At 61.0% G+C, this 57,180-nt stretch carries 52 protein-coding genes, 6 tRNA genes and 1 pseudogene (1 of these 59 only partly in view); 18 read left to right on the plus strand and 41 right to left on the minus strand.

Annotated elements, in window-relative coordinates; genetic code table 11:
* Positions 1–130: 130 nt before the first annotated feature.
* The 12 genes from AC27VU_RS19700 to AC27VU_RS19755 all read right to left on the minus strand — a co-directional run bounded on the left by AC27VU_RS19700 (position 131) and on the right by AC27VU_RS19755 (position 11,737).
* Positions 131–721, minus strand: a complete 591-nt coding sequence (locus AC27VU_RS19700) for a nucleotidyltransferase family protein (protein ID WP_488724729.1) — start codon at positions 719–721, stop codon at positions 131–133.
* Positions 718–1,698, minus strand: coding sequence for an XdhC family protein (locus AC27VU_RS19705; RefSeq protein ID WP_488724730.1), 981 nt, complete (start codon positions 1,696–1,698; stop codon positions 718–720). Before AC27VU_RS19705 ends, AC27VU_RS19700 begins: the two co-directional genes overlap by 4 nt.
* A complete protein-coding gene (locus AC27VU_RS19710) occupies positions 1,698–4,019 on the minus strand; it encodes a xanthine dehydrogenase family protein molybdopterin-binding subunit (RefSeq protein WP_488724731.1) in 2,322 nt (773 codons plus the stop codon). The genes AC27VU_RS19705 and AC27VU_RS19710 overlap by 1 nt, the downstream gene beginning before the upstream one ends.
* Positions 4,016–4,486 carry a (2Fe-2S)-binding protein gene (locus AC27VU_RS19715; protein ID WP_003227073.1) on the minus strand — a complete coding sequence of 157 codons (471 nt, stop codon included), beginning with the start codon at positions 4,484–4,486 and terminating at the stop codon, positions 4,016–4,018. The genes AC27VU_RS19710 and AC27VU_RS19715 overlap by 4 nt, the downstream gene beginning before the upstream one ends.
* 407 nt (positions 4,487–4,893) lie before the next feature.
* Entirely contained in the window at positions 4,894–5,913 is a 1,020-nt protein-coding gene (gene murB, locus AC27VU_RS19720) for a UDP-N-acetylmuramate dehydrogenase (protein ID WP_488724732.1), read from the minus strand.
* Positions 5,910–6,374, minus strand: a complete 465-nt coding sequence (locus AC27VU_RS19725; RefSeq protein ID WP_003227075.1) for a low molecular weight protein-tyrosine-phosphatase — start codon at positions 6,372–6,374, stop codon at positions 5,910–5,912. Before AC27VU_RS19725 ends, murB begins: the two co-directional genes overlap by 4 nt.
* The gene (kdsB, locus tag AC27VU_RS19730) at positions 6,374–7,138 is read right to left on the minus strand and encodes a 3-deoxy-manno-octulosonate cytidylyltransferase (protein ID WP_003227077.1); all 765 of its coding nucleotides are present in this window, start codon (positions 7,136–7,138) and stop codon (positions 6,374–6,376) included. Before kdsB ends, AC27VU_RS19725 begins: the two co-directional genes overlap by 1 nt.
* Positions 7,135–7,320 (minus strand): Trm112 family protein, encoded by a 186-nt coding sequence (locus AC27VU_RS19735; protein ID WP_003179363.1) that lies wholly within the window; start codon positions 7,318–7,320, stop codon positions 7,135–7,137. The genes kdsB and AC27VU_RS19735 overlap by 4 nt, the downstream gene beginning before the upstream one ends.
* A gap of 21 nt (positions 7,321–7,341) precedes the next feature.
* Entirely contained in the window at positions 7,342–8,352 is a 1,011-nt protein-coding gene (lpxK, locus tag AC27VU_RS19740; protein WP_488724733.1) for a tetraacyldisaccharide 4'-kinase, read from the minus strand.
* Positions 8,352–8,780 (minus strand): ExbD/TolR family protein, encoded by a 429-nt coding sequence (locus AC27VU_RS19745; protein ID WP_488724734.1) that lies wholly within the window; start codon positions 8,778–8,780, stop codon positions 8,352–8,354. The genes lpxK and AC27VU_RS19745 overlap by 1 nt, the downstream gene beginning before the upstream one ends.
* The gene (locus AC27VU_RS19750) at positions 8,777–9,412 is read right to left on the minus strand and encodes a MotA/TolQ/ExbB proton channel family protein (protein ID WP_003227083.1); all 636 of its coding nucleotides are present in this window, start codon (positions 9,410–9,412) and stop codon (positions 8,777–8,779) included. Before AC27VU_RS19750 ends, AC27VU_RS19745 begins: the two co-directional genes overlap by 4 nt.
* A gap of 111 nt (positions 9,413–9,523) precedes the next feature.
* On the minus strand, positions 9,524–11,737 hold the full coding sequence (locus tag AC27VU_RS19755; protein ID WP_488724735.1) for a DNA internalization-related competence protein ComEC/Rec2: 2,214 nt from the start codon (positions 11,735–11,737) through the stop codon (positions 9,524–9,526).
* A 136-nt stretch (positions 11,738–11,873) separates the two neighbouring features.
* On the opposite strand from AC27VU_RS19755, the gene AC27VU_RS19760 reads away from it, so the two are divergent.
* Complete coding sequence (locus tag AC27VU_RS19760; protein WP_003227088.1) at positions 11,874–12,392, plus strand: DUF2062 domain-containing protein; 519 nt, start codon at positions 11,874–11,876, stop codon at positions 12,390–12,392.
* A 79-nt stretch (positions 12,393–12,471) separates the two neighbouring features.
* Here AC27VU_RS19760 and AC27VU_RS19765 read toward each other — a convergent pair whose 3' ends face one another.
* The 4 genes from AC27VU_RS19765 to AC27VU_RS19780 form a co-directional block, all read right to left on the minus strand.
* Positions 12,472–13,251, minus strand: coding sequence for an ABC transporter permease (locus tag AC27VU_RS19765; protein ID WP_003227090.1), 780 nt, complete (start codon positions 13,249–13,251; stop codon positions 12,472–12,474).
* Positions 13,248–14,180: an ABC transporter ATP-binding protein gene (locus AC27VU_RS19770; protein ID WP_003227092.1), complete on the minus strand. Its 933-nt coding sequence runs from the start codon at positions 14,178–14,180 to the stop codon at positions 13,248–13,250. Before AC27VU_RS19770 ends, AC27VU_RS19765 begins: the two co-directional genes overlap by 4 nt.
* A 133-nt stretch (positions 14,181–14,313) precedes the next feature.
* On the minus strand, positions 14,314–14,937 hold the full coding sequence (locus AC27VU_RS19775) for a glutathione S-transferase family protein (RefSeq protein ID WP_003227094.1): 624 nt from the start codon (positions 14,935–14,937) through the stop codon (positions 14,314–14,316).
* A 43-nt stretch (positions 14,938–14,980) separates the two neighbouring features.
* Positions 14,981–15,640 (minus strand): transglutaminase-like domain-containing protein, encoded by a 660-nt coding sequence (locus AC27VU_RS19780; protein WP_488724736.1) that lies wholly within the window; start codon positions 15,638–15,640, stop codon positions 14,981–14,983.
* Positions 15,641–15,888: 248 nt separating this feature from the next.
* Here AC27VU_RS19780 and AC27VU_RS19785 point away from each other — a divergent pair, with 248 nt between their 5' ends.
* Both AC27VU_RS19785 and AC27VU_RS19790 read left to right on the plus strand, forming a co-directional pair.
* Positions 15,889–18,336, plus strand: a complete 2,448-nt coding sequence (locus AC27VU_RS19785) for an acyl-CoA dehydrogenase (RefSeq protein ID WP_103521102.1) — start codon at positions 15,889–15,891, stop codon at positions 18,334–18,336.
* Between the two features lie 89 nt (positions 18,337–18,425).
* The gene (locus AC27VU_RS19790) at positions 18,426–18,833 is read left to right on the plus strand and encodes a PA2817 family protein (RefSeq protein ID WP_003227100.1); all 408 of its coding nucleotides are present in this window, start codon (positions 18,426–18,428) and stop codon (positions 18,831–18,833) included.
* Between the two features lie 106 nt (positions 18,834–18,939).
* Here the strand turns inward: AC27VU_RS19790 and AC27VU_RS19795 are convergent, their stop codons facing one another.
* On the minus strand, positions 18,940–19,938 hold the full coding sequence (locus AC27VU_RS19795; RefSeq protein ID WP_045122588.1) for a LysR family transcriptional regulator: 999 nt from the start codon (positions 19,936–19,938) through the stop codon (positions 18,940–18,942).
* Between the two features lie 90 nt (positions 19,939–20,028).
* On the opposite strand from AC27VU_RS19795, the gene AC27VU_RS19800 reads away from it, so the two are divergent.
* The 4 genes from AC27VU_RS19800 to AC27VU_RS19815 all read left to right on the plus strand — a co-directional run bounded on the left by AC27VU_RS19800 (position 20,029) and on the right by AC27VU_RS19815 (position 24,096).
* Positions 20,029–20,655 (plus strand): alanyl-tRNA editing protein, encoded by a 627-nt coding sequence (locus AC27VU_RS19800; RefSeq protein ID WP_103521103.1) that lies wholly within the window; start codon positions 20,029–20,031, stop codon positions 20,653–20,655.
* 90 nt (positions 20,656–20,745) lie between these two features.
* Positions 20,746–21,516, plus strand: a complete 771-nt coding sequence (locus tag AC27VU_RS19805; RefSeq protein ID WP_488724737.1) for a 2OG-Fe(II) oxygenase — start codon at positions 20,746–20,748, stop codon at positions 21,514–21,516.
* 1 nt (position 21,517) lies between these two features.
* Entirely contained in the window at positions 21,518–22,156 is a 639-nt protein-coding gene (locus AC27VU_RS19810; RefSeq protein WP_338802704.1) for a LysE family translocator, read from the plus strand.
* Positions 22,157–22,356: 200 nt separating this feature from the next.
* Positions 22,357–24,096: a dipeptidase gene (locus AC27VU_RS19815; RefSeq protein ID WP_488724738.1), complete on the plus strand. Its 1,740-nt coding sequence runs from the start codon at positions 22,357–22,359 to the stop codon at positions 24,094–24,096.
* Between the two features lie 131 nt (positions 24,097–24,227).
* Here AC27VU_RS19815 and AC27VU_RS19820 read toward each other — a convergent pair.
* The 6 genes from AC27VU_RS19820 to AC27VU_RS19845 all read right to left on the minus strand — a co-directional run bounded on the left by AC27VU_RS19820 (position 24,228) and on the right by AC27VU_RS19845 (position 24,849).
* Positions 24,228–24,303 (minus strand) — tRNA-Gly (locus AC27VU_RS19820).
* A 2-nt stretch (positions 24,304–24,305) separates the two neighbouring features.
* Positions 24,306–24,381, minus strand: a tRNA-Glu gene (locus tag AC27VU_RS19825).
* 55 nt (positions 24,382–24,436) lie between these two features.
* Positions 24,437–24,512: transfer RNA gene (locus AC27VU_RS19830), tRNA-Gly, on the minus strand.
* A gap of 3 nt (positions 24,513–24,515) precedes the next feature.
* Positions 24,516–24,591, minus strand: a tRNA-Glu gene (locus AC27VU_RS19835).
* A gap of 104 nt (positions 24,592–24,695) precedes the next feature.
* Positions 24,696–24,771: transfer RNA gene (locus AC27VU_RS19840), tRNA-Gly, on the minus strand.
* A 2-nt stretch (positions 24,772–24,773) separates the two neighbouring features.
* Positions 24,774–24,849, minus strand: a tRNA-Glu gene (locus AC27VU_RS19845).
* Between the two features lie 384 nt (positions 24,850–25,233).
* Between AC27VU_RS19845 and AC27VU_RS19850 the strand changes: the two genes are divergently transcribed.
* Complete coding sequence (locus tag AC27VU_RS19850; RefSeq protein ID WP_177434685.1) at positions 25,234–25,992, plus strand: hypothetical protein; 759 nt, start codon at positions 25,234–25,236, stop codon at positions 25,990–25,992.
* Between the two features lie 743 nt (positions 25,993–26,735).
* Here AC27VU_RS19850 and AC27VU_RS19855 read toward each other — a convergent pair.
* From AC27VU_RS19855 to AC27VU_RS19870, 4 genes and pseudogenes are all read right to left on the minus strand, one after another.
* Positions 26,736–27,617 (minus strand): methyl-accepting chemotaxis protein, encoded by an 882-nt coding sequence (locus AC27VU_RS19855; protein WP_400498071.1) that lies wholly within the window; start codon positions 27,615–27,617, stop codon positions 26,736–26,738.
* 27 nt (positions 27,618–27,644) lie between these two features.
* Positions 27,645–28,703: pseudogene (locus AC27VU_RS19860) on the minus strand (methyl-accepting chemotaxis protein); the annotation flags it as partial.
* Between the two features lie 108 nt (positions 28,704–28,811).
* Complete coding sequence (locus tag AC27VU_RS19865; protein ID WP_488724739.1) at positions 28,812–30,164, minus strand: aminotransferase-like domain-containing protein; 1,353 nt, start codon at positions 30,162–30,164, stop codon at positions 28,812–28,814.
* Between the two features lie 193 nt (positions 30,165–30,357).
* Entirely contained in the window at positions 30,358–31,119 is a 762-nt protein-coding gene (locus AC27VU_RS19870) for an SDR family oxidoreductase (protein ID WP_003227117.1), read from the minus strand.
* A gap of 239 nt (positions 31,120–31,358) precedes the next feature.
* Here AC27VU_RS19870 and AC27VU_RS19875 point away from each other — a divergent pair, with 239 nt between their 5' ends.
* Positions 31,359–32,363, plus strand: a complete 1,005-nt coding sequence (locus tag AC27VU_RS19875; protein WP_003227119.1) for an NADP-dependent oxidoreductase — start codon at positions 31,359–31,361, stop codon at positions 32,361–32,363.
* A gap of 141 nt (positions 32,364–32,504) precedes the next feature.
* Here AC27VU_RS19875 and pyrF read toward each other — a convergent pair whose 3' ends face one another.
* A complete protein-coding gene (gene pyrF / locus AC27VU_RS19880; RefSeq protein ID WP_262141620.1) occupies positions 32,505–33,203 on the minus strand; it encodes an orotidine-5'-phosphate decarboxylase in 699 nt (232 codons plus the stop codon).
* Positions 33,204–33,497: 294 nt separating this feature from the next.
* Here pyrF and AC27VU_RS19885 point away from each other — a divergent pair, with 294 nt between their 5' ends.
* From AC27VU_RS19885 to xopAW, 3 genes are all read left to right on the plus strand, one after another.
* Positions 33,498–34,247 (plus strand): response regulator, encoded by a 750-nt coding sequence (locus AC27VU_RS19885; protein WP_003227123.1) that lies wholly within the window; start codon positions 33,498–33,500, stop codon positions 34,245–34,247.
* Positions 34,247–35,296, plus strand: coding sequence for a sensor histidine kinase (locus tag AC27VU_RS19890; RefSeq protein WP_003227125.1), 1,050 nt, complete (start codon positions 34,247–34,249; stop codon positions 35,294–35,296). Before AC27VU_RS19885 ends, AC27VU_RS19890 begins: the two co-directional genes overlap by 1 nt.
* A gap of 235 nt (positions 35,297–35,531) precedes the next feature.
* The gene (gene xopAW, locus AC27VU_RS19895; RefSeq protein WP_488724740.1) at positions 35,532–36,383 is read left to right on the plus strand and encodes a XopAW family type III secretion system calcium-binding effector; all 852 of its coding nucleotides are present in this window, start codon (positions 35,532–35,534) and stop codon (positions 36,381–36,383) included.
* Between the two features lie 631 nt (positions 36,384–37,014).
* On the opposite strand, the gene AC27VU_RS19900 is transcribed toward xopAW, so the two are convergent.
* The 9 genes from AC27VU_RS19900 to AC27VU_RS19940 all read right to left on the minus strand — a co-directional run bounded on the left by AC27VU_RS19900 (position 37,015) and on the right by AC27VU_RS19940 (position 44,998).
* The gene (locus tag AC27VU_RS19900; protein WP_103485473.1) at positions 37,015–38,055 is read right to left on the minus strand and encodes an AI-2E family transporter; all 1,041 of its coding nucleotides are present in this window, start codon (positions 38,053–38,055) and stop codon (positions 37,015–37,017) included.
* Between the two features lie 69 nt (positions 38,056–38,124).
* A complete protein-coding gene (locus AC27VU_RS19905) occupies positions 38,125–38,931 on the minus strand; it encodes a DUF4892 domain-containing protein (protein WP_488724741.1) in 807 nt (268 codons plus the stop codon).
* A 115-nt stretch (positions 38,932–39,046) separates the two neighbouring features.
* Positions 39,047–39,901 carry an alpha/beta hydrolase gene (locus AC27VU_RS19910; RefSeq protein WP_488724742.1) on the minus strand — a complete coding sequence of 285 codons (855 nt, stop codon included), beginning with the start codon at positions 39,899–39,901 and terminating at the stop codon, positions 39,047–39,049.
* On the minus strand, positions 39,898–40,704 hold the full coding sequence (locus AC27VU_RS19915; protein WP_003227131.1) for an alpha/beta fold hydrolase: 807 nt from the start codon (positions 40,702–40,704) through the stop codon (positions 39,898–39,900). The genes AC27VU_RS19910 and AC27VU_RS19915 overlap by 4 nt, the downstream gene beginning before the upstream one ends.
* 120 nt (positions 40,705–40,824) lie before the next feature.
* Complete coding sequence (locus AC27VU_RS19920) at positions 40,825–41,268, minus strand: hotdog fold thioesterase (protein ID WP_103522001.1); 444 nt, start codon at positions 41,266–41,268, stop codon at positions 40,825–40,827.
* Between the two features lie 31 nt (positions 41,269–41,299).
* Entirely contained in the window at positions 41,300–42,955 is a 1,656-nt protein-coding gene (locus AC27VU_RS19925) for an AMP-binding protein (protein WP_488724743.1), read from the minus strand.
* Positions 42,956–43,157: 202 nt separating this feature from the next.
* The gene (gene sixA / locus AC27VU_RS19930) at positions 43,158–43,610 is read right to left on the minus strand and encodes a phosphohistidine phosphatase SixA (protein ID WP_488724744.1); all 453 of its coding nucleotides are present in this window, start codon (positions 43,608–43,610) and stop codon (positions 43,158–43,160) included.
* Positions 43,607–43,954 (minus strand): DUF4389 domain-containing protein, encoded by a 348-nt coding sequence (locus tag AC27VU_RS19935; RefSeq protein WP_003227139.1) that lies wholly within the window; start codon positions 43,952–43,954, stop codon positions 43,607–43,609. Before AC27VU_RS19935 ends, sixA begins: the two co-directional genes overlap by 4 nt.
* A gap of 18 nt (positions 43,955–43,972) precedes the next feature.
* A complete protein-coding gene (locus AC27VU_RS19940) occupies positions 43,973–44,998 on the minus strand; it encodes an NAD(P)H-dependent glycerol-3-phosphate dehydrogenase (RefSeq protein WP_103485468.1) in 1,026 nt (341 codons plus the stop codon).
* Between the two features lie 196 nt (positions 44,999–45,194).
* On the opposite strand from AC27VU_RS19940, the gene AC27VU_RS19945 reads away from it, so the two are divergent.
* The 6 genes from AC27VU_RS19945 to AC27VU_RS19970 all read left to right on the plus strand — a co-directional run bounded on the left by AC27VU_RS19945 (position 45,195) and on the right by AC27VU_RS19970 (position 52,720).
* The gene (locus tag AC27VU_RS19945; protein WP_488724745.1) at positions 45,195–47,318 is read left to right on the plus strand and encodes a TonB-dependent receptor plug domain-containing protein; all 2,124 of its coding nucleotides are present in this window, start codon (positions 45,195–45,197) and stop codon (positions 47,316–47,318) included.
* Between the two features lies 1 nt (position 47,319).
* On the plus strand, positions 47,320–48,252 hold the full coding sequence (locus tag AC27VU_RS19950) for an ABC transporter substrate-binding protein (protein WP_488724746.1): 933 nt from the start codon (positions 47,320–47,322) through the stop codon (positions 48,250–48,252).
* Positions 48,249–50,153, plus strand: a complete 1,905-nt coding sequence (locus AC27VU_RS19955) for a response regulator (RefSeq protein ID WP_003227145.1) — start codon at positions 48,249–48,251, stop codon at positions 50,151–50,153. The genes AC27VU_RS19950 and AC27VU_RS19955 overlap by 4 nt, the downstream gene beginning before the upstream one ends.
* A 247-nt stretch (positions 50,154–50,400) precedes the next feature.
* Positions 50,401–50,916: a 3-hydroxyacyl-[acyl-carrier-protein] dehydratase FabA gene (fabA, locus tag AC27VU_RS19960; RefSeq protein ID WP_003227150.1), complete on the plus strand. Its 516-nt coding sequence runs from the start codon at positions 50,401–50,403 to the stop codon at positions 50,914–50,916.
* Between the two features lie 11 nt (positions 50,917–50,927).
* Positions 50,928–52,148: a beta-ketoacyl-ACP synthase I gene (gene fabB / locus AC27VU_RS19965; RefSeq protein ID WP_003227152.1), complete on the plus strand. Its 1,221-nt coding sequence runs from the start codon at positions 50,928–50,930 to the stop codon at positions 52,146–52,148.
* 383 nt (positions 52,149–52,531) lie between these two features.
* A complete protein-coding gene (locus AC27VU_RS19970) occupies positions 52,532–52,720 on the plus strand; it encodes a hypothetical protein (RefSeq protein ID WP_003227153.1) in 189 nt (62 codons plus the stop codon).
* A 147-nt stretch (positions 52,721–52,867) separates the two neighbouring features.
* Here AC27VU_RS19970 and AC27VU_RS19975 read toward each other — a convergent pair whose 3' ends face one another.
* The 4 genes from AC27VU_RS19975 to rlmD form a co-directional block, all read right to left on the minus strand.
* Positions 52,868–53,410: a DUF2058 domain-containing protein gene (locus AC27VU_RS19975; RefSeq protein WP_003227155.1), complete on the minus strand. Its 543-nt coding sequence runs from the start codon at positions 53,408–53,410 to the stop codon at positions 52,868–52,870.
* Positions 53,411–53,436: 26 nt separating this feature from the next.
* Positions 53,437–54,270, minus strand: coding sequence for a nucleoside triphosphate pyrophosphohydrolase (mazG, locus tag AC27VU_RS19980; RefSeq protein WP_488724747.1), 834 nt, complete (start codon positions 54,268–54,270; stop codon positions 53,437–53,439).
* Positions 54,271–54,402: 132 nt separating this feature from the next.
* Complete coding sequence (relA, locus tag AC27VU_RS19985; RefSeq protein ID WP_003227159.1) at positions 54,403–56,646, minus strand: GTP diphosphokinase; 2,244 nt, start codon at positions 56,644–56,646, stop codon at positions 54,403–54,405.
* A 101-nt stretch (positions 56,647–56,747) separates the two neighbouring features.
* On the minus strand, positions 56,748–57,180 hold the 3' portion of the coding sequence (gene rlmD / locus AC27VU_RS19990) for a 23S rRNA (uracil(1939)-C(5))-methyltransferase RlmD (protein ID WP_488724748.1). Its footprint extends 944 nt past the window's final position; the window shows 433 of its 1,377 coding nt (coding positions 945–1,377); the start codon falls outside the window, past its right edge; the stop codon is at positions 56,748–56,750.

Below are 57,180 nucleotides of genomic sequence, written 5' to 3' on the forward strand. Positions count from 1 at the left end.
CGTTTGAGACTGAAACAGGTGTAAACCTATTTCAGAGAAGATCAAAAGATCGCAGCCTTCGGCAGCTCCTACAGGTGATCACATCCCAAATGTAGGAGCTGCCGAAGGCTGCGATCTTTTGATCTGGCTTTTATTTGAACACCAACGCCTCAGGCACATCGATATCCCACAACACCCCGGGATCATCGACCACCACTTCAACCACCCGCCCCTGCTTGAACAACGGTCTGGCCCCGCGATCGCCACTCAACGCCTGCAACGCCGGCCCAAAAGAACGCCCAAACCCCACCGGATGCCCAAACTCGCCCTCCTGCACCGCCACACTCACCGCATCCTCGGCAATCGCCGCCACCACCCGCTCAATACTCGACGGCAAAATAAACGGCATATCCCCCAGCACAATCAACCAGCCATCCGCCTCCGGACAAGCCGCAACGCCCGCCGCAATGCTGTCACCCATCCCGCTCGAATCAATCGAGACCACCTCACAGCCATAGGCCTGCGCCATGCGCATCGCCTGCGGCCGCGCTTCGGTGGTGACCAGCACCCGTTTGTCGAGCCCGGCCGGCAGATTCAGCAATACCTGCTCGATCACCGAACGCACCGCACCATCACGCCCGGTGCAATCGGCCAGCAGCTTGTCCTTGTCGGCACCCGCAACCTGACGAAAGCGGCTGCCCTCGCCCGCCGCCAGCACAATCACTGCAATGGATCGACTCATGACGCCTCCACAACTTTCTTCTGTTTCAACTCGACGCCGTTCTTGATCGCGACGATCTCCGCCAACAACGACAGGGCAATCTCCGCCGGTGAATGGCTGCCGATGTGCAAACCGATCGGCCCGTGCAAACGTTTGATCGCCTCGGGTGACAAGCCCAGCTGAGCCAGATTGTCCCGGCGCTTCTGACTGTTGACCCGCGATCCGAGTGCACCGACATAAAAGGCCGGCGAATCGAGTGCGGTGAGCAGCGCCATATCGTCCAGGCGTGGATCATGGGTCAGCGCCACAATCGCCGTGCGCTCGTCTGTCTGAATGCTCAACACCGCGTCATCCGGCATGCCCGGGACAAAGCGACCGTGGTGCTCTTCCCAGCCGTAGACGAACTCGGTACGCGGATCGCAGATCAGCACCTCGAAATCCAGCAGCCGCGCCATGTCCGCCACGTAACGCGACAGCTGTCCGGCGCCGATCAACAACAGACGCCAGCGCGGACCATAAATGGCGCGCAGGGTCTTGCCGTCGAATTCGAGCACATCGGATTTGCTCGCCGCCGACAGCAGCACCTCACCGGTTTCGATGTTCAGCTGACGGGCGACAATCTCATGGTTTTCACAACGCGCCAGCAACTCGGCGACCCACGCCGGATCACCGACCCGCTCCTCGGTCAGACGCAGCGTGCCGCCACAGGGCAAGCCGAAACGCGCCGCCTCCTCGCGAGTGACGCCATAGGTAATCAGTTGTACCGGCGGGCCGTCGCTGGCGATGCGCCCGTCGTGCAGGCGGGCGATCAGGTCATCCTCGACACAACCGCCCGACACCGAGCCGATCACCACGCCGTCCTCGCGCAACGCGAGCATCGCGCCGGGTGCCCGGGGCGCTGTGCCCCAGGTCTGCACCACGCTGAACAGCACCACTCGCTGCCCGGCGCGGCGCCACTCGAGCACGCTGCGCAGGACGTTGAGGTCGACGCTGTCCATTACGCGTGCGCCTTCTGCCAGCCCTGCAACTGATAACGCACCGGCAAGTTGCGGATGCGCTGACCAGTGGCGGCGAAGATCGCATTGCACAGCGCCGGCGCAATTGGCGGCACGCCCGGCTCACCGACACCGCCCAACGGCACGTCGCCCGGCGGCGTCACCAGATGCACGGCAACTTCCTTCGGCGCCAGCGACATGCGCGCCACTTCGTACATATGGAAGTTGTCCTGCTGGACCTTGCCGTCCTTGAAGCTGATTTCACCCAGCACCGCGTTGCCCAGGCCCATCACACAGGCGCCTTCGAACTGCGAACGGATGCGTTCAGGGTTGATCTGCGGCCCGCAATCGACGGCGATGTCAGCCTTGTGCACGATCAGCGTGCCGTCGTCCTTGACCTCGACTTCGATCACCGCCGCCACATAGGTGACGAAGCTGTAATGCACCGCCAGGCCGAGGCCGCGCCCTTTCGGCAATTGACGCCCCCAGCCGGCAGCCTTGGCGGCGGTCTCCAGTACCGTGCGCATGCGTCCGGTGTCGATCGGATAGCGCTCGGGGGATTCGCCGTAGTTCCACTCCTCGCTCAGGGTACGCGGGTCGATCTGTCGATCCGGGCCGAGCAATTTGATCTGGTATTTCAGCGGATCAACCCCGGCCTTGTGCGCCAGTTCATCGACAAAACTCTGGATCGCAAAACCGTGGGGAATGTTCGACACCGAGCGATACCAGCCGACCCGGGTGTGCACCGTGGCTTCGGGGTTTTCCAGACGCACGTTGGGAATCGCGTAGGCCATGTTGGTAAAGCCCATGCCCAGTTCGAACGCCGCTTCATGGTTCATGCCCGGGGCGAACAGCGCCGTAATACTCGGCGCCACCGTGCGATGCAGCCAGCCGGAGGGCATGCCGTCCTTGCCAACGGCCGCCTTCAGGTACTCGGCGGACACCGTGTGGAAATACGAGTTGTGGATGTCATCCTCGCGCGTCCATTGCACCCGCACCGCTTTGCCGGGGAACTCTTTGGCGAGGATCGCCGCTTCGACGACGAAATCCGGCTTGGATTTACGGCCGAAACCGCCACCGAGCAGCGTGACATTAAAGGTGACATTGTCGAACGGCAGCCCGAGGCGCTCGGCGAGGCGCTCGCGAGTTACCTGCGGCGCCTGACTCGGCGCCCACGCTTCACACACACCTTTGTCGTAGCGAGCGATGGCAACCATCGGCTCCATCGGTGCCTGCGCCAGATGCGGCAGATAGTAGGACGCTTCGAGACTGCTGGCGGCGCCGCTCAGGGCCTTGTCGATATCACCGGTGTTGCGCACCACTTTGCCGGGTTTGCGCGACGCCGCTTCCAGTTCCTTGCGATAAGCGATCGAGTCATAACTGGCGTTGGGGCCGTCGTCCCATTCGATTTTCAGCGCCTCACGACCCTTGATCGCTGCCCAGGTATTGCTGGCAATTACCGCCACACCACCCAACGGCTGAAATTCCGAAGGCAGTGGGCGGCTTTCGATCTGCATGACTTTTAGCACGCCTGGGACTTTCAGCGCCGCGCTGTCATCCAGTGACTTGACCTTGCCGCCATACACCGCCGGACGCGCGATGGTCGCGTAGAGCATGCCGTCGAAATGCACGTCGGCGCCGTACACCGCGCGCCCGTTGACGATGTCGGCGCCGTCGATGGCTTTGGTGCCTTCCTTGCCGATGTAGCGGAACTCCGACGGCTGCTTGAGGCGCAGGCTGTCACGGGCCGGCACCGCCAGCGCACTGGCTGCAGCGGCAAGTTCGCCGTAACCCAGCTCGCGACCGGAAGGTTTATGCAGGACTTTGTGCAACTGCGCCTGGCACTCGCCCACCGGCACCTGCCACTGCGCGGCAGCGGCTTGTTCGAGCATGGTCCGGGCCGCCGCGCCGCAACGACGCATCGGCTCATACCAGTGACGCATGCTGCGTGAACCGTCAGTGTCCTGGTTGCCGAAACGTACTTCGTCACCCGGCGCCTGTTGCACTTTGACTTTGGCCCAATCGGCGTCCAGTTCGTCGGCAACTACCATGCTCAGACTGGTGCGCACGCCCTGGCCCATTTCCGAGCGGTTGCAGACCACGGTGACCGTGCCATCCGCGGCAATGCTGACGTAGACCTTGGGATCGTCGATCCAGCCATTGGGCATGCCGTCGGCACCGAACTTCTTCGGTTTGTCTGCAGCCAATGCATCCTGCCAGCCCCAGCTCGCGGCCAGCACCAATGCGCCCGTGGCGCCGACGCCTTTGAGAAAACCGCGACGGCTGAGATTGCTCAGGGCGAAATCATTCGGCAAGCGGCTCATGCCTTCGCCTCCTTCAAGTGAGTGGAGGCCTGGCGGATCGCGGTCTTGATCCGGTTGTAAGTGCCGCACCGGCAAATGTTGCCGACCATCGCCTCTTCGATCTGCTCGTCGCTCGGATTCGGATTGGTCTTGAGCAACGCGGTGGCGGACATGATCTGCCCACCCTGACAAAAACCACATTGCGCCACGGCGCTGTCGAGCCAGGCTTGCTGCACCACCTGCCCCACCGGATCGGCGTGCAGGTTGTCGATGGTGGTGACGTTCTGCCCGATCACCGAACCGATCGGCGTAATGCAACTGCGCGCCGGCAAGCCATCGATGTGAATGGTGCAGGCGCCGCACAGGCCCATGCCGCAGCCGAATTTGGTGCCGTTGTAACCGGCGACATCACGGATTGCCCAGAGCAGCGGCATGTCTTCGGTGACGTCCAGTGGGTGATCCTGGCCATTGAGTTTCAGGGTAATCATGGGCACGCCCGCATATTCTTGGTGGTTATGGGGTCGAGCAATCTGCCGCCAGAACTGGCGGTGGTTCACGCAGATCGACTCAGGCTAATCGGCCGATACACACCAGTGAAGCTGAATACTGATCCTGTGGCGAGGGAGCTTGCTCCCGCTGGACTGCGTAGCAGGCCCTTCTTGAAAGCGTGGCCGCTACGCGCCCCAGCGGGAGCAAGCTCCCTCGCCACAGGGTCATCGCTGACTGATATGTGGTTGGCACAGGCTCTCTTGTGCCGACGCGAACGTCTGCACCGGGCCTTTGGTGGAGCAAATGACGGTTATCGTTAGCTGGCTAAGTTAACCCACCGTTAACAAAAAAGCCCTGCACTTTTTGCTCAGTGCAGGGCTTTGGATGGCGTCTGGAAAGCGTAGCTTCAATAACGGTTCGGCTCCATTTCCAGCTCGACATTGAAACGTTCGGCAATATCTTTCTGGATGCGTTGCGCCAGATCGAGCAATTGCAGGCCGGTCGCGGAGCCGTAGTTGACCAGCACCAGCGCCTGCAATCTATGCACGCCAGCATCGGCCTCACGGAAACCCTTCCAGCCAGCGCGCTCGATCAACCAGCCGGCGGCCAGCTTCATTTGCCCGTTCGGTTGCGCATAGGCCACCAGATCCGGGTGCTGCGCCTTGATCTGCTCGACCAGCGCCGCCGACACCAGCGGATTCTTGAAGAAACTGCCGGCATTGCCGAGCACCGCCGGATCCGGCAATTTTTCGCTGCGGATACTGCAGATCGCGCGGCTGACGTCGCTGGGTGTCGGTTGCTCGATGCCTTGCTCGGTCAGGCGCTGACGCACCGGGCCGTATTCCAGATGCAGGTGGGCAACTCGATCAAGTTTGAAGCGCACCCGCAGGATCAGCCAACGCCCCGGCTGCTGCTTGAACAGGCTGTCGCGGTAGGCGAAGTTGCATTCTTCCAGGCTGAAGTCGCGCAGCTCGCCGGTCTGGCGATCCAGCGCGGTCAGCCCGGCGAACACATCCTTGATCTCGACGCCGTAGGCACCGATGTTCTGCATCGGCGCCGCGCCAACGGTGCCGGGAATCAGACTGAGGTTTTCCAGACCGGAAAAACCCAGCGCCAAGGTGTGTTGCACGAACGGATGCCACGGTTCGCCGGCTTCAGCCTCGATCACCACGCGGCTGCCGTCATCGCTGATCAGCCGAATGCCACGGCTGGCCATGCGCAGCACCAGCGCCGGGATATCAGCCGTCAGCAGCAGGTTGCTGCCGCCGCCGATCACCAGCAATGGCACGTCATGGGCAGTCGCATAGGCCAAGGCTTCGCGCACGTCGGCATCGCTGTGGGCCTCGGCGAACAACTGCGCGCGCACGTCCACGCCAAAACTGTTGAACGGTTTCAGCGAAATCTGGGGCTGCACCTGCAAACTCATAACCGGCCCTTCACTTCGATCAACAGTTGGTCACAGGCTGCTTCGATCAGATCCAGCACCTGCTCGAAACCCTGATCGCCGTCGTAGTACGGATCCGGCACTTCATCGACCACACCGGCATAACGGCGCAGGAACAGGTCAAGCTCGGCCTTGCCGGTGGACGGTTGCAGCGCCTTGAGGTTGCGCAGGTTGCTGTTGTCCATGGCCAGAATCAGGTCATAACTGGCGAAATCGGCACGGCTGACCTGCTGCGCACGTTGCGCCGACAGGTCGTAACCACGCAGTTTGGCCGCAGCCTGGCTGCGCTTGTCCGGCGGATTGCCGACATGCCAGTCACCGGTGCCGGCGGAGGCCACTTCGACCTGATCCGCCAGCCCCGCTTCGCGCAGTTTGTGGCGCAACACGCCTTCAGCGGTGGGCGAGCGGCAAATGTTGCCCAGGCACACGAACAGAACGCGCATCAGGCCTCCAGCAGGCGACGAACGCGCTCAAGATCTTCAGCGGTGTCGACACCGGTCGGCGGCGCGATCAACGCATCGGCCACATGAATCCGCACGCCGTGCCACAGAGCACGCAGTTGTTCGAGGGATTCAGTGTTTTCCAGCCAGCACGGGCCCCAGCTCACGAAGTCCTGAAGGAACCCGGCGCGGTAGGCATAAATACCGATGTGACGACGGTACGGCACACCTTCCGGCAACTGCTCGCGATTTTTGGCGAACGCATCGCGGGCCCAGGGCAAGGTCGCGCGACTGAAGGTCAACGCCAGACCATTGAGGTCGCTGACGACCTTGACCACGTTCGGGTTGAACAGGGTTTCGACGTCTTCGATCGGCTCGGCCAGGGTGGCCATGCGCGCTTCGGTGTGGGCGGCGAGGTTGGCGGCAACCTGATCGATCACGCTTGGCGGGATCAGCGGCTCGTCACCCTGCACGTTGACCACGATCGCGTCAGGCTCGAGGCCCAGTTTGGCGGCGACTTCAGCCAGACGATCGGTGCCGGAATTGTGATCTTCACGGGTCAGCACCACTTCAGCGCCGAACGCCTTGCAGGCTTCGACGATGCGCGCATCGTCAGTCGCGACCACCACACGGCTGGCGCTGCTTTTGCTCGCCTGTTCCCAGACATGCTGGATCATCGGCTTGCCGGCGATATCCAGCAGCGGTTTGCCCGGCAGGCGGGTCGAGGCGTAACGCGACGGGATGACAACGGTGAAAGCAGTGGTCATTTATCCAGACGCTCGTCAGTGGTCAGGGTACGCGCTTCGCTTTCGAGCATCACCGGGATGCCGTCGCGGATCGGATAGGCCAGGCCGGCGCCCTTGCTGATCAATTCGGTCTTGTCGGCGCTGAGCTTGAGCGGGCCTTTGCAGACCGGGCACGCGAGGATGTCGAGCAATTTGGTGTCCATGAACATTCCCTGGATAAAGAGTTAAGGCAAAAGACGATCGGGCAACAGGCGCATCAACTGGGTGTCGAACCAGGCCACGAAGGCCGGTGACGGCACGGCATCGACGGCCAGATACCACCAGTCGTCTGCTGCGAAGGCACGGCACTTCACCGCGTCCTTTTCGGTCATCACCAACGGCAATGACGGTGTGAAATTCAAGGCCTGCACGCTGTATTCGGCGTGGTCGGCAAACGCATGGGGGACTGCTCGCCAGTCTAGCGCTTCGAGGGTATTGAAGAAACGTTGCGGATTGCCGATCCCGGCCACTGCGTGCACCGCTTGACCAGGCGAAAAATGATCGAGCGGCTTGCGCTCGCCACTGCGCAGATTGACCAGCGCCGTCGCTTGCAGGCGAAACGCGAAGCCATCTTCGCGGTCCGCAGTGGCACCGTTGAACAGCACGCCATCGACGCTTTGCAGGCGTTCGATCGGCTCGCGCAACGGACCGGCCGGCAGGCAGCGCTGGTTGCCCAAACCACGGGCGGCGTCGATCAGCACCAGCTCCAGATCCCGCGCCATGCGGTAATGCTGCATGCCGTCGTCAGACAGGATCAGGTCCAGCGGTTCACTGGCGAGCAAGGCTTTGACCGCCGCGCTGCGATCAGGGTCGATCATCAGCGGTACGCCGGTGCGCTGTACGATCAACAGCGGCTCGTCGCCCGCGATCTCGGCGCTCTGCTCGGCGGTGACCCGCCACGGCAGTTGCGGCGGTTTGGCGCCATATCCACGACTGACCACACCAACCCGCAGGCCGGCGCGTCGGCAATGCTCGATCAGCCATAGAATCATCGGTGTCTTGCCGGTGCCGCCCACCGTGATGTTGCCGACCACGATCAACGGCACCGGTGGCTGATAGATCTGGCCTTCACCGTCGAGAAAACGCTGACGCTTGTTGACCACCACGCAGCGGTAGAGGATTTCCAGCGGCCGCAGCAACGTCAGGGCCGGATGCCCCTGATACCACGCGGCGAGCAAACGATCGGACAGGCTCATCAGGATTTGGGCGCCGCCTCGACCGTGGTCATGCGCAAATGGCTGAAACCGAGCTTGCCGGCTGCGTCCATGGCGGTGATCACCGATTGGTGTTGGGTCTTGCCGTCGGCACTGATCGACAACGGCATATTGGTGTCACCGTTGGCTTCTTTCTGCATGGCTTCCATCAGGGTTGCCAGGTCGTTCTTCGGCAGAACCCTGTTGTTCACCGAGAACACGCCTTCGGCGCTGATCGCGACATCCAGTTGCTTGAGCTGCTGGTCTTCGGCGGGCGAACCGCTGACCGATTCCGGCAGATCGACGCGCAACTGGGTCTCGCGGGTGAAGGTGGTGGTCACGACGAAAAACAGCAACAGGATGAACACCACGTCGATCAGCGACGCGAGGTTGATGTCGATCGTTTCCCGGGGTTTGCGACGGAATTTCACGCTTTGTCCCCGGCCAGGTCGACGTCACGGTCGCCCTGCACCACTTCGACCAGTTTGATCGCTTCCTGCTCCATGCCCACCACCAGCTCATCGATGCGGCGTTGCAGGAAACGATGGAAGAACACCGACGGAATACCGACCATCAGGCCCGCCGCCGTGGTGATCAGTGCCTTGGAGATACCACCGGCCAATACCGAGGCGTTGGTGGTCATGCCGGAACCGGTGAAGGCGCTGAAAATGTCGATCATGCCCAGCACCGTGCCCAACAGGCCCAGCAACGGCGACATGGCGGCAATCGTGCCCAGCGCGTTGACGTAGCGTTCGAGCTCGTGAATCACCCGCGCGGCGGCTTCTTCGATGCATTCCTTCATGATCTCGCGACCATGCTTGGAGTTGGCCAGGCCCGCGGCGAGGATTTCACCCAGCGGCGAATTGGCGCGCAGTTCCTTGAGTTTTTCTTTATTGAGCTGCTTGTCCTTGATCCAGACCCAGACCTGACCCAGCAGATGCTCGGGGGTGACGCGGCTGGCGCGCAGGGTCCACAGACGCTCGGCGACAATCGCCATGGCCGCGATGGAACTCAGAATGATCGGCAACATCATCCAGCCGCCGGATTTGACCAATTCCCACACAGTGACAGTCCCCTCGAAAAAGTGCGCCACTTTACCATACCGGTTCGCGATTAAGACCCGCTGCCCCGACGACCTGATGCCACATTCGGCGATCCCGCGATCAATGGTGTTTCAACGCCAGAAACGCCGTTGTTGACGCATCAGCCACGGCGCCTGAAAGCTGCCCAGGCGCAGTTGAATGGCGCCGTGCTGCGCGCTGTCGTAGATGCGCAGCCCTTGCTGGCGATAACGCGCGAGCACCAGCGGGTGCGGATGACCGAACGAATTGCCCTGCCCCCGGGAGATCAGCACCGAATGCGGCTTCAATGCCCGAAGCAGCGCCATCGAGGAGGAACTGCGACTGCCATGGTGCGGCGCCTGCAGCCAGTGCGTCGGCACGGCCAGCGGACTGTCGAGCAGAACCCGTTCGGTGGCGATGTCGATATCGCCGGTCAGCAGCAGGCGTTCGCCATTGGCCTCGATCTGCAACACACAGGAGCGCTGATTGCTGTCATTGGCGGCCGACCATTGCCACAGCTGAAAACTGACTCCGTCCCACTGCCACTGCCGCCCGGTTTCACAGGCCTCGGCCCGCAGTATGGCGGGCAGGCCCGGCGGATCGCCGCTGATCACCCGCGTCACTTTCAAGCCCCGCGATACCGCCAGCGCACCACCGGCATGGTCGGCGTCGGCATGACTGAGCAGCATCAGATCGATGCGCTCGACCCCGAGTTTGTGCAGCGTCGGCAGCACCACCCGCTCACCCAGATCGAAATCGCCGAAGCGTGGACCGGCGTCGTAGAGCAACGTGTGATGACGCGTACGGATCAGGATCGCCAGGCCCTGACCGACATCGAGCTGCCAGATATCGGCCAGCCCCTCGGCCACCCGCTCGCGAGGCGGCGCCACCAGAATCAGCAGCAACGGCCAGCCCAGCGGTCGTAATGGCACTCCGCGCGGCAACAGCAGCAAAAAGGCGCCGAGACTGCCGAGCAACAACGCCCACCACGGTAGCGACGGCGAGATCCACGCCGGCCAGGCCCCGGCAATCATCGACAAGCCGCGAAACAGCCAGTCGATCAAGCCACCCGCCAGCCACAGCAACCCCGCACCGACATAAGGCACCGGCAACAACAGCGTGCCGAGCAGCGCCGGTGGCAGCACCAACAGGCTTACCCACGGCACCGCCAACAGATTCGCCAGTGGTCCGCTGAGGCTGATCGGCAGATTCAGCGCCAGCAGCACCGGGCACAGACCCAGCGCGATCAGCCATTGCGCCCGCGTCCAGGTCTGCCACCATTTCCACGCACCGAGTCGGCCACCGAAGGTGAAAATCAAAATCCCCACAGCTGCGAACGATAACCATAGACCGGGACGCAAACTGGCCAACGGGTCGAGCAACAGCACCGCATTCAACGCCAGTAACAGCGGCCACCACGCGCCGAGATGGCGAAATCGCAGACGCCACAGCAGTACCAGCCCGACCATCACACAGGCCCGTTGCACCGGCACATCAAACCCGGCAAGCAAGCCGTAACCGAGCGCCGCGGCAAACGCCAGCCCGCAGGCCCAAGGCAGCCAAGTCCTGCGCAGCGGCCACCAGCCGTAGCGCGCCAGCCCGGCGACCAGCAGATACATCACCGCCGCCAACATCCCGATGTGTTGGCCGGAAATCACCAGCAGATGCACGGTGCCGGTGTCCTGCAGGATCTGCCAGTCCTCGCGACTGAGCCCGGAGCCATCACCCAGCACCAGCGCCGCCAATGCACCAGCCCGCCCTTGTGCATCGACTGCCAGCAAGCGCTGGCGAATGCCGTCGCGCCACGCCCAGTTTGCCTCGGCAAGGCGCTGACCATCCTTGATCGTACCTGTCGCGCCGATGCGTTGTGCCAGCAGCCAGGCTTCGTAATCGAAGGCATCGGGATTGAGCAAGCCGCCGGGGCGCTTGAGTTTCACTGCCAGACGCCAGCGCTCGCCACTTTTGACCGCTGGCCCGGCGTACCACGCCAGACGCATCAACGACGGCAGCTTGTCGTGGCGCGAGCGGGCATCGGCCAACTCGAAACGCACCACGCCCTCGCTGGTTTGCGGCAAGCCGACCACCCGCCCCTCGACCCAGCGGGTTTCACCGTCAAGTTGCGCCGGTAATCGCTCATCCAACGCCCACTGCGCACTGACGCAAGCCCAAGTGAAACCGAACAGCAGAAACGCCAAGGGATGGCTGCGAAACGGCAGCAACATCAGCCCCACCATGGGCAACAACATCATCAACCCGACCGGCGGTAAAACCGGCAAAAAACCTGCAACCAGCAAACCGGCTGCCAGCGCCATCATCCCTGTGCGCATAAGCCTGTCCTTGAGAGTGCCCTCACTAGGCTTAGCTGGCGTGGAGCACAAGCGTCGTCAACAATTGTCACAAAGTCTGAATGGGCGCTTCGTAGAATCCAGACATACTTGCCGCCTTAACCGACCGAGAAGCCTTATGCCCCGGCGCTTATTCAAACGTTACATGCCCGACCCGACGAGCATCAGGGAACACAAATCCTTACGCTTTCTCGGCAAGTTGCTGCATGACCCGAACCTCTGGCATCTCAATCGTCACTCGGTGGCCCGGGCGATGGCCGTCGGCCTGTTCGCCGCGTTCCTGCCGATTCCGGCGCAGATGCTGGTAGCCGCCGCACTGGCAATCACCGTGCGTGGCAATATGCCGATTGCCGTCAGCCTCGTGTGGCTGACCAACCCGATCACCATGCCGGCGGTATTTTTCTGCACTTATCAGGCCGGGGCCTGGTTGATGAATGTGCCTGCCCGTACCCTGCCCGATTCGTTGACCTGGGAATGGGTCAGCGGAGAGCTCTCGACCATGTGGCAGCCGTTTTTGCTGGGGTCGGTGGTATGCGGACTGCTACTCGGCATCCTCGCCTACTTCACGGTGATGCTCTATTGGCGCTGGTGGGTGGCGCGGCAATGGGCGCGGCGCAAGAAAAACCGCATGCGCTGAATGCAAAACGGCCTCCGCAGTGGAGGCCGTTTAGTTTTGTGTTGTCTGCATTCGCGAGCAGGCTCGCTCCCACACTGGATCAGGTCCGCATCCCGCGTCCACTCACCAGCAACCGCGCACAACCGAGATACAACACCACCGTCGCCACCAGCATGAAGGTGATCGCGATGCCGATCCGGATATCCGACACGCCAAGAATGCCGTAACGGAACGCGTTGACCATGTGCAGCACCGGGTTGGCAAGCGACACGGTCTGCCAGAACGGCGGCAGCAAGGTGATCGAGTAGAACACGCCACCGAGGTAGGTCAGCGGGGTCAGCACAAACGTCGGGATGATCGAAATGTCATCGAAGTTGCGCGCAAACACCGCGTTGATGAAGCCCAGCAGCGAGAAGATCGTCGCGGTCAGGATCACCACCAGCAAGGTCACGCCGAGGTGATGCACCTGCAGATGGGTGAAAAACAGCGACAGGATCGTCACGATGACCCCGACCATCAAGCCACGCAGCACGCCGCCAACGGTGTAGCCGATCAGGATGGTGTGCGGCGACACCGGCGAGACCATCAGTTCCTCGATGGAACGCTGGAACTTGCTGCCGAAGAAGCTCGACACCACGTTGCCGTAGGAGTTGGTGATCACCGACATCATGATCAGCCCCGGCACGATGTACTCCATGTAGGTGAAGCCACCCATGTCGCCGATCTGCCGACCAATCAGGTTACCGAAGATCACGAAATACAAAACCATGGTAATCGCCGGCGGCAGCAGCGTCTGCGGCCAGATCCGGGTAAAGCGGCGGACTTCCCGATACACGATGGTATTGAGGGCGACGAGGTTGGGACGGAACTCGGAACTCATACCGCCACCTTCGACAGATTCTTCTCTACCAGAGACACGAACAGCTCCTCGAGGCGATTGGTTTTGTTACGCAGGCTCAGCACTTCGATGTTCTGCTGCGCCAACTGGGTGAACAGCGCGGTGATACCCATGGATTTGTCGACCTGGACTTCCAGGGTATGGCCATCGAGCAACCGGGCGGGATAGCCGAGCAATTGCGGCGCGGCGTTCAAGTCGTTTTTCAGATCCAGCAGGAAGGTTTCGACGTGCAACTGGCCCAGCAGCTGTTTCATGCTGGTGTTTTCGACAATGGTGCCGTGGTCGATGATGCCGATGTTGCGGCACAGCTGCTCAGCCTCTTCCAGATAGTGCGTGGTGAGGATGATGGTGATGCCTTTCTGGTTCAGCTCGGTGAGGAACGTCCACATCGAGCGACGCAGTTCGATGTCGACGCCAGCGGTCGGCTCATCGAGGATCAGCAGGCGCGGCTCATGCACCAGGGCGCGGGCGATCATCAGTCGGCGCTTCATGCCACCGGACAGCGAACGCGAGGGCACATCGCGCTTGTCCCACAGGCCGAGCTGGGTCAGGTACTGCTCGGCGCGTTCCTTGGCGATTTTCGCCGGAATGCCGTAGTAACCGGCCTGGGTCACGACGATGTCGAAAGTCTTTTCGAACTGATTGAAGTTGAATTCCTGGGGCACCACGCCGATCGAGCGCTTGAGCGCGGCGGGGTTCTTGTCCAGGTCGTGACCGAAGATATTCACCGTGCCGCTGGTCTTGTTGACCAGAGTCGAGAGAATGCCGATGGTCGTGGATTTGCCAGCGCCGTTAGGGCCGAGCAAGGCGAAAAAATCACCTTCGGCGACGTCCAGATCGATACCACTCAAGGCCTGGAACCCGTTGCCGTAGGTTTTGGTTAGCTGCCGGATGGACAGAGCGGAACTCATATCGGATTTACGCACCAAGAAGGGAAGAAGAGGAAAGATTGGGCCGGGCGGCGGACAAAACAACCACGGCGCGTGAACGCAATGGTGCTTGCCGCCGCCACACAAGTACAGTCAAGTGTGTCGATAGTTATTATCAAGTCAACGCGGTCATGACCGCTTTCTGATACGCCGGACGCTGCTTCAACCGTGCATACCAGGCTTCCAGATGCGGCTGCGAGGCACGCTCGATGGGCATCTCGAACCAGGCATAAATGAAACTGCCCAGCGGAATATCGCCCATGCCGATGTCGCTGCCGGACAGATACGGCTGGCGGGCGAGGGCCTGATCGGCCATGGACAGCAGCGCTGTGCACTCCTTGATCGCCGCGTTGATCGCCGGCCAGTCCTGCTTGTCTGCCGGTGTGCGCAATACGCCCCAGAACACCGTGCGAAACGGTCCGGCAAAACTGGAGGTGGTCCAGTCCATCCACTTGTCCGCGATGGCCCGGGCCTGCGGGTCAGCCGAGTACCACGCACTGTCTGGCGCATGTTTGGCCAGCAGATAACGCACGATGGCGTTGGATTCCCACAGCACGAAGCCGTCGTCCTCGATCACCGGTACCCGACCGTTCGGGTTCATCGCCCGATATTCGGGCGTATCAACCACTCCGAAGGCGCCACCGGCATCAATCGCCTCGTAGGCCAGGCCCAACTCCTCGGCGGCCCACAGTGGTTTCCTGACATTCGATGAGTTTTTCCGTCCCCAGATCTTCAGCATGACCGCCTCTTTTCCAATGCGTGGGCAAGCAGCATACGCCGGATCAGGCACGGCTCAAATCACTCTGCAGATCACCCAGCACCGTCGCCTGGTGTTCGCCGAACAGATGCGGGTAGCACTTTTCCAGGTGTTCGAAAAAGAATCGCTCCGGCACATCGGCGAACTGGCCGTGATCGACCAGATATTCCATCAGCAGCGCGCCATCACGGTTGTACGGGTGGAAAACGCTGTCGTTGATCCCGTCGAACTCCAGCGGCGCAACGTTGAACAATTCGCAGAGCTTCTGGTTGAAGGCCGGTGTGGCCTTGACCCAGCGCTCGTTGAGAAACAACTCGGTGTAGCCGTGCATGGCGAACACATCGCTGCGCAACAGCTCCAGCAAACGCGGGGTCGACAGGTGATTCCTGACGTCGGCCAGACCAATGCGCGCGGGAATGCCGCAATGCCGCGCACACCCGGCGAGCAATGTGGCCTTGGGCACGCAATAACTTTCCCCGGCCGCCAGCGCGTAACTGCCACACAAGGTCTGCGGGTCGAGGCTGAAGGTATACGGGTTGTAGCGCACCGCTTCACGCACGGCGTAATAGAGACTGATCGCCTGCGCGAGCGGGTCGCGGCTGGCACCCCGGTGCTGTTCGGCGAACTCCACCACCGCCGGGTGGTCACTATCGATGAAGCGGCCGGGACTCAGATACTCGCGCATGACGATGTTCTCCTGGGTGAGTCCCGAGTCTAGCGACAGCTCAAGCACAGAGATAACGACGTTTCGGCCAAACATGGACGCAAAGACGCGGGAACGGCGAACGATTTCCCACGGATGTTGCCCACCGAACCTACGAAAACCATCCGGGGTTTCCCACAAGTTCAATCACCATGTTCTGACCAACCCGTTTTACAGATGCCGTCTAAGCTCTGGAGGGTCGGTTTGCCTTGGTTCACGGAGGATTACATATGCTGTTGTTGTGGATACTGGTTCTGATCGTCGGTGTGGCGTACCTCGCCCACCGTCGCATCGCCCCCCTGCCCGCGTTGGGTATCGTCGCCATTTACCTGCTGGCGATGGGCATTTTCAGCCATGCTCCGGGCTGGTTGCTGCTGGTGTTCTGGGTCGTGCTCGCAGCGGTTGCCGCGCCTTTGCTGCTGCCCGACCTGCGCCGCAAACACTTCACCGCGCCGCTGTTCAACTGGTTCCAGAAAACCCTGCCGCCGATGTCGCAGACCGAGCGCGACGCGATCGATGCCGGTACCGTCTGGTGGGACGGTGAACTGTTCAGCGGGCGTCCGGACTGGGACAAACTGTTGTCCTATCCAAAAGCGCAACTGAGCGAAGAGGAACAAGCCTTCATCGACGGTCCGACCGAAGAACTCTGCGCAATGGTCACTGACTGGCAGATCGGCCAGTCGATGGATCTGCCACCCGAAGCCTGGAGCCACATCAAGGAACACGGCTTCTTCGCCCTGATCATTCCCAAGGAGTTCGGCGGCAAGGGCTTTTCCGCCTACGCCCACTCGCAAGTGGCAATGAAACTCGCGACCCGCAGCGGCGACCTCGCCTCGACGGTGATGGTGCCCAACTCCCTCGGCCCGGCCGAACTGCTGCTGCATTACGGCACCGACGAGCAACGCAATCACTACCTGCCGCGGCTGGCCCGTGGCGACGACATTCCGTGCTTCGCCCTCACCGGCCCGCTGGCCGGCTCCGATGCCGGCGCCATGCCGGACACCGGGATCATCTGCAAAGGTGAATGGGAAGGCCAGGAAGTCATCGGCCTGCGCCTGAACTGGGAAAAACGCTACATCACCCTCGGCCCGGTCGCGACCCTGCTGGGCCTGGCCTTCAAGGCCTACGACCCGGAGCATCTGCTGGGCGACAAGGAAGACCTCGGTATCAGCCTGGCGCTGATCCCTACCGATACCGCCGGCGTGCAAATCGGTCGTCGTCACCTGCCACTGGGTGCCGCTTTCATGAACGGCCCGAACTCGGGCAAAGACGTGTTCATTCCGCTGGACTTCCTCATCGGCGGCCAGGAAATGCTCGGCAAGGGCTGGATGATGCTGATGAACTGCCTGTCCGTCGGGCGTTCGATTTCGCTGCCTGCAGTCGGCACTGGCGCGGCCAAGTTCACCAGCCTGGTGACCGGTCAGTACGCGCAGATTCGTGAACAGTTCAACGTCCCGCTGTCGGCCTTCGAAGGCATTCAGGAAGCGATGGCGCGCATCGGCGGCAACGCCTGGATGATGGACGCGGCGCGCATGCTGACTGCCAACGCGGTGGATCTGGGTGAGAAACCGTCGGTGCTGTCGGCGATCCTCAAGTACCACCTGACCGAACGCGGCCGCGAGTGCATCAGCCACGCCATGGATGTGCACGGCGGCAAGGCGATCATCATGGGGCCGAAAAATTACCTCGGTCGTAGCTGGAACGGCGCGCCGATCTTCATCACCGTGGAAGGCGCGAACATTCTCTCGCGCAACTTGATGATCTTCGGTCAGGGCGCCATTCGCTGCCATCCGTTCGTCCTCAAGGAAATGGCCCTCGCCGGCCGCGACGACAAAGACCAGGCACTGAAAGAGTTCGATGGTCTACTGCTCAAGCACATCGGTTTTGCCGTCGGCAACGCCGCCAGTACGCTGGTGCTGAACTTGGGCTTCGGCCACTTCGAACATGCGCCTGGGGACAGGATCAGCCAAGGTTATTTCCGCGCACTCAACCGTCAGGCCGCAGCATTTGCCATGCTCGCCGACTTCAGCATGATGTTGCTGGGCGGCGAACTGAAACGTCGCGAACGCCTGTCCGCGCGTCTGGGCGATGTATTGAGCAACCTGTATCTGGCCTCGGCCGCGCTCAAGCGTTATCACGACCTGGACTCCCCGGCGCATATGGAGCCGTTGTTCCGTTGGGCCATGGAAGAAAGCCTCGGTCAGTCGGAACGAGCGCTGGATGAACTGCTGAGCAACTTCCCGAACAAAGTGTTCGGCTATCTGTTGCGAGTAATCGTGTTCCCGTTCGGTCGTCGCCACAAAGGCCCTTCGGACAAACTGGGTGCCGAAGTGGCAGCTGTGATCGGTCGCGCCAAAGGCGATCCGACCCTCGAAGAATTGCTCGCCGGCTGCTATCGCCCGCAGTCTGCCGACGATGCCGTCGGTGCCCTGCAACACGCCAGCGATCTGCTGACTGCCGCGCAACCGCTGCACAAGAAACTGCACACGGCGCTGAAAAGCGGTCAGGTCAAACCGGTCGCTGGCGAACACGCCATCGACGCTGCGCTGGAGGCCGGGGTGTTGCAAGCGGCGGAAGCGCAGACCCTGCGCGATGCCGAAGCGGCACGGCGCAAGGTGATCGACGTCGATGATTTCGACAAGGAAGAGCTGAAGCTGGCTGAGGGTAAAGTCCGCTGATGCTGACGACCGTGTAGCTGTTTATTTATGAAAAACGGGCGCGAGAGCTTTATACTCCCGCGCCCGTTTTGCTCTTGAGGACTTATCTCGTGTCCAACGTCGTTGCCGATCATCTTGTTTTGCTCGACCATCTGCGCAGTATTCTGGTCGCCGTAGGTGAGGCCGAACAGGTTCCCGAAGAAAGCCATGCCTTGTTCCTGGAGCGCTTCGACGAACTGCTGGCGTCCCTGCCGATCGACCCGATCGAAAGCCAGTACCTGGGCCAGGACATCCTGACCCAAGTGATTACCCGTTATCCGCAAATTGCCCACCTGATTCCACGGGATCTGCTGTGGTTCTTCGCCGGCGACTGCCTGCACTACCTGTCTGATGAAGAAATCGATCTGTATCAGGCACTGGAAGAACGTCGCTACGAAGCCGAACAGAACGACGAACCGTTCGACTGGAATCAGGAAAAACAGCTGATGGCGATGTCTGCTCAGGACAGCAAGCACTGATTTAATGGTTTGAAGATCAAAAGATCGCAGCCTGCTGCAGCTCCTACACAGATCTCGTGTACGCACGTTCAATGTAGGAACTGCCGCAGGCTGCGATCTCTTGCTTTTAAAGCAGCCCCTCGCTCTCCGGTAATTCATACGCCATCGCCAGATTATTCGGCGCCCCCGCCTTCCCCGGCTTGCTCAACGTCGGCTCCTTCTCCAGGCACTCCACCAGATAATCGATGAACACCCGCAGCTTCGGCGGCAGGTAACGCGTCGGCGAATGCAGCAACCACAGCCCACCATGATACGAAGCCAGGAACGTCCATTCCGGCAGCACCTGCACAATCAACTTCTGCTCCAAGGCATAGCGCGCGGTGAAGTACGGCAGGCTGCCGATACCGATGTGCTGCAACACTGCTCCCAGCCGCACGCCGGTATGGTTGGCGGCATAGCGGCCACGCACGCCGACGGTCACCGCTTTACTGCCCTTCTTGAATTTCCAGCGTGCATCGCTCGGGGTTTCGCCCAGATAGATGCAACTGTGATCAAGCAGGTCATGCGGGTGGGTCGGGGTGCCGTGTTCGGCCAGGTATTGCGGGGTGGCGCAGAGCAAATGGTCGATGGTCAACAACTGCCGCCCGACCAGCCCCGCCGGTGGTCGATCAGTGATGCGAATCGCCAGATCGACATGATCGTCAATCAAATCAACCTGCCGGTCTTCCAACAGCAACTCGACATCGACCTTGGGATAACGCCGCAGAAACTCGGGCATGTGCGGATGAATCACGAAACGCCCGACCGCTTTCGGCACACTGACCCGCACCAGCCCTTCCGCCTCGTGGGTGAACTGCCCGCTGATCTCCATCACCGATTTGGCGGCGCTGACCATCTCCTGACAGCGCTTGAACACTTCCTCGCCACCGTCACTCAAGCGCAATTTGCGGGTGGTGCGCTGCAGCAAACGCGTGGCCAGGGCCTTTTCCAGCCGGGAAATGCTGCGACTGATCGCCGACGGCGACGAACCGAGTTGGCGGGCAGCCTCGGAGAAACTGCCGGTCTCTACGACCTTGACGAAGATCGCCATTTCACCGAGCAGTGGCAGCGGTAGATTGATGCTCACAGCGCACAAGTCCTTTGATGTTTGAACGGATTATCACGTTATTGCACGATTCATATAATAAAAATAGAAACTTTAATAAGGGCATGGAATATGACGCTTCGCCTCTTTTTCCATAGTGATGACCTCAAGGCCAATGTGGAAGTCCTCGACTGCACGCCCCATGAGAACGAATTTGCCGTGGTGCTGCGCGCCACCCTGTTTCACCCGCAAGGCGGTGGTCAGCCTTGTGATACCGGCATGATCGGCGAAAGCCAGGTGCTGCGCGTGGTGCAGGAACCCGACCGGATCGTGCATTACGTCGATCGTCCGGTGAAACTGGGCATGACCTGTATTCACGTCGATGAACAACGTCGCCGCTACAACACCCGCATGCATTCTGCCGGGCATTTGATCGGGCATTTCGTCCAGGCCATGGGCTGGACACCAATCAAGGCGCACCACTGGCCAGACGAAGGCCGGGTGCAGTTCAAACCGGGCGATGCCGCTCAGGAACTCGACGCACCAACCGTTCAACACGGAATAAGTCAGTGGATCGAGCACGATCTGCCGCGCCTGACCTCGCTGCGCGAGGGCGCGCGGGAAATTGGTTTTGGCGAACTGCCGGCCTACGGTTGCGGTGGCACCCATGTACGCAGCCTGAAGGATTTGGGCACAGTCACGATCGCCTCCCTTTCGCAGAAGAAAGGCACGTTATCCGTCCACTACAGCGTGGATTAAGCATCTCGGGCGTTGCGCCACGCAGCGTCCGACGCCGGGGGAACCGCATTCGCCGGTTCCGTTGACTATCGATAGATGGACCTAAAAACAATGATGCTAGACGTCGAGCGTCTCGATGAGACGTGCATAAAAAAACTGGCCAACGAAGAAGTCCTCGCCATCCGCGTCAAAGGCTTTTTGCCCGAGACGCTGGCGATCCAGATTGGCGACAAGATTCTGGCTCCGGGCTTCGAGGGCTACATCAACGCGCCGAGCATCGGCCGGATCGGCATGGCGTTTTACGAGGCGGAAAACCAGCCGTTGCTGATCGAGGACTACTTCGAACGCGCCGCCAGTAACATCGCCGAACTGCGCGAGCGTTGTGCGCCCTACTCCTCGCCGGTCGACACCCTGCGCTGCATGCTCGATGAGTCATGGCCGGCCGGTGCCCATCTGGAAAACCTCTACGGCCGCAAGATGTACGTCGGCCTGTCACGGGTGGTCAAACCCGGCGTGTGCTTTCTTGCCCATCACGACATTTTCGCCAAAGACGCCCCGGACAGCTTTCAGGCCCGCAGCCTGGAGGCGCAGTTCGCCTGCAACGTCTACCTGAACATGCCGACCGAAGGCGGCGCGCTGCAGATGTGGGACGACGACATCACCCCGGATCAGTTCGACGAGATGCGCGGTGACAGTTACGGCATCGACCCGTCGCTACTCGGCCCACCGACCCTTGAAGTGCGGCCGCAACCGGGAGATTTCATCATGTTCAATTCGCGCTGCATGCACTCGGTCACCCCGGGCGTGGCAGATCCGCGACTGAGCCTTTCGTTCTTTGTCGGCTATCGCGGCAATGCTTCACCCCTGACCTTCTGGAGCTGAGATGTTATCGAACTACCTGGGCGAGTTTCTGGCGCTGGCCACCATTCACTTTCTGGCCGTGGTCGCTCCCGGCCCGGACTTCGCTGTCACCATCCGCCAGAGCGTACGCTTCGGCCGACTGGTGGGGATCTGCACCGCACTGGGGATCGGCGCCGGTATTTCCGTGCACGTTCTCTACACGTTGCTCGGCGTTGGCGCTCTGATGCACACCACACCGTGGTTGCTGACGGTGGCCAAGGTGATCGGTGGCGCGTACATCTTTTACCTCGGCATCAGCCTGATTCGCAGTAAACCGAAAACCACGCTTGAGGGCGAGAAAAGCACGGACGAACCACTGGTTGCGCAATCGCTGTTCAAGGCGTTCAGCACCGGTTTTCTGACCAATGCCACCAATCCCAAGGCCACGCTGTTTTTCCTGGCGATCTTCACCACCATCATCAGCGCCAGCACCCCGCTGGAAATCCAGGCGCTGTACGGGGTGTGGATGTGCTTCGTGAATGCGCTGTGGTTTGTGATCGTCGCGCTGTTTTTTTCCAGCAGCCGGGTGCGAACCCTGTTCATGCGCATGGGTCATTGGTTCGAACGCAGCATGGGCGTGATCCTGATTCTGTTCGCCGGCAGGCTGGTGCTGTCGATGTAAAAGCCGCGTTCAAAGCAAAGGCCCGATCGGTTGAACGCCGATCGGGCCTTTTTCGTTTGTGCGCCGCTTTTGCATTTCTGTGCGACGGATCCCACTTCAGGGGCTCCCCTTCAACACCTTCGCGGTGTTAGTTTGGAAAAGATTTGTTTCATCTTTCAAACACTTCCCACTCAACTGCCTGCAAAGGAATGCCCATCGCAATGCATTTTTCCCTCAAGCGTCTGGCTGCTGCCAGCCTGGTTCTGGCCAGTCTCTCGTCGTTCACCCTGCCTGCTCAGGCCAACATCACCCCCGAGCAAAGCGCTGCGCTCCTCAAGACCTTCAGCGATACGACGGTCAGCGATTTTCGTCAGTTTCTCGGTGCCGTAGCCAAGAGCGATCTGAGCAAGACCGACAACCTCGCCCCGGCGATCAATGGCTTTCTCGACAACAAGACCCTGACCGCCGAACAGCAGAACGAGATCTATCGCCTGCTGGGCATCTACACCCGCGTGAAGTACGGCAAAGCCGCCCTCGAAACCCTGCGCGAACTGGTGGAAATCCCGACCTTCCAGAAAGAGGGCGTGGCCCAGCACGACAATCCGGAGTTCATCAAGATCGCCGAAAAGATCAAGAACCTGGCCGAATCGTTCAACCTGAAGTTCCGCAACGTCGACAACCGCGTCTATGAAATTTCCCTCGACGGCAGCGGCGACGAAGTTGTGGGCATTCACGCGCATGCCGACGTGGTGCCGGTCACCCCGGAAAACTGGGTACTGAAAGACGGTACCAAACTCGATCCGTTCAAAGTCACACTGATCGGCGACCGCATGTATGGCCGCGGCACCGAGGACGACAAGAACGGCATCGTCGTCGCGATGTACGCGATGAAAGTGATCAAGGAAGAAAAGCTGCCGCTGGCACGCAACTTCAAACTGCTGGTCGACACCACCGAAGAAACCTCCGGCGACGCGATCCCGTATTACTTTGAACACAACCCGACGCCGAACTACAACATGGCGCTGGACGGCGGCTATCCGGTGGTCATCGCCGAAAAAGGCTACGGCATCGTCATGGCCAACTTCCCACTGCGCAAGGCTGAAGGCAGTGGCGCAGAAATCATCTCGATGACCGGCGGCCTGGCGACCAACCAGATTCCATCGGTTTCGGTTGCTACCCTCGTCACCGACAAGCCTGAGCAACTAGCGGCGAGCCTGCAAAAGGCCGGCAACGAGTACGCGAAAAAACACGGCGGCAACTTCGAAGTCGCGGCCAAGGTTGACGGCAAAGACGTCAAACTGACGATTACCGGCGTATCAGCGCACTCCTCCGAGCCCGAGTCCGGCGTCAATCCGGTCGCGCGGATGCTCGACTTCATCAACAGCCTCGACGGCAAGGTGGCGCTCAAGCACAACCAGATCACCGACGCTGCACGCTATGCGTCCAACAATTGGGGCCTGGATTACCTGGGCAAGAAACTCGGCGTGGGTTTCTCCGATTCGTTCATGGGTCCGTTGACCACTTCCCTGACCTATGTGGGCGTCGACGACAAAGCCTTCAAACTGGCGGTCAACCTGCGCGTGCCGAAGGGTAAATCACCGGAGGTACTGAAGAAGGAAATCGCTGACAAGCTCACGGCCTGGAGCAAGAAAACTCACGTCGCCGTGGACTTCACCTATTCGATCGCCGAACCGATGTACCGCAATCCGGAAGGCGAATGGGTGAAAGCACTGCTGGCGGTAGCCACTGAAAACCTGGGCATGAAGCACGAGTTCGGTACGTCTGCCGGCGCAACGTCGGTGCATGAATTGCCGAACGGCGTGCAATTCGGCCTGGCCCGACCTGAAGTCAAATACACCGGCCATACCGATGGCGAGTTCAAGACGGTTGACCAGTTCCTGCTGGACCTGCAGATCGTCACGGAAATGATGGGGCGTGTCGGGCAACTGCCGAAGCTCTGATAAGACACGGGCCCGTGATTCAGCGGGCCTGACGTGAAAACAAAAAAGGACCCGAAGGTCCTTTTTTGTTGCGCGACAAATACTGCACAAACAAAAACGCCGATCATCACTGATCGGCGTTTTTGTGAAATTGGAGCGGGAAACGAGACTCGAACTCGCGACCCCGACCTTGGCAAGGTCGTGCTCTACCAACTGAGCTATTCCCGCAATGGCGTCCCCTAGGGGACTCGAACCCCTGTTACCGCCGTGAAAGGGCGGTGTCCTAGGCCACTAGACGAAGGGGACAGGCTACAACTTTCACTAATAAAAACGCCGCTCACTGAGCGGCACTTTTAGAATTTGGAGCGGGAAACGAGACTCGAACTCGCGACCCCGACCTTGGCAAGGTCGTGCTCTACCAACTGAGCTATTCCCGCAAATGGCGTCCCCTAGGGGACTCGAACCCCTGTTACCGCCGTGAAAGGGCGGTGTCCTAGGCCACTAGACGAAGGGGACACGCTACCCGGAACACATGGTGTGTGTTTCGGTGTCCAGATCCGCATCCGAAGACTTGGTTCTGGTTTCACTCAGCCCCGCCCGAAAGCAGTGCCGTTTAAAATTGGAGCGGGAAACGAGACTCGAACTCGCGACCCCGACCTTGGCAAGGTCGTGCTCTACCAACTGAGCTATTCCCGCATTGGCGTCCCCTAGGGGACTCGAACCCCTGTTACCGCCGTGAAAGGGCGGTGTCCTAGGCCACTAGACGAAGGGGACACGCTACAACATTCACTCCCTGCGGCGTTTCGCTGTGTGCTTTACGCTGCAAGTGGCGCGCATTCTATGGATGGTTTGAGAGGTCGTCAACCCCCGAATATAAATTTATTTAAATCAATGACTTCGACCTGCTTTACGGGAGCATTCGGGGTTTTCCGTCGCCCGACGATTGACGCCTATATTCCGCCACTCGCCAAGACGCTATAGTCCACCGCTCAGTGATGGCAATCTGCACTTCCAGCGCCAGCATTCATATAAGCAGTGCGCAGCCGATACAGATTGAAGCTGCCGATCCAACTCGTCGAGCGGCGCTAGGCGCCTAAATGCCCAGCCACTAAACTCGCACGCGAACCCTATAAAGAGGTCTTACCGGTGACACCACTCATGATCACCCTGCTAGTCGTAGCCGGGATCGCAATTCTGATCGCCATTGGCTACATGAACCATGTGGTGGAAAACAACAAACTGGAGAAGGCCCGCACCAAGATCGAACTCAACGATCGCCTGCGCCGCTGCGGCGAACTGACCGAAACTTTCCCCGGCCAGTTCATGACCCCGGCGCTCAAGCTGTTGCTGACCCGTCTGGAATTGAACGTCTGCCAGCGCCTGCTGAACCTGGAAAAAACCAGCGCCACGACCAAAGCACGAATCACCGAACTGAGCGCACTGGTGGCCCAGGGCGAATCGATCCCGGTCAACAACCCACCGGCACCGATCCTGACCGAAGCCAAAGCCAAGGACGTCCGCTTCCTGCTCGAAGCCCTGCACGGCCAGATCACCCGCGCCGCCCACGACGGCTTCCTGCCACCAAACGAAGCCAAACACTGGATCAAAGAAGTCCGCCACATCCTGGTCCTGCTGCACATCGAATTCTTCAACAACCTCGGCCAACAATCCCTGCAACAAAACCAGCCCGGCCAGGCCCGCCTCGCCTTCGAACGCGGCGTGCAATACCTGCGCAAACAGCAAGACCCGCAGATGTACTCGGAACAACTGCAATACCTGGAAAAACTGCTGGCCCGCGCCAACGCCCAGGTCATGGACAAGATTGCTCCAGTCGAAGGCGAAGTGAACCAGTTGACCGAAGGTCTCAAGGAAGTCGAAGCCGATGCGGACTGGAAAAAGAAAGTGATCTACGACTGATTGTCGAAAGTTGAGGAAAAGCCACCGAGAGGTGGCTTTTTTGTGAGTGATGGGCTGACTGCCATTGCGAACATTCAGTTAGAGATTGGTTGGCAGTCAGGCCACCTTCGCGAGCAAGCCCGCTCCCACAGTGGGCATGAGTTTATTCAGTTGGAGATTGGTCGGCTGTAGGGCCGCTATCGCCAGCAGGCTGGCTCCCACAGTGGGATTGAGGGTATTCAGTTGGAGAGTGGTTGGCTGTCAGGCCGTCTTCGCGAGCAAGCCCGCTCCCACAGTGGGATTGAGGGTATTAAGTTGGAGATTGGTCGGCTGTCAGGCCGCCATCGCTGCCAAGCCAGCTCCCACAAGATCAAGATCAAGATCAAAAGATCGCGGCCTTCGGCAGCTCCTACACAGGATGAGCGCAAGCTCGGCTGCAGCTCTTGATCTTGCCGTGCCGGCCCCATCGGCAGGCTGAGTGGAGGGGTTTATCCGGGGGTGGGAGCGCAGCGACGTTTGGCGCAGCCAAACACATCGAGAGGAGGTGCAGCGAAGCAAACCGGAGGCGATGCCCCCGGATGAATCCCGCAACGAAGGAACCCGAGCCTAAGCGAGGGCCGTACGCCGGGGCCAAGCCTTTTGCTTACTTTTCGGCGTCTGGAAAAGTGAGCCGCTGTAAGAGCGGAACCATAAGAAGCCGTTACCGCAGCAACGGATATTCACACCCCCCAACCAAGAACCTGGTCGGCCCAGAGGCCGCCAAGTCAAAGCCGAAAATGCCCAACCATCCCCTTGAGCTCCCCCCCCAACCGCGCCAGCTCAACACTCGAAACCGCATTCCCCCGCATCGCAATCGAAGACTGATCCGCACTCGCGCGAATACTCGTCACACTGCGATTGATCTCCTCAGCCACCGAACTCTGCTCCTCCGCCGCCGCCGCAATCTGCTGATTCATCTGCTGAATCAGCGAAACCGCCGCCGCAATACTGCCCAACGCACTCTCCGTCTGCAGCGCATCACTGACCGCCAGCTTCACCAATTCACCACTGCTCTGAATCTGCTGCACCGACGAATGCGCTGCCGAACGCAAAGCACTGACCAGCCGCTCGATCTCCTCGGTCGATTGCTGGGTACGCCGCGCCAACGCACGAACCTCATCAGCCACCACCGCAAAACCCCTGCCCTGCTCCCCGGCCCGCGCCGCCTCGATCGCGGCGTTGAGGGCCAGCAGATTGGTCTGCTCGGCCACGCTCTTGATCACATCCAGCACCGTGCCGATGTTCTGGATCTGCGCACTGAGGCTTTCGATGCTCGAACTGGCCGACGTCGCCGAATCCGCCAGTTGTTCGATCCGCGCCATGCTCTGGCGCACCACCTGCTGCCCACTCTCGACCTTGCCATCCGCCGTTTGCGCGGCCAGCGCCGCCTCCTCGGCGTTACGCGCCACGTCATGCACGGTGGCGGTCATCTGGTTCATGGCGGTGGCCACCTGCTCGGTTTCTTCCTTCTGGCTGTTGACCTCAAGGTTGGTCTGCTCGGTCACTGCCGACAGCGATTGTGCTGAACTGGCCAACTGTTCAATTCCCGCCTGCAAACCGCTGACGATCGTGCTCAGCCCGGCGCCCATCTGCTGCATCGCCAGCATCAGCTGGCCAATTTCATCACGACGGGTGACCTCTACCCTCGCACTCAAATCCCCGGCCGCAATCTGCTGTGCGACCCGCATCACACTGCGCAACGGCGCGACGATCAACCGGGTAATGACCCACGCGGCAATCAGTCCGACCAGCAATGCCAGCGCCGAAGAACCGATGATCAACACCGAGTTCTTCTTCAGTTCCGCCTGCATCGCGCCATCCTCTGCGCCATACGCCTGATCCACCCGCTCCATCACCTGAGCCGCGCGCTGGTGCAGTTGTTCGTAGACGGTTTTTTCCTGGGCCAGCAGGCCGGTGTACTCGGCGAGTTTGTCGTTGAAACCGGCGATGTGCCCGGACACTTCATTAAGGACTGTCAGGTAGCCCTCATCCTTGACCGTGGTCTTCAACTGCTCGGCCTGAGCCTGGGCCTGAGCGGCCTGCTCGATATTGCCCTTGCCGGCACTGTCGGCATCGCCCTTGCGGCTCTGGTCCAGACGAATTCGCGCCTCGTTCATCGCCTGCAGCATCAACCGCGACACCTGGCTGACCTGACTGGCCTGTTCGATGAACTGCGCACCGTCCTTGCCTTCGGTGTCCTTCAAGGTATACGCGCCATCATCGGCCAGCCCGGCTTGCAGCACATCGAGATTGTTGGCCACGCTGGACACCGACCAACTGGCCATTTCCAGCGCCAGATCCTTGGCCTGGGTCAGCGAGACGAACTCATCGAAAGCCTTGCGATAGGCACCCAATGCTTGCTCGACATCGCCCATCACCGCCACGTTGGCCGGGGATTGCGCCTTGAGTTGCGCCGCCTGGGCCAGCAAACCGTCGACACCTTCGTGCAAGGCATCGACGGTTTTCGGGTTGCTGTGCAGCGCATAGTCCTGCTCCAGCAGTCGCACCTTGAGCAACGCGCTGTTGAGTGACGACATCTGCTTCAGCCCATCGAAACGATGACTGATGGTCTGCAGGGACCAAACACCGATGGCAGCCACCAGCGCAGTCAACAGCAGCACCAGCACGAACCCGATACCCAGTTTCTTCGCCATACCGAGGTTGGCAAAACGTCCTTGCACGGCGGAAATCATTGCGCTTAGTCCCCTGCCAAAGTCTGTTGCCGAAGATTCGCAACGGCCATGGAGCAGCACAAGTCTCTGGCGTCGGAATAATGGCAAAAAGCTACGCACGCGTCGTTTTCAGAACGCTTGAGGTCGATTCACACGGGTGCTGCGAAAAAACTGTCGGGCGCGCGGATCACAGGCATAGGCGACATTGATTCGCTGCCACTCACCGACTTCGCCACTCAAACTGAAAGCCCCCGGCGCACACAGGCGCACGCCACTGCACTGCGCCTGACTGTGCAAGCGGGCAAGATCGCTCAGCGGTGCGCGGGCCCAGATGAACAGCCCGCCGCACGGCTTGCCGAAAACCTCCCAGTCGGCATCTTCCAACGCCTGTAATGCGGCAATCCGATCAGTATTGAGGCGCTGACGCTGACGCTGGACCATTTTGCGATACGCCCCATTGGCCAGGAGACTGGCCAGCACCGCCTCGTTGAAGCTCGAGGCGCCCATGCTGCTGATCATCTTGACCCGCGCCAGACGCGCAATCAGCGAGGGTTCGGCGTACACGAACCCGACGCGCAGCGAGCTGCTGAGCGTCTTGGAAAAACTGCCGATATAAATCACTCGCTCATCGAGTGCCGCCAGGCGCGTACCGTTACCATTGTGCAGGTCGGCGTAGACATCGTCTTCGATCACGCGCACATCGTGGGCGTTGCACAACTGCAGAATCTGTTGCGCCACGCCCAGTGTCAGACAGGAGCCGGTGGGATTGTGGTGATGGCTGTTGATGAACATCGCCACCGGCCGGAATTGCCTCAACAGCGTCTCCAGTGCCTGGGGATCAGGCCCGCTCGGGGTGCGACGCACTTCCAGCAATTGCACGCCATGCAGGCGCAACAGCTCGAACAACGGCGCGTACCCGGGGCTTTCGACCACAACGCAATCCCCGGACTTGAATAGCGTGCGTACCAGCAGATCGAGCGCGTGGCTGGCACCGGAAGTCGTCAGGACCTGTTCTTCCCGGGCCTGGACGCCGATCAGCCTGAGGCGCTTGACGATCTGCTCGCGCAGCGCCGGCAGCCCCAGCGGGCTGCTGTAATTGAACAGGCTAGCCATGTCGGTACGGGCCACCTCACGGATCGCGTAACTCAGGTCATCGGACTCCCGCCAGCTTTGCGGCAAGCCACCTTCGCCGAGCTTCAAACAGTTTTCTGCCGGCCCGCAGTCAATTCCGAGCAACCCGCTGCCGTGCGCGGCCACCATGAATCCGGCGCCCTGGCGCGAGGCCAGAATGCCTTGCGCCACCAAGCGCTCGCAGGCCTCCGCCACACACGACTGACTGAGCAGATTGGCGCGCGCAATCTGCCTGACGGAGGGCAGCCGCGTGCTCGGCGCCACACCACTTCGCGAGATCCACTCGGTCATACCATCAACAATCTGCTGTACGACCGGCACCATTGCCTGTCGGTCAATTCTCAATTCCATGAGCACGCAAACTCCTGTCCGTTTTGCTGGCGGCAGTAAATCACAGCCACGTCCTGCAGGCTGTGCGACAACGCCGTCAAAAGCGACCGTTCTAACCGCTTGATACAAATTGTTTAATGGTTTCACGGAACTGACAGGCAACAACGAGAAAACCCGCACGAAGGCGGGTTTTCCTGGGACTTGCGACAAGACGTCAGAAAGCCGTGACGCCGCCATCCACGGCCAGGGAATGACCGGTGGTGAACGCCGCGCCATCACTGCACAGATACAGCACGGCGCTGGCGATTTCCTCGACTTTGCCGATGCGGCCCACCGGGTGCATCGCATTGGCGAACTCGCCTTTCTTTGGATCGGCCTCGTAGGCGCGACGGAACATATCGGTATCGATCACTGCCGGGCATACGGCGTTGACGCGAATTTTCTTCTTCGCATATTCGATCGCCGCCGATTTGGTCAGGCCGATCACTGCGTGTTTCGACGCCGCATAAATGCTCATCTTCGGCGCCGCACCAAGCCCCGCCACCGACGCGGTGTTGACGATCGCCCCGCCGCCCTGAGCGAGCAACAACGGCAACTGGTACTTCATGCACAACCACACACCTTTGACGTTGACGCCCATGATCGCGTCGAACTCGTCCATCGAGCCGTCGGCCAGTTTGCCTTGCTCGATTTCGATCCCGGCATTGTTGAAGGCGTAGTCCAGGCGACCGTAAGTATTGATCACCTCGTCCATCAGATTCTTCACTTCGCTTTCGACGGTAACGTTGCAGCGCACGAAGGTCGCTTCGCCACCGGCTGTACGAATCAGCGCCACCGTCCCCTCGCCCCCTGCCGCATCCAGATCGGCCACCACCACTTTCAAGCCTTCGGCGGCGAATGCCTGGGCGGTCGCCCGGCCGATACCGTTGGCCGCTCCGGTGACTACGACCACCTGGCCGGAAAACGTCATGCTCATTGTTATGTCCTCGAAGGGAGAGATGCAGGAGGTATTTGCAGAGTCGCAGCATAGCCACCGGGGCGCGCCCCACGTCAGCACTATCAGAAGGCTGTTTATGCCTTCATCCGTCGCAGTGATAAAACCTGTCGGGGGACTATCACTGCACTGGATCATTGCGCATTCGCCGCATCAGCCAACCTTGCAGCATTGGCGTCGAGGGTCTATCAACAAGGCTTCATTCAGTTCGAGTGCCTGCCATGACCAGCCAGACCAATCGCCAGTTCCTCCTCGCCAAACGCCCGGTGGGCGCGGCGACCCGTGAGACGTTTACTTATCAGGAAGTCCCGGTCGGCGAGCCGGGCGCAGGCCAGATACTGGTGAAAAACCAATACCTGTCCCTCGACCCGGCCATGCGCGGCTGGATGAACGAAGGCAAGTCCTACATCCCGCCGGTGGCGATTGGCGAAGTCATGCGCGCCTTGGGTGTAGGCCAGGTCATCGCTTCGAACAACCCGGGCTTTGCCGTCGGGGACTACGTCAACGGCGCCCTCGGCGTGCAGGATTATTTCCTTGGCGAACCCAGAGGTTTCTACAAAGTCGATCCGAAACTGGCGCCGCTGCCGGTGTATCTGTCGGCCCTTGGCATGACCGGCATGACCGCCTACTTCGCCCTGCTCGACGTGGGCGCACCGAAGGCTGGCGACACCGTGGTGCTGTCAGGGGCTGCGGGTGCGGTGGGCAGCATTGCCGGGCAGATCGCCAAGATCAAAGGTTGCCGGGTCGTCGGTATCGCCGGTGGTGCCGACAAGTGCAAATACCTGATCGATGAACTGGGCTTCGACGGCGCCATCGACTACAAGCACGAGGACGTACTGGCCGGACTCAAGCGCGAGTGCCCGAAAGGGGTGGACGTCTATTTCGATAACGTCGGTGGCGACATCCTCGACGCCGTGCTCAGCCGCCTGGCCCCGAAAGCCCGGGTGGTGATCTGCGGCGCCATCAGCCAGTACAACAACAAGGAAGCCGTCAAAGGCCCGGCCAACTACCTGTCACTGCTGGTCAACCGCGCACGTATGGAAGGCTTTGTGGTGATGGACTACGCCGCACAGTACGCCAGCGCCGCACAGGAAATGGCCGGCTGGATGGCCAAGGGGCAGCTCAAGAGCAAGGAAGACATCGTCGAAGGTCTGCAGACCTTTCCGGAGACACTGATGAAGTTGTTCAGCGGGGAGAATTTCGGCAAGTTGGTGCTGAAGGTCTGAAACTTAACTCGACAACACCCTAAAACCATTGTGGGAGCGGGCTTGCTCGCGAAGAGGCCGTGTCAGTCGATATCAATTTCGACTGAACCACCGCATTCGCGAGCAAGCCCGCTCCCACATTGTTGGATCTTGCGTGTTTGATCAGGCCAGTTCGGCCACAACCGAAGCCAGTGCCTTGGCCGGATCCGCCGCTTGGCTGATCGGACGGCCGATCACCAGATAATCGGAACCGGCATCCAGCGCCTGACGTGGCGTCAGGATACGGCGCTGGTCATCTTGCGCACTGCCCGCCGGACGAATCCCCGGGGTCACCAATTGCAGCGACGGGTGCGCCGACTTCAATGCGGTGGCTTCCAGCGCCGAGCACACCAGACCGTCCATCCCGGCCTTCTCGGCCAGCGCCGCCAGACGCAGCACTTGCTCCTGCGGTTCGATATCCAGACCGATACCGGCCAGGTCTTCACGCTCCATGCTGGTCAGCACGGTCACGCCGATCAGCAGCGGTTGCGGGCCGCTGCGCTTGTCCAGCTCTTCACGGCAGGCCGCCATCATGCGCAGGCCACCGGAGCAATGCACGTTGACCATCCACACGCCCATCTCGGCAGCAGCTTTCACGGCCATCGCAGTGGTGTTGGGGATGTCATGGAATTTCAGGTCGAGGAACACCTCGAAGCCTTTGTCACGCAAGGTGCCGACGATTTCCGCGGCGCAACTGGTGAACAGTTCCTTGCCCACTTTGACCCGGCACAGTTTCGGGTCCAACTGGTCGGCCAGCTTCAGTGCGGCGTCACGGGTAGGGAAATCCAGGGCGACGATGATAGGAGTCTGGCAGGCGGACATGGATGGGCTCTCAGGCAAGTCGAAATCGGCGCGCATTGTAGCGGAAGCGGCGGCGGCGCGGCACCCGATGATCGGTAAATCGTCGCCGCTGGCGTGATCAGCTTAGCCTGCGGCGTTATTGTGTCGAATGCGATACACAACCGACACGCGACCAACAAGCGTGCGCGCTAGCCTCGCCAGCCGCAACACGTCCTTACATCAGCACTTCCCGCTTTACGGCCGGACGCCTATGCTGAAACCACCACCTCGCGCCCATCTTGTGGTTGGCGGGCCTACAGGCAGATGAACAGCCCCATGCACAACACCCAAACGACCGTGATTGATGAGCAGAAAGACGACAAGCGCTGGAGCATCCGCGCGTTGATCGTCGACGACGATGTGCCGATTCGCGAGCTGATGATCGACTACCTGGCCCGCTTCAACATCCACGCCAGCGGCGTCACCGACGGCGCGGCCATGCGCCAGGCGATGCAGGCCGAGCATTTCGACGTGGTGGTCCTCGACCTGATGTTGCCCGGCGAAGACGGCCTGTCGCTGTGCCGCTGGCTGCGCGCAGAATCGGACATCCCGATCCTGATGCTCACCGCCCGCTGCGAACCCACCGACCGCATCATCGGCCTCGAACTGGGCGCTGATGACTACATGGCCAAACCGTTCGAACCACGGGAACTGGTGGCGCGGATTCAGACTATCCTGCGCCGGGTACGTGACGATCGCACCGAACAGCGGGCCAACATCCGCTTCGACAACTGGCGCCTGAACAGCGTCCTGCGCCAGTTGATCGCCGACGATGGCCTGGTGGTGCCGCTGTCCAACGCCGAATTCCGCCTGCTCTGGGTCTTCATCGAACGCCCGCGCCGCGTTCTCAGCCGCGAACAACTGCTGGACGCCGCCCGTGGCCGTTCGATCGAGGCGTTCGACCGCAGCATCGATTTGCTGGTGTCGCGCCTGCGGCAAAAACTCGGCGACGACCCGAAAGCCCCGCAGTTGATCAAAACCGTGCGCGGTGAAGGTTACCTGTTCGACGCACGAGACATCGGCTGATGCGAGGGCGCTTCGACACGCTGTTCGGCCGCCTGTTTGGCATGCTGTTCGTGGCGATCGTCCTGGCGCACCTGCTGGCCTTTGCCTGGTTTCATCACTATGGGCCACCCCCACCGCCGCCCCCGCCGGAGTTTGCCGAGGGCGTCGACGGCCAACGGCCACCACCGGATCCACGTTTCGCCCATCGCCCGCCGCGTCCGTGGTTCGGCGGACCGCTGGTGCCGCTGACCTTCCAGTTCATCTCGTTGATGATCGCCGCGTGGTACGGCGCCAAACTGCTCAGCCGGCCGATCCAGCGCCTGAGCGACGCCGCCGAACGCCTCAGCGAAAACCTCGACAGCCCGCCGCTGGACGAGTCCGGCCCGCGTGAAGCCAGACAAGCCGCGAACACCTTCAACCTGATGCAACAACGCATTCGCGAACAGGTGCAGCAGCGAGCACGCATGCTCGGCGCCGTCTCCCACGACCTGCGCACTCCGCTGTCGCGGTTGAAGCTGCGCCTGGAACAGATCGACGACGAAAAACTGCAAGGCCAGATGCGCCAAGACCTCAACGACATGATCGGCATGCTCGACGCCACCCTCACCTACCTGCACGAACAGCGCACCAGCGAAGCGTTGCAGTTGATGGACGTGCAGGCGCTGGTCGAATCGCTGTGCGAAAACGCTCAGGATCAGGGCGCCGACGTTGACGTCAGCGGCCATTGCGCACCGCTGCAGGTGCAGCCGATGGCGCTGCGCTCGTGCATCAACAACCTGATGGACAACGCCCTGCGCTATGCAGGGCAGGCGCGAATCGAATTGCAGGATCAACGCGAGCAACTGCTGATCCGCGTGATCGACCACGGCCCGGGCATTGCCGAAGACAAGCGCGAGGCGGTGTTCGAACCGTTCTATCGCCTGGAAGGCTCACGCAACCGCAACTCCGGCGGCGTCGGCCTGGGCATGACCATCGCCCGCGAGGCAGCGCAGCGTTTGGGTGGCCAGTTGAATCTGGAAGAAACCCCGGGTGGCGGCCTGACCGCAATCATCCGCCTGCCGCGCTCCTGAGAAACACACCTATCCCCCTGTGGGAGCGGGCTTGCTCGCGAAAGCGGTGTCTCAGTCGACTTCTGTGTTGAATGATCGGCCGCCTTCGCGAGCAAGCCCGCTCCCACAGGTTTCAGTGGTGTTCACTCCATCGTGTATATCCACCGGTACAAACCCCAAATACCCAGGACAACTTGCCCCTTGAGTCTGCACAAGCCGGTACGCGAACCGGTTTGACAGTCCAAGGAGTGAGCCCATGATCGGTAGCGTCAGCAACTACACGAGCTATACCAGCACCAGCAGCACCACCCAGAACACCCGCAGCCAGCAATTGCAAAAGGAACTGTTCGCCAAACTCGACAGCAACGGCGACGGCGCGGTGGATCAGGACGAACTGAAAAGTGCTCTGTCGCAGAAATCCGACGATGGCCTGCTGGTCAACCTGAGCAAGCAATTCGGCGCTCTGGACAGCGACGATAGCGGCAGCCTCAGCGCCGAAGAAATGACCGCGATGGCACCCCCGCCGCCACCTCAGGATCAAGCCCCGAACACCGACCTCGCCGACGCGCTGATCAGCGCCCTCGACACCGATGGCGACGGCGCCATCAGCAGCGACGAACTGAGCACCGGCCTGACCAGCGCAGGCAGCAGCGCCAACAGCAACCAAATATTCTCGGCCCTGGACAAGAACAAGGACGGCACCGTCAGCCAGGACGAACTCTCCGCCAGCCTGACCCCACCACCACCTCCGCCCCCGCAACAAGCCTCCAGCGACGCACTGTTCAGCCAACTGGATGCCGATGGTGATGGCAACATCAGCGCTACCGAACTGAGCAGTGCCCTGCAGACCAGCGACAACACCTCGACAACCAGCACCGACACCAGCGCCGCGCTGCTCAAGGTGTTGGATAGCGACAGCAGCGGTGGCGCGAGCAGCGACGAACTGAAAGCGGCGCTACAGACAGGTCGGGAACGCCCGCCCGAAGAACAGACCGCCAGCACCCAGACCACCAGCGAAGCGCTGAACCGGATGATTGCCAACTTGAGCAAACAATACTCACTCGACAATGCCGCGCCGGTGGGCAAATACCTGAATGTGGCGACCTGAGATGATGTCGTGATGGATGATCGTTTCCATGCAGCGGTGTGGGAGCGGTCATTTGGGTGTGGCCGTGACAGGCTGGTTGCCTGATATGCCTCTTCGCGAGCAGGCTCACTCCTACAATTGGATCGAGTACAGGCAGTTAGAGGTTGGTTGGCTGTAAGGCCGCCATCGCTGGCAAGCCAGCTCCCACAGGGATTGAGGCCATTCAGTTGCAGATTGGTCGGCTGTCAGGCCGCCATCGCCAGCAGGCTGGCTCCTACAGAAAAGCAAAAGCCGACCACATGCTTTTCACCACTCAACAGGATGAGCGCAAGCTCGGCTGCAGCTCTTGATCTTGCCGTGCCGGCCCCTTCGGCAGGCTGAGTGGAGGGGTTCATCCGGGGGGTGGGAGCGCAGCGACCGTTTGGCGCAGCCAAACACATCGAGAGGAGGTGCAGCGAAGCAAACCGGAGGCGATGCCCCCGGATGAACCCCGCAACGAAGGAACCCGAGCCTAAGCGAGGGCCGTACGCCGGGGCCAAGCCTTTTGGTTACTTTTCGGCGTCTGGAAAAGTGACTCGCCGTAAGGGCGAAACCGCCAGCCGCCACACCCAAACCAACGGATATGCCCACAACCCCAAAAAAGCCAAGGCACCTAAACCCGAGCCTGACTCTTACTCCAATCCGTCAACAAACTATAGGCCACCGCCAACAACGTAGGCCCGATAAACAACCCGATAAACCCAAAAGCAATCAACCCGCCAAACACCCCAAGCAACACAATCACCAACGGCAGATTCCCACCGCGGCTGATCAGATAAGGCTTCAACACGTTATCCACGCCACTGATGATGAACGTCCCCCAGATCCCGAGAAACACCGCCATCCCATACTCACCCTTCCACGCCAGCCAGGCTGTGGCCGGAATCCACACCAAGGGTGGCCCCATCGGAATCAGACTCAACAGAAAGGTCACGATCCCCAGCACCAGAGCCCCCGGAACCCCGGCAATCAGAAACCCGATCAACGCCAGAATCGCCTGCGCCGCCGCCGTACCGATCACCCCGTTGACCACCCGCTGCACCGTACCGGCCACCAACTCGATGTAGTACCCGGCACGCTCACCGATCAGCCGCTGCAGCAGGCTGTGAACGAACGCCGCCAATCGCGGCCCGTCGCGATAGAAAAAGAACACGAAGACAATGCTCAGGGTCAGCTCAAGGATGCCGCCACCGATCTGTGCACTGCGCGCCAGCAGCCAGTTACCCACCTGCCCCAGATACGGCTTGATCGATACCATCAGCGCCGCGCCCTGCTCATCAATGCTGTTCCAGAGGCCCACCAGACGTTCGCCCACCAACGGGATAGTCCCGAGCCAGACCGGCGCCTCAGGCAGACCGTCGACCTGCACGTCCTTGATGAAGACCGTGGCGTCGCGTACGTGATCGGCCAGGTTGAACCCCAGCCACACCAGCGGCGCCGCCACCAGCAACATCCAGCCCAGAGTCAGAATGGCTGCGGCCAGCGATTCGCGGCCATTGAGCCAACGGGTCAACAGGCGCATCAGCGGCCAACTGGCAAAGGCCAGCACCGCACCCCAGAACAGCGCCGACCAGAACGGCGCCATCACCCACAGGCTGGCACCGAACAGCACCAGCAGGAGGATTTGCACCAACAGCCGATCGTTATTGAGCATGTAAAGTCTCGAAGAATTCAGTTCGTCAAAGAGTAGGCGAACACGCCACGCGCGCACGCCCGGTGCAGCTTATCGCAACAGATCGATGCGCAGGCCAGAGCCGTCGGCGCTCCCCGCCTCCATCCGCGCCGCGCGCACACCCTGGCCGATCAGCGCCTGACGCCAGGCCTCGGCCTTGGGTCCGGCAATCGTCACGCGCTGGGTGGTGTCGAGGTTCAAGCCACGGGAAATCAGCCGTAGCCAGGTGTCATCCGGATCGCCGGTCAGCTTGGGAAAGTCCAGCTCACCGGTGCTTTTGAGCTGTCGCAGCAACGTGGCCGACGTTGGCAGCAACTCGCCCAACGGTGCGCCCGCTTCAAACTGTTCGACATGCAGGTAGGCTTTGCGATTGCCGCGGGTGATGCTGTAGAGCGCCACCAGGGTGTTGTCCTTCGGCGCGGCCAGACGTAACAGCAGATAGGCCTGTTGCTCATCGGCGCCGTACAGCTTGGAATTGCCGAACACTTCATTGGCCCACAGGCTGCTTTCGCCGCAGTCGCGGGCCTGACACCAGAACAACAACTCGGCGTCCTGCTTTTGCAGGGCTTCGCGAGCGGCGGTGAAGGCTTCGGTGGCGGAATGCTCCGGGGGCAACTCATAGGTGACCGAGGTGGTCTGGCCACGCGCCGTGACCTGGCCGTCAAAGCGTAACTGGCCGCTGATCTTGCGGATCGAGCCCAGCGGATAGACCCGCTCAAGCTCGACGGGAGGGCGATAGTCGACGATCTGCGCATCGGCCAGACGCGGCACGATCTGCAGATCCTGGCTGCCGGGCACGTCGACGGCAAACGAAACGGAACTGAAGCAGCACAGCGCCAACAGACTGAGTGACCGCATAGTCAGGCTCATCGGATCGGCATGGCTTGGCGGGTCGGGTTCGCAGCGGTATAGAAATCCATCGTGGTTGTCTCCCATTTCAACCCGCCCAGCCTCGACAGTTGCCCGGTGCAAGTCAAGGAATGGCGAAGAAGCGATTGAAACAGTCTGCGACAAGGTCGGCACCGGACTCATCGTTCAGGTGCAAATGATGCCCGCCCGCCAGCTGTTCCTGGCTAAAGGGTAGACGCTCCAGCAACTCCGGATGTTTGGCCAGCATGCCGTCGGCGGCCACCACCAGTTGCGCCGGGCAGGTGATGCGCTGGACGAAGGCCATTGCCTGCTCCTGAGTCAGGCGCAGCGGTGATGGCAGGGTCAGGCGATTGTCGGTGCGCCAGGTATAACCGCCGGGCACCGGCATCAGGCCGCGTTGTGCCAACAGTTCGGCGGCTTCGCGGCTGACCGCCACCAACCCCTTCATCCGCGCTTCGATAGCACGATCGAGGGTGTGGTAGACCGGCTTGCGCTTCTCACGCAGATCCAACTGCGCTTGCAGGGCCATGCCCATGCGTTCGGCGGCATTTTCGCCTTTGTCCGTAGGAGGAATCACCCCGTCGATCAACGCCAGGTGAGTGATGCGCTCCGGCAACGAACCGGCCAGCACCAGCGAAACGATCGCGCCCATCGAATGCCCGAGCAGGCCGAAACGTTTCCAGCCCAGTTGCTCGGCGACCTGCAACACGTCGTGGGCGTAATCCCACAGCGCATAACCGGCGCCATTCGGTCGATGCCCGGAATGCCCGTGCCCGGCCATGTCCAGGGCGATGATGCGCAAGCCGTGGAGCTTGGGCGCCAGGCGCGCGAAGCTGTTGGCGTTGTCGAGCCAGCCATGCAGGGCAATCACCGGCAGACCGTCCTCGGGACCGAACAAGTGCGCCGCCAGTTCGATATGCGGCAGGCTCAGGCGCACTTCTTCGAAGGTCGGGTTCATGCGCAATCCTTCTGTTGGCGGCGCTCCCAGCGCGTAAACAGCTCTTTGAGCAGGCGCGCCGTGTCTTGCGGACGCTCGAGCGGGAACATGTGCCCGCCGGGCATGCTCAGCGCTTCACCCTGCGGCAGGCGCCCGACGAATCGGGTGTGATGACGCATGACCACGCGGCTCTTGTGGCCACGCACCACGGCCAGCGGCACCTGCAATTGGCGCGTGCGGCCCGGACTGGTGTGCGGCACGCCGCGATAGATACTGATTTCGGTGGCGGGGTCGAAGCGCAGACGCAGCTTGTCGCCGACCGCATGCAGCCCGTGTTGCAGGTAGGCATCGAAACATTCCGGATCGAAACCGCGAAACAGCGTCTTGCCGGCAAAATAGCTGCGCGCACTGTCGAGGTCGGCGAATTCTTCGCGCCGGCCCAACGTACGTCCGGCCGGGGTCAGTTTGTCGATGAAGCCGAAACGCTTGGCAGCGCGGATCACCCACTGATCGGTGCGGGTCAGTACCGGCGAGTCGAGCATGACCACACCGCGATACAACTCAGGGCAGCGCAACGCCGCGTGCAGGTGCAACACCCCACCAAACGAATGGCCGACGCCCCACACCGGTTGATCCTGCTGCTGTAAATGGTGGATCAACTCGTCGACCAGGTTGTACCAGTTGTCGTCCGCCGGGAAACGCGGGTCATGGGCATGCTGTTCCAGATGCGCGACCCGATACTCGGGCGCCAGCGCCGCGAACAACTTGCCATAGGTGCCCGAGGGAAACCCGTTGGCGTGGGCGAAAAAGATCGGTTGCGACATGCCGGTAAATCCATGAGCGGAAAACATGCCGCTGATTGTCCGCAAGACCGCGCCCCGCAGCAATGACCGTAACTGCCAGGAATGATGACAGTCCGGTCATGGCTATGGGCACATCGAACCTCAGCGCGCCGGCGGCTGCTCGCCCAATGGCACCACCGCCATGGTCAACCGCGACACACAACTGGCCTTGCCTTCATCACTGGTCAGGCGGATATCCCAGACGTGAGTGGTGCGACCGATGTGAATTGGCCTGGCCACTGCAGTCACCCGCCCGCTGCGCAAGCCGCGCAAATGGTTGGCGTTGATCTCCAGACCCACGCAGTAGAACTTGCTGGCATCGATGCACAGGTAACTGGCCATCGAGCCAACGGTTTCCGCCAGCACCACCGAGGCGCCGCCATGCAGCAGACCGTAGGGTTGGTGGGTGCGGTGGTCGATGACCATGCTCGCTGTCAGCGAAGCTTCGTCGAAGGCTTCAAAACGGATATCCAGCACTTCGCCGATGGTGTTTTTCTGGATTGCATTCAACTGCTCGATGTTCGGAGTGGTGCGCCACAAGGTCATCGCAGGCTTCCTTTGTTGTTTTGATCGTCGCTCAATCCTGCCACAGCACCGCCTCGCTGCGCGCGCTCCATTCCTCAAACCGCGCACCGTAGGTGTCTTCGATGACGTTGCGCTTGATCTTCAACGTTGGTGTAAGAAAGCCGTTCTCCACCGCCCAGCTGTCCTTGACCACCACCAGCCGCCGCAGACGCTCGTGCTTGTCGAGCCCGGCGTTGACCTCTTCCAGCAGTTTTTCCAGACTCGAATGCAGACTGCCCCGCGCTTCCTCCTGATTGACCACCGACAGTACACACAAGCCCAGCGGCGCACTCAGACCATCGCCAACCACGCAGACCTGCTCGATTCGCGAATGCACCGCCAGACGGTTTTCAATCGGCGCCGGGGCCACATATTTGCCTTTGCTGGTCTTGAAGATTTCCTTGAGCCGCCCGGTCAGGCGCAAGCGCCCCTCGGCATCCTGTTCGCCCTTGTCGCCGGTACGCAGGAAGCCGTCCTCGGTCAGGGTCTCAGCAGTTTTCTGCGGTTCCTTGAAATAGCCGAGCATGTTTGCCTGACTACGCACCTGCACCTCACCGGACTCGTCGATCCGCACCTCGACCTCCGGGCATGGCTTGCCGATCCAGCCCTGTTTGTACTGGCCCGGCAGGCAGATGTGCGAGTAGCCGCAACTCTCGGTCATGCCGTAGACCTCCAGCACATCGAGGCCAAGTTTCTGATACCAGTCGAGCAGGGTCTGCGGCACCGGCGCCGCGCCGGACAGCGCCACGCGCAACGCATCCAGCCCCAGCCCCGCCAACACCTTGCGCCCGACCCGTTTGCCAATGAACGGCAGGCCAAGGAGGAAATCCAGGCGTTTAGCCGGGATCTTGCCGTACACCCCCATCTGGAATTTGGTCCAGATTCTCGGCACGCCGAACATCGCGGTAGGTCGTGCTCGCTTGAGGTCGGTGATAAAGGTGTCGAGACTTTCGGCAAAGAACACGGTTTGCCCGGTGTAGATCGACGCCAGCTCGACGAACATCCGTTCGGCGACATGACACAGCGGCAGGTAGGACAGCAGCCGGTCATGCTCATTGAGCCCGAACAACCGGGTGCCGTGGGTCGTGGCGAAACCGAGATTGGCGAAGCTATGCATCACGCCTTTGGGCTGGCCGGTGGTGCCGGAGGTGTAAATGATCGTCGCCAGTTGCTCGGCAGCCGGGCGCGGATCGTCCTGGATCGGCGAGCTGCGTTGCAGGTCGTCCCAACTGAAAGCGAACTCGCCCGGCGGATGCAGCGGCAGACTGATGGTTGGCAAATCCGCCGGTACACCGACCGACATGCCCGGCCAGTCATCGAGTTTGCCGATGAACGCCAGCACACTTTCCGAATGCGTCAGGACCTGATTCACCGAGTCTGCCGTGAGGTTGGGATACAGCGGCACCGAGACGTGCCCGGCCATCCAGATCGCCAGATCGGCGATGATCCAGTGCGCGCAGTTTTTCGAGATCAGCGCGATGTGGCTGCCTTGCGGCAGTTCCCGCGCGCGCAGCCAGTGCGCGGCGCAACGGGCCTGATGACCGACATCGGCCCAGGTCAGGGTCTCGACCTGCCCGCCGCCGATGGGCTGCACGAGAAAACGCTGGCGCGGGTGCCGGGCCTCACGCTCGTAAAACACGTCCAGCGGCAAACGGAATGCGGCAGACATGCGACTCGCTCCTGTTTTTTTGGTCTGGAGCAAGCGTAGTCAACCAAGCAAGTGCTTGGTTGGAAAATTCAAACAAATAATTTCAGCTGAAAATGAGGGCCCTGTGGGAGCGGGCTTGCTCGCGAATGCGGTCTATCAGTGACATTTACAGTGACTGACACAGCGCATTCGCGAGCAAGCCCGCTCCCACAAGGAATCAGCGTCAGGGGTGCTTGAGGCTGTTGAGGGTCATCGAGCCGATCAGCAGTTCAGGGCTTTCCAGCTCAGCCAGCCCAGCAGTGCCGACCTTCTCCGGCGGATACCCGGCGCCATGCTGCAGATAGCTCAGCAGATTACCCACCAACGGGTTGTGACTGACCAGCAGCACATCACTCACCGACACCAGTTGATCCGCCACCTTGTCCGGACCGTTCTCCGGCGTCAGCCACTCGACCGTGCGAATCTCCGGCTCGAAACCCAAGGCTTCGCGGACAATCTGTGCGGTCTGTTGCGCACGCAGGTAAGGACTGGCGTAGATCGCAGTCAGCGGCTGACCAATCAGCCGGGCCGCACTCTTCAAGGCTTCTTGACGACCGTGCTCGGTCAGTTCCCGCTCGGAGTCAGGGCACGAGCCATAAGGCACGGCCTCACCGTGACGCAACACCCAGAGTTTCATAGCTTGGGTTCCTCATCGCGAGCCGGATGCGGCGCTGGCGGCACGGCGTGCGGTGCTTCGCCTTCAGGAGTACGCGGGGTTGGCCAGTCGGCGAACGGCCAGGGTTTCTGGTCGCTGTGAAAGCTGCCGAAACGGCCGATCTGCGCCAAAAACTGGCTCAGGCTGTCGCCGAAATTCATCAGGCCGGCGCTCGGCGCGCCATAAATCAAACGATAGATCAGCTGCACCAGCACCACGGCGCCGAGGATGAACTGCGCCACTTGCCAGACCAGCACATAGACGATCATCCACAGCACCCGCAGGAGAATGGATTCGTACTTGGCTTCGGTTTTCGGATCGTTCATGGCTCGCTTCCTGTTGAATCAGTTGAAACCGCTGGTGGAAATAAAGTCGACGTCGGTTTTCGGCTCGGCCCGCATCAGTAGACCGATCACCTGCTCCAGCGTGCGCCCCTCAAACAGGATCGCATGCAGCCCGGCGACCAGCGGCATGTACACGCCCACCTCCTGGGACTTGGCCTTGAGCACCTTCAGGGTGTTTACGCCTTCGGCCACTTCGCCCAGACGCGATACCGCCTCATCGAGGCTCAAGCCCTGACCGAGGGCAAACCCGACCTGGTAGTTGCGGCTCTTCGGCGACGAGCAGGTCACGATCAAATCCCCTACCCCGGCCAGACCGAGGAAGGTCATCGGGTTGGCGCCCTGATTCACCGCGAACCGAGTCATCTCGGCCAGTGCGCGGGTGATCAGCATGCTCTTGGTGTTCTCGCCCATCTCCAGCGCCACCGCCATGCCGGCGATGATTGCGTAGACGTTTTTCAGTGCGCCGCCCAGCTCGACGCCGAATCGGTCAGCACTGGCGTAAACACGGAAGGTGCGACCGTGCAGCGCCGCCTGCACCTGTTTGCACAAATCTTCGTCCTCGCTGGCGACCACGGTGGCGGTCAGCGCGTGCTCGGCGATCTCTCGCGCCAGGTTCGGCCCGGACAGCACGCCAATGCGCGCCTGCGGGGCGATTTCTTCGAGGATCTGGCTCATCAGTTTGAAGGTGTGAGCTTCGATGCCCTTGGTCAGGCTGACCAGCATCTTGCCGCTCAGGCGCTCGGCGTGGGCGGCCAGCACCGTGCGCAATGCGCTCGAGGGCAGCGCAACGAAGCACAGCTCGCAGGCGTCGAGGGTTTCCTGCAGATCAGTGACGGCCGTCACCCCCGGCAGAATCTTGATGCCCTTGAGGTAACGCGGATTCTCGCGGTTGACCCGGATGGCCTCGGCCTGCTCGGGGTCACGCATCCACTGCCGGACTTGATGGCCGTTTTCGGCCAAGAGATTAGCCACGGCGGTACCAAAACTTCCGCCTCCCAGGACCGCAATCGGGCGCTGTTCAGTCATATGCAATCCGTTAATCCATACCAGTGGCGATGCCGGCATTATACGGGGCGACCGAAGCGCGGCCAGCCCCTGCGTCAATTACCGGCACTTGTAGGAAGAAGACCAATAAAACCGAGGAAAATGCCCGCATCGTGACTGGAAAAGTCACTGTCCTCGGTTAACATGCGCGCCAATTCTTTGTGATCAAGGCTGTGTTGTGTCTTTTGCCTCTGCCCCTTCGCGTTCGTCGCTGTTGCTGGCGCTGTTGTTCAGCCCGGTGTTGCAGGCGGACGACCTGTTTGTCGACAGCGAAACGCTGCCGCAGGTGCTGACGGCCACGCGCCTGAAACAGACGCCGGCGGAAGTGCCGGGGAGCATGACCGTCATCGACAGTGAGCTGATCAGTGCCAGTGGCGCGCGGGACATCAGCGAGTTGCTGCGGCTGGTGCCGGGGATGATGGTCGGCAACATCAGCGGCAATCAGGCGGCGGTCAACTATCACGGGACCAACGCCAGCGAAGCGCGGCGCATGCAGGTGCTGATCGACGGCCGCTCGGTGTACCGCGCAGGCCTGGCCACGGTGGACTGGAGCGATATTCCGGTGGCCATGGAAGACATCGAACGCATCGAGGTTTTTCGGGGGCCGAACACTGTCAGCTACGGCGCCAATGCGCTGATGGCGGTGGTCAACATCATCACCCGCAACCCGGCGGACAGCCACGGCACGCGCCTGAAGGTCACCCGTGGCCAGCGCGGCATCAACGACTTCTATGCCAGCCAGGGCACGGGGTGGAATGGCGGCGATCTGCGTCTGTCGCTGTCCGGCCAGGAGGACGATGGCTTCGACAGCGACCGCAACGGCGCCGATTACCGTGACAGCCGCCGTTTGAACCGCTTCAGCCTCGCAGTCAGCCAGACCCTGAGCGACAACCAGAGCCTCGACTGGCAGATCAACGCGAAGGACGGTACCAACCAGCGGCCCTACACCTACCACCCGGTGTTCTCGGGGATTACCGCTGCCGGGAACAATTCCGACGTGATCGCCAAGGACTACGCCGGCTCGGTGCGCTGGAATCTCGACATCAATCCCGAACACAGCCTTTATATACAAGGTTCGGCCCAGCACTGGGATCGCCAGCAGGTGTGGCGCGCCTGTGATGCCGAAGTGTCGTTCAGCCCGCAACTGACGCAGCTGTGGCAACTCAACCCGAACTACACCGAACGCCTGGCGCGCAACATCACCCGTTTCACTGGCCCCGGCCCGGAAGCCGGAACGCCACAGGAAATGGCCCTGGCCAATCAGGTGCTCGACCAATGGCGCAACGGTGCCAGCCAGACCCTGTGTGGCGACATCGACCAAAGTGCCCGCGAGTCGCGCTACGATCTGGAATTGCAGGACACCCTCAGCCTGTCCGACAGCCTGCGGCTGGTCAGCGGCATGAACTATCGTTATGACCGGGCCGATTCCGAAACCTACTTCAACGGCACACTGGACGACACCACCTGGCGCGCGTTCGGCCAACTGGAGTGGCGCGCCAGTGAACACTGGCTGTTGCAGGGCGGCGCAATGTTCGAAAACACCCAACTGATCGGCAGTTCGCTGACGCCCAGATTTGCGGTCAACTATCTGATCAACCCGCGTCATGGCCTGCGCGCGGTGTACTCGGAGGCGATCCGTTCGCCGGACATGTTCGAGAACAACGTCAACTGGAGCTATCAGGTGAGTAACCTGCGGCCCTCGGCCTACGGTCAGTCCTCGGCGCGCTACTTCGTCAAGACCCGTGGCCCGGGCGATCTCGATCAGGAGCACATGCGCTCGCGCGAACTGGGCTACAACGGCTATTTCCCCGAACTCGGGCTGGCCGTGGACGTGAAGCTGTTCTACGACGAAATCACCGGGATGATCAGCGAGCCGCTGCGTAACAACCAATACATCGCCAGCAACGCCAACAGCTCACGCTTTCGCGGCACCGAAACCCAGCTCGACTGGCGTCTGAGCATGATCGATCGCCTGCGCTTCACCTACGCCTTCGTCGACGCCGAAGCGAGCAATCCGCTGGATCAGCAATTCACCTCGCGCAACAGCGGCTCTGCCGGCTGGCTGCGCGACTGGGGCCATGGCTGGAACAGCGCCCTGTTCTATTACGGCGACAACGCGCTCAATGGCTACCGCTTCGAACGGGTCGACACGCGCATCGCCAAACGCCTCCCGCTGGGCAAGGCGCAACTGCAACTGGCCGGCGTGCTGCAACAACGGCTCGACAACGAACCGACCACTTTCGTCGACAACAATTACGACGAACGCCGGGTGCTGTACTTCAGCGCCGAGCTGGAGTTCTAGGGTGCGCTTCGGCACGGCAAACAAGACACCAACCCTGGGCCACTGGCTGGCCGGTGCGTGTCTGTTTTTGACCGCGTGGCTGCACGGCATGGCGGTGCAGGCCGCCGACATTCTGTTGACCGGCGCAGAAGAAAGTCCCGGTGTGCAGGCCTTCGTCCAGGCGTTGAGCGAGCTGCGCCCCACCGACAACGTACGTTTCCAGCCACTGGCCAGCCTGCCGGCACCGGGCAAGTTGCCGGCCAATCTGCGGATGATTCTGCTCGACCTGCCCAGCCTCGACTGGCGCCTTAAAGAGTCTCAGGGGCCGGCGACGCTGGTGTTGCGCATCAGCCGATTGCAAGCGCGGCAACGCCTGGGTGCCGCACAACCGCCGCACTTGAGTCTGCTGTGGAGCGACCCGCCGCTGGGCCGGCAACTGCAATTGATTCGGCGGATTCTGCCGCAGGTGCGGCGGGTTGGCGTGCTGTTCGACCAGCACAGCGAATTCCTGCTCAAGGAGCTGCACCAGGCTGCTGCACCGCTGAACCTGCAAATCGTCAGCCAGCGTTGGGACAACACCCAGGACAGTCGCCCGTTGCAAACCGTGCTGAGAAACAGTGACGTGTTGCTGGGCCTCGACGATCCCGATCTGTACAACCCGAAAACCGCGAAAAACCTGCTGCTCAGCAGCTACTCCCGGCAAGTGGCGCTGATCGGGCCGAACGCGGCGTTCGTGCGTGCCGGCAGCCTCGCCAGCACTTACAGCGATCAGCCCGACTGGCTGGCGATCCTTGACCGGTTGCTGGATCGTCCCCCGGCGACGTGGCCGCGCTCGCTCTACCCCGATCGTTTCAAAGTCTCAAGTAATGTGCAGGTCGCTCGTTCCCTCGGTATCGAGCCAATCGATGAAGCGTCTGTTGCCCGCCAGTTGGCTGAAGGAGAAAGCCACCCATGAATCTGCGTCGCCGCTGGGACATCAACACCCGCACGCAATTGATCAGCCTCGGCCCGGCCCTGCTGCTCACGCTGCTGCTGATCAGTTTCTTTACCTTCGTGCGGATTCAGGATTTGCGTCAGGAGCTCAATCACACCGGGCAACTGATCGCCAATCAACTGGCGCCCGCCACCGAGTACGGGGTGATTTCCGGCAACAACGAAGTGCTGGAAAGCCTGCTCAAGGCGACTCTCGCAACACCGAACGTACGCTTTCTGGAAGTGCAGGACAGCGCCAACCGGATTCTGGCCTACGTTGAACAAGCCGCCGACGCGCACAACCGCCCGCATCAGGTCGAGGTGTTCCAGGCCCCGGTGCGCCTGCAACGAATCGCCCTCAACAGCGATTTTTTCCACGACGCCAAAGCCAGCAACAACGTGACCAGCGAGGATTACCTGGGCCGGGTAATCGTCGGTCTGTCCAACGATGCCTTCAGTCAGCGCCAACAGGAAATTCTGCTCAAGGCCGGGATTCTGGCGTTGTTCGCCCTGCTCTTCACCTTTGTTCTGGCGCGGCGTCTGGCCGGCAGTCTGTCGGCGCCGATCCGCGATATCGGCAACGCGGTCAAGGCGATTCAGCAAGGCGATTACAAGACCCCGCTGCCGATCGTCGATGACACCGAGTTGGGCGCCCTGTCGCAGCACATCAACAACCTCGCCCAGGCACTGGAGCAGGCCAGCCGCGAACAGCATCAGGCGATGGCGCAACTGATCCAGACCCGTGAAGAAGCGGAAAAGGCCAACAACGCCAAATCCGATTTTCTGGCGATGATGAGCCATGAACTGCGCACCCCCATGAACGGCGTGCTGGGCATGTTGCAGTTGCTGGAAACCACCGACATGACCGAGGAGCAGATCGAGTACGCGGCGCTCGCTTCCGAGTCCACCGAACACCTGCTGAAAGTCATCAACGACATTCTCGACTTCTCGCGGATCGAACGCTCGGAGCTGGAGCTTGAGCACATTCCGTTCAACCTCGCCGACCTGATCGGTGCTTGCGCCCAATCCTTCCAGCACAGCGCGGTGCAGCGTGGCCTCGCCCTGAACCTGCAGATTCCAGAGGACATGCGCGACTTGCAGGTGCAGGGCGACCCGACGCGGATCCGGCAGATTCTGGTCAATCTGGTGGGCAACGCCTTGAAGTTCACCGAGCGTGGCCGGGTCAGCATCGAGGCACAGTGGCAGTCGCTGGATCACGAGTTGCTGTGGTTCACCTGTTCGGTGCGCGACAGCGGCATCGGCATTTCGTCTGAGAGTCTGGAATTGATGTTCAACGCCTTCCAGCAGGCCGACAGTTCGATTTCCCGGCGCTATGGCGGCACCGGTCTCGGTTTGCCGATCGCCCGCACCCTGGCCGAACGCATGGGCGGCACGTTGCGGGCGCAGAGCGAAGAAGGCCTGGGTTCGGTGTTCACCCTGGAAATCCCGCTGGCGCTATATAAGCAGACGCTGCCGACACTGGCGGCGCCGCGCGCGGCCAATGGCAACGGGCATGGTGAGGGGCGCAATGTGTTGCTGGTGGAGGACAATCCGGTCAACCAGACCGTCATCGAAGCGATGCTGCGCAGCCTGGGCTTTACCGTCAGCGTCGCCACCGATGGCGCGCAAGCGGTGCGCAGTGCTGAAGGCAATGATTTCGAAGTGATTCTGATGGATTGCCGGCTGCCGATCATCGACGGCTACGAGGCGACCCGGCAGATCCGCCAACTGCCCGGACGCCGCGAGGTGCCGATCATCGCGCTGACCGCCAACGCGTTGCAGGGCGATCGCGAAACTTGCCTTTCGGCGGGCATGAACGATTATCTGGCCAAGCCGTTCAAACGCAATGACCTACAACAGATTCTGCAGCGCTGGGTGCAGTAGTGACGGTTTTTCGACCATCTGCGACTGGCGTGAAAAGCGAAAGTGCGGCAGTCTTAGGCACCCGAACGAGCCTCAAAAGAGGCTTGAATAAAAATTTCAGTGCACAAGTGTACATTCATGTCCTTGGTGCTGTGACTTTCACCACAACGCAATAGTCTATGAGTAGGCTGCCGGTACGAGGCATGAACGCGTCGATCGGCCGGGAAGATTTGCCCCACCTGCCGCATGGGATTATTGAGGAGCTCGCATGACCAAACAAAACGCCTTTACTCGGGAAGACCTGCTGCGCTGCAGTCGCGGTGAGCTGTTCGGCCCAGGTAACGCGCAACTGCCCGCCCCGAACATGCTGATGGTCGATCGCATCACCCTGATCAGCGAAGAAGGCGGCAAGTACGGCAAAGGTGAATTGGTCGCCGAGCTGGATATCAACCCTGACCTGTGGTTCTTCGCGTGCCACTTCGAGGGCGATCCGGTGATGCCGGGCTGCCTGGGTCTGGACGCCATGTGGCAACTGGTCGGCTTCTTCCTCGGCTGGCAAGGCCTGCCGGGCCGTGGTCGTGCGCTGGGTTCGGGCGAAGTGAAATTCTTCGGCCAGGTCCTGCCGACCGCCAAGAAAGTCACCTACAACATCCATATCAAACGCGTCCTCAAGGGCAAGCTGAACCTGGCCATCGCCGATGGTTCGGTGACTGTCGACGGTCGCGAAATCTACACCGCCGAAGGCCTTCGCGTCGGCGTTTTCACCTCCACTGACAACTTCTAAGGGTTATTCGCATGCGCCGCGTCGTTATCACTGGTCTGGGCATTGTTTCGTGCCTGGGCAATGACAAAGAGACCGTCTCCGCTAACCTGCGTGCAAGCCGCCCTGGCATCCGGTTCAACCCGGAATATGCTGAAATGGGTCTGCGTAGCCAGGTTTCCGGCTCCATCGACCTCAACCTTGAAGAACTGATCGATCGCAAGATCTATCGTTTCGTCGGCCACGCAGCGGCTTACGCCTACCTGGCCATGAAAGACGCCATTGCTGACTCCGGCCTGACCGAAGAGCAAGTGTCCAACCCGCGTACCGGCCTGATCGCCGGCTCCGGCGGCGCGTCGACCCTGAACCAGATGGAAGCGCTGGACATCCTGCGCGAGAAAGGCGTGAAGCGCGTCGGCCCATACCGTGTAACGCGGACCATGAGCAGCACCGTTTCCGCGTGCCTGGCCACACCGTTCAAGATCAAGGGCCTGAACTACTCCATCGCCTCTGCCTGCGCCACCAGTGCTCACTGCATCGGTACCGCCATGGAACAGATCCAGATGGGCAAGCAGGACATCGTCTTCGCCGGTGGCGGTGAAGAAGAGCACTGGAGCCAGTCGTTCCTGTTCGACGCGATGGGCGCCCTGTCCAGCAAGCGCAACGACACCCCGGAACAAGCTTCCCGCGCCTACGACGCCGACCGTGACGGTTTCGTCATCGCTGGCGGTGGCGGTATGGTCGTGGTTGAAGAGCTGGAACACGCGCTGGCCCGTGGCGCCAAGATCTACGCCGAAATCGTTGGCTATGGCGCAACGTCCGACGGCTACGACATGGTTGCCCCAAGTGGCGAAGGCGCGATCCGCTGCATGCAGATGGCAATGTCCACCGTCGACACCCCGATCGACTACCTGAACACCCACGGCACCTCGACTCCGGTCGGCGACGTCGCGGAAATGAAAGGTGTGCGTGAAGTGTTCGGCGACAAGGCGCCAGCGATCAGCTCGACCAAGAGCCTGTCCGGTCACTCCCTGGGCGCCGCCGGCGTTCACGAAGCGATCTACTGCATGCTGATGATGGAAGGCAACTTCATCGCCGGTTCCGCCAACATCGACGAGCTGGACCCTGAAGTGGCCGATCTGCCGGTGCTGACCAAGACCCGCGAGAACGCCACCATCAACACCGTGATGAGCAACAGCTTCGGCTTCGGCGGCACCAACGCCACGCTGGTGCTGAAGCGCTGGGAAGGCAAGTAATTCCCCCCTGCTGAGCTCCACATGAAAACGCCCCGACTGGTTCGGGGCGTTTTTTTTTGGCCGATTTGAAACCTCAGATCCCTGTAGGAGTGAGCCCTGCTCGCGATAGCGGTTTTCCAGTTGCCATCACCAGTGACTGACACTCTGCTATCGCGAGCAGGCTCACTCCTACAAGGGTTTCGAGGCGCCCTGAAAATGAAACTTCTGTCATGCAACTTCCCGCCCTGCGACCGAATGTCGCGGATTTAGCGGGCTGCAGCACTGTTGCAAAAACCGCAACAACACCTTGCACAAATCAAGCGTTTACTTAGCAAGCTAACAAATCATATAAAAGAGTCCTGCACACGCCTTGCTGCAGATAACTTGAGATTTGGAGCTAGCAGATGACTGTAAAAGTAACTGAACGCGACGATTCACACATGTCCCATGAAGGCGTAGCCGCCGGTGTACGGATCTGGGATGTGCATCAACAAGACTTGCTGGTCGGCATGTTCCACAACGAGATCGACGCCCACAACTACAAGGCCGAACTCGAACTGCAAGAACAGCAACGGGATCTGAAATCCGCTTAGGCGAATATTGAACCTGTGGCGAGGGAGCTTGCTCCCGCTGGGGTGCGAAGCGGCCCTGTTCTTCAACTCAAGAGCAGAGGCCTGCTACGCAGTCCAGCGGGAGCAAGCTCCCTCGCCACAGTTTGTCGTTGTTACAGCTTTACCGATTTACCACATCAGATCATCAGGGATCTGGTAGGCCGCGTACGGATCATCCTCGGCTGCGACCTCTTCGGTCTGCACGTTGAGCTGCACAATGCGCTGCGGATCACGCTCCTGGATCTTCAGGGCCGCTTCACGGGGGATCACTTCGTAGCCGCCGGCATGGTGCACGATCGCCAGCGAACCATTGCTGAGCTTGTTGCGCATCAGCGTGTTGACGCAAATGCGCTTGACCTTCTTGTCGTCAACGAAGTTGTAGTAGTCCTCGGTATTGAGCTTCGGCAGACGCGTCACTTCGATCAACTGCTTGACCTGCGCGGCACGGGCCTTGGCCTCGGCCTTCTCCTGCTGCTGACGGTTCAGCTCCTGGTCGCGCTTGACCTTCTCGGCCATGGCTTCCTGAGCGGCGCGCTGCTGCGAATCATCCAGCTCGGCCTGCCCCTTGTGGGCCAGACGCTGTTGCTTCTGCTTGTCTTTGCTGACCTGCTTGGCCTGCTTTTGGTTGACCAGGCCTGCTTTGAGCAACTGGTCGCGAAGGGAAAGGCTCATTAATGCTTACTCACTTGGGCAACGGCTCAGCCGCAGCTGGGCACATTCTTTTCCTGGCGTTTGGCTTCACCCCACAGGGCGTCCAACTCTTCGAGGGTGCAATCTTCCATGGGACGACGGGTGTCGCGCAATGCCTGTTCGATAAATCGGAAACGTCGTTCGAACTTGCCGTTGGCACCGCGCAGTGCGGTTTCTGGATCGACCTTGAGATGCCGGGCCAGATTGACCACGGAAAACAGCAGATCACCGATCTCGTCAGCCACCGCGTCGGGATCGTTTTCGGACATGGCTTCGAGCACTTCATCGAGCTCTTCGCGCACCTTGTCCAATACCGGTAGCGCATCCGGCCAGTCGAAGCCGACCTGCCCGGCACGTTTTTGCAACTTGGCCGAACGCGACAGTGCCGGCAACGCGGCAGGCACGTCATCGAGCAGTGACAGCTGCTCGGGCGCGGCGGATTTCTCGGCGCGTTCTTCGGCCTTGATCTCTTCCCAGCGCTGCTTGACCTGTTCTTCATTCAGCCGTGGCACATCCAGCGGCGCGTACAGATCGCCGGTGGGGAACACGTGCGGATGACGGCGGATCAGCTTGCGAGTGATGCTGTCGATCACTCCGGCAAATTCGAAGCGCCCTTCTTCCCGGGCCAACTGGCTGTAATAGACCACCTGAAACAACAGGTCACCCAGCTCGCCCTGCAAGTGATCGAAGTCGCCGCGTTCGATGGCGTCAGCCACTTCATAGGCTTCTTCGAGGGTATGCGGGACGATGGTCGCGTAGGTTTGCTTGATGTCCCACGGGCAACCGAACTGCGGATCGCGCAGGCGGTTCATCAGGTGGAGCAGGTCTTCAAGTGAATACATCTGTCATGCCTCTACACAAAACCAATGTGGGAGCGGGCTTGCTCGCGAATGCGGTGTGTCATTCAGCGTAAATATCGACTGACACGCCCTCTTCACGAGCAAGCCCGCTCCCACATTCGAACGAAGCCATCTTCACGGAGTACGGTTACGCCGCGTCTCGATGATGTTCGGCAACTGCGAAATCCGTCCCAGCAAGCGCCCCAGCGCATCCAGCCCGGGAATCTCGATGGTCAGCGACATCAGCGCGGTGTTGTCTTCCTTGTTCGAGCGGGTGTTGACCGCCAGCACGTTGATGCGCTCGTTGAGCAGCACCTGCGAGACATCACGCAGCAGACCGGAACGGTCGTAGGCGCGGATGACGATGTCCACCGGATAGGTGAGCACCGGCACCGGGCCCCAGCTGACCTGGATGATCCGCTCCGGCTCGCGCCCGGCCAGTTGCAGCACCGAGGCGCAGTCCTGACGGTGAATGCTCACGCCGCGGCCCTGAGTGATGTAGCCGACGATCGCGTCGCCCGGCAGCGGCTGGCAGCAGCCAGCCATTTGCGTCATCAGGTTGCCGACGCCCTGGATCTGGATATCGCCGCGCTTGCCCGGCTTGTAGCCGGTGGCCTTGCGCGGGATCAGTTCGAGCTGTTCGTTGCCGCGTTCCGGCTCGACCAGTTGCTGCGCCAGGTTGACCAGTTGCGCCAGACGCAGGTCGCCGGCACCGAGGGCGGCGAACATGTCTTCGGCGGTTTTCATGTTGGCCTTTTCGGCCAGCTTGTCGAAATCCACCGCCGGCAGACCGAGGCGATTGAGTTCGCGTTCGATCAGGGTTTTACCGGCCGCAACGTTCTGGTCACGCGCCTGCAACTTGAACCAGTGAACGATCTTCGCCCGCGCCCGCGAGGTGGTGACGTAGCCCAGGTTCGGGTTCAGCCAGTCACGGCTCGGCGTACCGTGCTTGCTGGTGATGATCTCGACCTGTTCACCGGTCTGCAGGCTGTAGTTGAGCGGCACGATCCGCCCGTTGATCTTCGCGCCCCGGCAGTTGTGACCGATTTCGGTGTGCACGCGGTAGGCGAAGTCCAGCGGCGTCGCGCCTTTCGGCAAATCGATGGCGTGGCCGTCGGGGGTGAAGATGTACACCCGGTCCGGTTCGATATCGACCCGCAGCTGTTCGGCCAGACCACCGATATCGCCCAGCTCCTCGTGCCACTCGAGCACCTGCCGCAGCCAGGAGATTTTCTCCTCGTAGTGGTTGGAACCGGACTTGACGTCAGTGCCCTTGTAGCGCCAGTGCGCGCAGACGCCGAGCTCGGCCTCTTCGTGCATCGAGTGCGTACGGATCTGCACTTCGAGAACCTTGCCTTCCGGGCCGATTACCGCCGTGTGCAGCGACCGGTAGCCGTTCTCTTTCGGGTTGGCGATGTAGTCGTCGAATTCTTTCGGGATGTGCCGCCACAGGGTGTGGACGATACCGAGCGCGGTGTAGCAGTCGCGCATTTCCGGCACCAGCACGCGCACGGCGCGCACGTCGTAGATCTGGCTGAATTCCAGTCCCTTGCGCTGCATTTTGCGCCAGATCGAATAGATGTGCTTGGCGCGGCCGCTGATGTCGGCGTCGACGCCGGTGGCCTGCAATTCGTCCTTGAGCTGGGTCATCACGTCGGCGATGAACCGCTCACGGTCCAGCCGCCGCTCGTGGAGCAGCTTGGCGATCTGTTTGTATTGATCGGGTTCCAGGTAACGGAAGGACAAGTCCTCCAGTTCCCACTTGATATGACCGATGCCGAGTCGATGCGCGAGCGGCGCATAGATGTCGAAGACTTCCCGGGCGACGCGGTTACGCTTTTCGTCGTCAGCGGTTTTCACCGCGCGGATTGCGCAGGTACGTTCGGCCAGTTTGATCAGCGCGACGCGAACGTCGTCGACCATTGCCACCAGCATCTTGCGCAGGTTTTCCACCTGGCCCTGGGTGCCCATCACCATCGACTGGCGCGGGCTGAGGCTGGCACTGATCGCCGCCATGCGCTGCACGCCGTCGATCAGTTTGGCCACCACGGGACCGAAGCGCTGGCTGACCGCCGCGAGTTCGATCTGGCCTTCGCGGACGCCGCGATACAGCACCGCCGCGACCAGCGAGTCTTGGTCGAGCTTGAGGTCGGCGAGGATCTCGGCGATCTCAAGTCCCGTACTGAAACTGCCGCTGCCCTCGGCCCACAGATTCTTCGCGGCGTTGGACTGCTGTTCGGCCTCGCGAGCGAACTCGCAGGCTTCCTTCAAGGCTTCGCGATCCAGCGCCATGTCGACACTGACCGCGTGATCGAGCCAAGCCTCGAGATTGATACTGCCGTCAGTGTTGATCGGCTGGTGTGCTCTCACCTGTACCATGCTGCTTTACCTTCCCTACGACGCAGATTCAATGCGTCAAATCGCTGACCCCCAATGCCCGGATGCGCTCGCGGGGCTAAAGCGAGCGCCGCCCGGACAGGTCAGACGGATTCAGACGAGCCATCCTGGCTCGCTTCAAATAACGCCATGGCCTCGACATGCGCCGTCTGAGGAAACATATCGAGAATCCCGGCACGTTTTAACCGGTAGCCCTGCTTGATCAATTCGACCGTATCGCGCGCCAGAGTTGCAGGGTTGCACGACACATACACCAACCGTTTGGCACCCAGGGTCGCGAGCTTGCGCACCACCTCGAAAGCACCGTCACGCGGTGGGTCCAAGAGTACCGCAGAAAAGCCGTTTCCGATCCACTGAGCATCGGTCAAAGGCTGGGATAAATCGGCTTGAAAAAACTTTGTGTTATGCAAATTGTTACTAGCGGCGTTGGCAGCGGCACGGTCGACCATGGTCTGCACGCCCTCCACCGCCACCACTTCACGCACGCTTTTGGCCAGTGGCAAGGCGAAGTTGCCC

The organism is Pseudomonas sp. 14P5.3.2 (assembly GCF_057799175.1).

Bases quoted from the DNA above. Each gene is read 5' to 3' on its own strand.
- AC27VU_RS19800 (WP_103521103.1), top strand. From the start codon at position 20,029: ATGACGCTTCGCCTCTTTTTCCATAGTGATGACCTCAAGGCCAATGTG.
- AC27VU_RS19925 (WP_488724743.1), bottom strand. From the start codon at position 42,955: ATGTCTGCCGCATTCCGTTTGCCGCTGGACGTGTTTTACGAGCGTGAG.
- fabA (WP_003227150.1), top strand. From the start codon at position 50,401: ATGACCAAACAAAACGCCTTTACTCGGGAAGACCTGCTGCGCTGCAGT.
- AC27VU_RS19760 (WP_003227088.1), top strand. From the start codon at position 11,874: ATGCCCCGGCGCTTATTCAAACGTTACATGCCCGACCCGACGAGCATC.
- murB (WP_488724732.1), bottom strand. From the start codon at position 5,913: ATGAGTTTGCAGGTGCAGCCCCAGATTTCGCTGAAACCGTTCAACAGT.
- AC27VU_RS19970 (WP_003227153.1), top strand. From the start codon at position 52,532: ATGACTGTAAAAGTAACTGAACGCGACGATTCACACATGTCCCATGAA.
- AC27VU_RS19905 (WP_488724741.1), bottom strand. From the start codon at position 38,931: ATGCGGTCACTCAGTCTGTTGGCGCTGTGCTGCTTCAGTTCCGTTTCG.
- sixA (WP_488724744.1), bottom strand. From the start codon at position 43,610: ATGAAACTCTGGGTGTTGCGTCACGGTGAGGCCGTGCCTTATGGCTCG.
- AC27VU_RS19785 (WP_103521102.1), top strand. From the start codon at position 15,889: ATGCTGTTGTTGTGGATACTGGTTCTGATCGTCGGTGTGGCGTACCTC.
- AC27VU_RS19955 (WP_003227145.1), top strand. From the start codon at position 48,249: ATGAATCTGCGTCGCCGCTGGGACATCAACACCCGCACGCAATTGATC.
- pyrF (WP_262141620.1), bottom strand. From the start codon at position 33,203: ATGTCCGCCTGCCAGACTCCTATCATCGTCGCCCTGGATTTCCCTACC.
- AC27VU_RS19865 (WP_488724739.1), bottom strand. From the start codon at position 30,164: ATGGAATTGAGAATTGACCGACAGGCAATGGTGCCGGTCGTACAGCAG.
- AC27VU_RS19815 (WP_488724738.1), top strand. From the start codon at position 22,357: ATGCATTTTTCCCTCAAGCGTCTGGCTGCTGCCAGCCTGGTTCTGGCC.
- AC27VU_RS19910 (WP_488724742.1), bottom strand. From the start codon at position 39,901: ATGAACCCGACCTTCGAAGAAGTGCGCCTGAGCCTGCCGCATATCGAA.
- AC27VU_RS19875 (WP_003227119.1), top strand. From the start codon at position 31,359: ATGACCAGCCAGACCAATCGCCAGTTCCTCCTCGCCAAACGCCCGGTG.
- mazG (WP_488724747.1), bottom strand. From the start codon at position 54,270: ATGTATTCACTTGAAGACCTGCTCCACCTGATGAACCGCCTGCGCGAT.
- AC27VU_RS19715 (WP_003227073.1), bottom strand. From the start codon at position 4,486: ATGATTACCCTGAAACTCAATGGCCAGGATCACCCACTGGACGTCACC.
- AC27VU_RS19855 (WP_400498071.1), bottom strand. From the start codon at position 27,617: ATGCTGGCGATGCAGCAGATGGGCGCCGGGCTGAGCACGATCGTCAGC.
- AC27VU_RS19710 (WP_488724731.1), bottom strand. From the start codon at position 4,019: ATGAGCCGCTTGCCGAATGATTTCGCCCTGAGCAATCTCAGCCGTCGC.
- AC27VU_RS19900 (WP_103485473.1), bottom strand. From the start codon at position 38,055: ATGCTCAATAACGATCGGCTGTTGGTGCAAATCCTCCTGCTGGTGCTG.
- AC27VU_RS19850 (WP_177434685.1), top strand. From the start codon at position 25,234: ATGATCACCCTGCTAGTCGTAGCCGGGATCGCAATTCTGATCGCCATT.
- AC27VU_RS19765 (WP_003227090.1), bottom strand. From the start codon at position 13,251: ATGAGTTCCGAGTTCCGTCCCAACCTCGTCGCCCTCAATACCATCGTG.
- AC27VU_RS19890 (WP_003227125.1), top strand. From the start codon at position 34,247: ATGCGAGGGCGCTTCGACACGCTGTTCGGCCGCCTGTTTGGCATGCTG.
- AC27VU_RS19775 (WP_003227094.1), bottom strand. From the start codon at position 14,937: ATGCTGAAGATCTGGGGACGGAAAAACTCATCGAATGTCAGGAAACCA.
- AC27VU_RS19770 (WP_003227092.1), bottom strand. From the start codon at position 14,180: ATGAGTTCCGCTCTGTCCATCCGGCAGCTAACCAAAACCTACGGCAAC.
- AC27VU_RS19700 (WP_488724729.1), bottom strand. From the start codon at position 721: ATGAGTCGATCCATTGCAGTGATTGTGCTGGCGGCGGGCGAGGGCAGC.
- AC27VU_RS19810 (WP_338802704.1), top strand. From the start codon at position 21,518: ATGTTATCGAACTACCTGGGCGAGTTTCTGGCGCTGGCCACCATTCAC.
- AC27VU_RS19780 (WP_488724736.1), bottom strand. From the start codon at position 15,640: ATGCGCGAGTATCTGAGTCCCGGCCGCTTCATCGATAGTGACCACCCG.
- AC27VU_RS19975 (WP_003227155.1), bottom strand. From the start codon at position 53,410: ATGAGCCTTTCCCTTCGCGACCAGTTGCTCAAAGCAGGCCTGGTCAAC.
- AC27VU_RS19735 (WP_003179363.1), bottom strand. From the start codon at position 7,320: ATGGACACCAAATTGCTCGACATCCTCGCGTGCCCGGTCTGCAAAGGC.
- lpxK (WP_488724733.1), bottom strand. From the start codon at position 8,352: ATGAGCCTGTCCGATCGTTTGCTCGCCGCGTGGTATCAGGGGCATCCG.
- AC27VU_RS19920 (WP_103522001.1), bottom strand. From the start codon at position 41,268: ATGACCTTGTGGCGCACCACTCCGAACATCGAGCAGTTGAATGCAATC.
- fabB (WP_003227152.1), top strand. From the start codon at position 50,928: ATGCGCCGCGTCGTTATCACTGGTCTGGGCATTGTTTCGTGCCTGGGC.
- AC27VU_RS19725 (WP_003227075.1), bottom strand. From the start codon at position 6,374: ATGCGCGTTCTGTTCGTGTGCCTGGGCAACATTTGCCGCTCGCCCACC.
- AC27VU_RS19705 (WP_488724730.1), bottom strand. From the start codon at position 1,698: ATGGACAGCGTCGACCTCAACGTCCTGCGCAGCGTGCTCGAGTGGCGC.
- kdsB (WP_003227077.1), bottom strand. From the start codon at position 7,138: ATGACCACTGCTTTCACCGTTGTCATCCCGTCGCGTTACGCCTCGACC.
- AC27VU_RS19915 (WP_003227131.1), bottom strand. From the start codon at position 40,704: ATGTCGCAACCGATCTTTTTCGCCCACGCCAACGGGTTTCCCTCGGGC.
- AC27VU_RS19885 (WP_003227123.1), top strand. From the start codon at position 33,498: ATGCACAACACCCAAACGACCGTGATTGATGAGCAGAAAGACGACAAG.
- AC27VU_RS19940 (WP_103485468.1), bottom strand. From the start codon at position 44,998: ATGACTGAACAGCGCCCGATTGCGGTCCTGGGAGGCGGAAGTTTTGGT.
- AC27VU_RS19755 (WP_488724735.1), bottom strand. From the start codon at position 11,737: ATGCGCACAGGGATGATGGCGCTGGCAGCCGGTTTGCTGGTTGCAGGT.
- AC27VU_RS19870 (WP_003227117.1), bottom strand. From the start codon at position 31,119: ATGAGCATGACGTTTTCCGGCCAGGTGGTCGTAGTCACCGGAGCGGCC.
- AC27VU_RS19935 (WP_003227139.1), bottom strand. From the start codon at position 43,954: ATGAACGATCCGAAAACCGAAGCCAAGTACGAATCCATTCTCCTGCGG.
- AC27VU_RS19805 (WP_488724737.1), top strand. From the start codon at position 20,746: ATGATGCTAGACGTCGAGCGTCTCGATGAGACGTGCATAAAAAAACTG.
- relA (WP_003227159.1), bottom strand. From the start codon at position 56,646: ATGGTACAGGTGAGAGCACACCAGCCGATCAACACTGACGGCAGTATC.
- xopAW (WP_488724740.1), top strand. From the start codon at position 35,532: ATGATCGGTAGCGTCAGCAACTACACGAGCTATACCAGCACCAGCAGC.